General features: G+C 65.8%; 44 protein-coding genes and 1 tRNA gene (2 of these 45 only partly in view). 25 read left to right on the top strand and 20 right to left on the bottom strand.

Going from position 1 to position 57,671, the window contains the following annotated elements; genetic code table 11:
* Both Q9Q79_RS19225 and Q9Q79_RS19220 read right to left on the bottom strand, forming a co-directional pair.
* On the bottom strand, positions 1-32 hold the start of the coding sequence (locus Q9Q79_RS19225) for an ROK family protein (protein ID WP_059035748.1). Its footprint begins 907 nt before the window's first position; 32 of the gene's 939 nt are visible here — the first part of the coding sequence; the start codon lies at positions 30-32; its stop codon lies off the left edge, out of view.
* Positions 25-1,179 carry an SIS domain-containing protein gene (locus Q9Q79_RS19220; RefSeq protein ID WP_111197366.1) on the bottom strand — a complete coding sequence of 385 codons (1,155 nt, stop codon included), beginning with the start codon at positions 1,177-1,179 and terminating at the stop codon, positions 25-27. The genes Q9Q79_RS19225 and Q9Q79_RS19220 overlap by 8 nt, the downstream gene beginning before the upstream one ends.
* Positions 1,180-1,501: 322 nt before the next feature.
* On the opposite strand from Q9Q79_RS19220, the gene Q9Q79_RS19215 reads away from it, so the two are divergent.
* From Q9Q79_RS19215 to Q9Q79_RS19200, 4 genes are all read left to right on the top strand, one after another.
* Entirely contained in the window at positions 1,502-4,861 is a 3,360-nt protein-coding gene (locus tag Q9Q79_RS19215; RefSeq protein ID WP_201861663.1) for a TIM-barrel domain-containing protein, read from the top strand.
* A 133-nt stretch (positions 4,862-4,994) separates the two neighbouring features.
* A complete protein-coding gene (locus Q9Q79_RS19210) occupies positions 4,995-7,970 on the top strand; it encodes a TonB-dependent receptor (RefSeq protein ID WP_138970013.1) in 2,976 nt (991 codons plus the stop codon).
* Positions 7,971-8,035: 65 nt separating this feature from the next.
* Entirely contained in the window at positions 8,036-9,391 is a 1,356-nt protein-coding gene (locus Q9Q79_RS19205) for a Gfo/Idh/MocA family oxidoreductase (protein ID WP_005411496.1), read from the top strand.
* 312 nt (positions 9,392-9,703) lie between these two features.
* Positions 9,704-14,374, top strand: coding sequence for an RHS repeat-associated core domain-containing protein (locus tag Q9Q79_RS19200; RefSeq protein WP_111687800.1), 4,671 nt, complete (start codon positions 9,704-9,706; stop codon positions 14,372-14,374).
* Positions 14,375-15,889: 1,515 nt separating this feature from the next.
* On the opposite strand, the gene Q9Q79_RS19195 is transcribed toward Q9Q79_RS19200, so the two are convergent.
* Positions 15,890-15,966: transfer RNA gene (locus Q9Q79_RS19195), tRNA-Arg, on the bottom strand.
* A gap of 149 nt (positions 15,967-16,115) precedes the next feature.
* Here Q9Q79_RS19195 and ubiA point away from each other — a divergent pair.
* From ubiA to Q9Q79_RS19180, 3 genes are all read left to right on the top strand, one after another.
* The gene (gene ubiA, locus Q9Q79_RS19190; protein ID WP_005411493.1) at positions 16,116-17,009 is read left to right on the top strand and encodes a 4-hydroxybenzoate octaprenyltransferase; all 894 of its coding nucleotides are present in this window, start codon (positions 16,116-16,118) and stop codon (positions 17,007-17,009) included.
* 374 nt (positions 17,010-17,383) lie between these two features.
* Positions 17,384-18,808, top strand: coding sequence for a TIGR00366 family protein (locus Q9Q79_RS19185; protein ID WP_005411492.1), 1,425 nt, complete (start codon positions 17,384-17,386; stop codon positions 18,806-18,808).
* Between the two features lie 273 nt (positions 18,809-19,081).
* Positions 19,082-19,246 (top strand): hypothetical protein, encoded by a 165-nt coding sequence (locus Q9Q79_RS19180; RefSeq protein ID WP_005414774.1) that lies wholly within the window; start codon positions 19,082-19,084, stop codon positions 19,244-19,246.
* Between the two features lie 51 nt (positions 19,247-19,297).
* On the opposite strand, the gene Q9Q79_RS19175 is transcribed toward Q9Q79_RS19180, so the two are convergent.
* Positions 19,298-19,924: a YiiX/YebB-like N1pC/P60 family cysteine hydrolase gene (locus Q9Q79_RS19175; protein WP_111197376.1), complete on the bottom strand. Its 627-nt coding sequence runs from the start codon at positions 19,922-19,924 to the stop codon at positions 19,298-19,300.
* An 82-nt stretch (positions 19,925-20,006) separates the two neighbouring features.
* Here Q9Q79_RS19175 and Q9Q79_RS19170 point away from each other — a divergent pair, with 82 nt between their 5' ends.
* From Q9Q79_RS19170 to Q9Q79_RS19160, 3 genes are all read left to right on the top strand, one after another.
* Positions 20,007-20,519 (top strand): hypothetical protein, encoded by a 513-nt coding sequence (locus tag Q9Q79_RS19170; RefSeq protein WP_111197378.1) that lies wholly within the window; start codon positions 20,007-20,009, stop codon positions 20,517-20,519.
* A gap of 73 nt (positions 20,520-20,592) precedes the next feature.
* Positions 20,593-22,431, top strand: coding sequence for a M3 family metallopeptidase (locus Q9Q79_RS19165; protein ID WP_201861665.1), 1,839 nt, complete (start codon positions 20,593-20,595; stop codon positions 22,429-22,431).
* A 2-nt stretch (positions 22,432-22,433) separates the two neighbouring features.
* The gene (locus Q9Q79_RS19160) at positions 22,434-23,753 is read left to right on the top strand and encodes a TPM domain-containing protein (RefSeq protein WP_111197384.1); all 1,320 of its coding nucleotides are present in this window, start codon (positions 22,434-22,436) and stop codon (positions 23,751-23,753) included.
* Position 23,754: 1 nt separating this feature from the next.
* On the opposite strand, the gene Q9Q79_RS19155 is transcribed toward Q9Q79_RS19160, so the two are convergent.
* The 3 genes from Q9Q79_RS19155 to Q9Q79_RS19145 are packed head-to-tail and all read right to left on the bottom strand — an operon-like array spanning position 23,755 to position 26,400.
* Positions 23,755-24,426 (bottom strand): VOC family protein, encoded by a 672-nt coding sequence (locus Q9Q79_RS19155; RefSeq protein WP_012481510.1) that lies wholly within the window; start codon positions 24,424-24,426, stop codon positions 23,755-23,757.
* A 53-nt stretch (positions 24,427-24,479) separates the two neighbouring features.
* Complete coding sequence (locus tag Q9Q79_RS19150; RefSeq protein WP_111197386.1) at positions 24,480-25,559, bottom strand: alpha/beta fold hydrolase; 1,080 nt, start codon at positions 25,557-25,559, stop codon at positions 24,480-24,482.
* Positions 25,560-25,572: 13 nt separating this feature from the next.
* Positions 25,573-26,400 (bottom strand): AraC family transcriptional regulator, encoded by an 828-nt coding sequence (locus tag Q9Q79_RS19145; RefSeq protein WP_099490422.1) that lies wholly within the window; start codon positions 26,398-26,400, stop codon positions 25,573-25,575.
* Positions 26,401-26,586: 186 nt separating this feature from the next.
* On the opposite strand from Q9Q79_RS19145, the gene Q9Q79_RS19140 reads away from it, so the two are divergent.
* The 3 genes from Q9Q79_RS19140 (at position 26,587) to Q9Q79_RS19130 (ending at position 30,910) form a co-directional block, all read left to right on the top strand.
* Positions 26,587-26,988 (top strand): hypothetical protein, encoded by a 402-nt coding sequence (locus Q9Q79_RS19140; protein ID WP_099484234.1) that lies wholly within the window; start codon positions 26,587-26,589, stop codon positions 26,986-26,988.
* 218 nt (positions 26,989-27,206) lie between these two features.
* Positions 27,207-29,609 (top strand): TonB-dependent receptor, encoded by a 2,403-nt coding sequence (locus Q9Q79_RS19135; protein WP_099527051.1) that lies wholly within the window; start codon positions 27,207-27,209, stop codon positions 29,607-29,609.
* A complete protein-coding gene (locus Q9Q79_RS19130; protein ID WP_099527050.1) occupies positions 29,609-30,910 on the top strand; it encodes an aminotransferase class V-fold PLP-dependent enzyme in 1,302 nt (433 codons plus the stop codon). The genes Q9Q79_RS19135 and Q9Q79_RS19130 overlap by 1 nt, the downstream gene beginning before the upstream one ends.
* Before the next feature lie 604 nt (positions 30,911-31,514).
* Here Q9Q79_RS19130 and Q9Q79_RS19125 read toward each other — a convergent pair.
* From Q9Q79_RS19125 to Q9Q79_RS19110, 4 genes are read right to left on the bottom strand one after another with little or no spacing between them, the layout of a single operon-like run.
* On the bottom strand, positions 31,515-33,029 hold the full coding sequence (locus Q9Q79_RS19125; RefSeq protein WP_099527049.1) for a PLP-dependent aminotransferase family protein: 1,515 nt from the start codon (positions 33,027-33,029) through the stop codon (positions 31,515-31,517).
* Positions 33,030-33,038: 9 nt separating this feature from the next.
* A complete protein-coding gene (locus Q9Q79_RS19120) occupies positions 33,039-33,638 on the bottom strand; it encodes a DUF6436 domain-containing protein (RefSeq protein WP_049395335.1) in 600 nt (199 codons plus the stop codon).
* Positions 33,638-33,916 carry a hypothetical protein gene (locus tag Q9Q79_RS19115; RefSeq protein ID WP_235643388.1) on the bottom strand — a complete coding sequence of 93 codons (279 nt, stop codon included), beginning with the start codon at positions 33,914-33,916 and terminating at the stop codon, positions 33,638-33,640. The genes Q9Q79_RS19120 and Q9Q79_RS19115 overlap by 1 nt, the downstream gene beginning before the upstream one ends.
* Positions 33,917-33,971: 55 nt before the next feature.
* Positions 33,972-35,387 carry a PLP-dependent aminotransferase family protein gene (locus Q9Q79_RS19110; protein WP_201861667.1) on the bottom strand — a complete coding sequence of 472 codons (1,416 nt, stop codon included), beginning with the start codon at positions 35,385-35,387 and terminating at the stop codon, positions 33,972-33,974.
* Between the two features lie 183 nt (positions 35,388-35,570).
* Here Q9Q79_RS19110 and cyoA point away from each other — a divergent pair, with 183 nt between their 5' ends.
* The 5 genes from cyoA to Q9Q79_RS19085 are packed head-to-tail and all read left to right on the top strand — an operon-like array spanning position 35,571 to position 40,116.
* Positions 35,571-36,476 (top strand): ubiquinol oxidase subunit II, encoded by a 906-nt coding sequence (gene cyoA, locus Q9Q79_RS19105; protein WP_099527048.1) that lies wholly within the window; start codon positions 35,571-35,573, stop codon positions 36,474-36,476.
* A 5-nt stretch (positions 36,477-36,481) separates the two neighbouring features.
* Positions 36,482-38,458, top strand: coding sequence for a cytochrome o ubiquinol oxidase subunit I (gene cyoB, locus Q9Q79_RS19100; protein ID WP_099527047.1), 1,977 nt, complete (start codon positions 36,482-36,484; stop codon positions 38,456-38,458).
* Positions 38,455-39,090 (top strand): cytochrome o ubiquinol oxidase subunit III, encoded by a 636-nt coding sequence (gene cyoC / locus Q9Q79_RS19095; RefSeq protein ID WP_012481498.1) that lies wholly within the window; start codon positions 38,455-38,457, stop codon positions 39,088-39,090. The genes cyoB and cyoC overlap by 4 nt, the downstream gene beginning before the upstream one ends.
* Position 39,091: 1 nt before the next feature.
* Complete coding sequence (gene cyoD / locus Q9Q79_RS19090) at positions 39,092-39,424, top strand: cytochrome o ubiquinol oxidase subunit IV (protein ID WP_005411473.1); 333 nt, start codon at positions 39,092-39,094, stop codon at positions 39,422-39,424.
* Positions 39,425-39,435: 11 nt separating this feature from the next.
* The gene (locus Q9Q79_RS19085; RefSeq protein ID WP_012481496.1) at positions 39,436-40,116 is read left to right on the top strand and encodes an SCO family protein; all 681 of its coding nucleotides are present in this window, start codon (positions 39,436-39,438) and stop codon (positions 40,114-40,116) included.
* Positions 40,117-40,219: 103 nt separating this feature from the next.
* Here Q9Q79_RS19085 and Q9Q79_RS19080 read toward each other — a convergent pair whose 3' ends face one another.
* Together Q9Q79_RS19080 and Q9Q79_RS19075 are read right to left on the bottom strand one after the other, a co-directional pair.
* Complete coding sequence (locus Q9Q79_RS19080; protein ID WP_005414757.1) at positions 40,220-40,798, bottom strand: hypothetical protein; 579 nt, start codon at positions 40,796-40,798, stop codon at positions 40,220-40,222.
* Positions 40,798-42,564 (bottom strand): S8 family serine peptidase, encoded by a 1,767-nt coding sequence (locus tag Q9Q79_RS19075; protein ID WP_005411470.1) that lies wholly within the window; start codon positions 42,562-42,564, stop codon positions 40,798-40,800. The genes Q9Q79_RS19080 and Q9Q79_RS19075 overlap by 1 nt, the downstream gene beginning before the upstream one ends.
* A gap of 231 nt (positions 42,565-42,795) precedes the next feature.
* Between Q9Q79_RS19075 and Q9Q79_RS19070 the strand changes: the two genes are divergently transcribed.
* The 3 genes from Q9Q79_RS19070 to Q9Q79_RS19060 all read left to right on the top strand — a co-directional run bounded on the left by Q9Q79_RS19070 (position 42,796) and on the right by Q9Q79_RS19060 (position 45,076).
* Entirely contained in the window at positions 42,796-43,224 is a 429-nt protein-coding gene (locus Q9Q79_RS19070) for a hypothetical protein (protein WP_005414756.1), read from the top strand.
* A gap of 108 nt (positions 43,225-43,332) precedes the next feature.
* Positions 43,333-43,773: a DUF2231 domain-containing protein gene (locus tag Q9Q79_RS19065; protein WP_044571475.1), complete on the top strand. Its 441-nt coding sequence runs from the start codon at positions 43,333-43,335 to the stop codon at positions 43,771-43,773.
* Entirely contained in the window at positions 43,766-45,076 is a 1,311-nt protein-coding gene (locus Q9Q79_RS19060) for a sorbosone dehydrogenase family protein (protein ID WP_201861669.1), read from the top strand. Before Q9Q79_RS19065 ends, Q9Q79_RS19060 begins: the two co-directional genes overlap by 8 nt.
* A 147-nt stretch (positions 45,077-45,223) precedes the next feature.
* Here the strand turns inward: Q9Q79_RS19060 and Q9Q79_RS19055 are convergent, their stop codons facing one another.
* A complete protein-coding gene (locus Q9Q79_RS19055) occupies positions 45,224-45,874 on the bottom strand; it encodes an exopolysaccharide biosynthesis protein (RefSeq protein WP_033833724.1) in 651 nt (216 codons plus the stop codon).
* A gap of 149 nt (positions 45,875-46,023) precedes the next feature.
* On the opposite strand from Q9Q79_RS19055, the gene yidA reads away from it, so the two are divergent.
* Positions 46,024-46,857: a sugar-phosphatase gene (yidA, locus tag Q9Q79_RS19050; protein WP_065183401.1), complete on the top strand. Its 834-nt coding sequence runs from the start codon at positions 46,024-46,026 to the stop codon at positions 46,855-46,857.
* 15 nt (positions 46,858-46,872) lie between these two features.
* Here the strand turns inward: yidA and Q9Q79_RS19045 are convergent, their stop codons facing one another.
* Positions 46,873-47,406, bottom strand: coding sequence for a hypothetical protein (locus tag Q9Q79_RS19045; protein ID WP_133050235.1), 534 nt, complete (start codon positions 47,404-47,406; stop codon positions 46,873-46,875).
* A gap of 297 nt (positions 47,407-47,703) precedes the next feature.
* On the opposite strand from Q9Q79_RS19045, the gene Q9Q79_RS19040 reads away from it, so the two are divergent.
* Together Q9Q79_RS19040 and Q9Q79_RS19035 are read left to right on the top strand one after the other, a co-directional pair.
* A complete protein-coding gene (locus tag Q9Q79_RS19040; protein ID WP_201861671.1) occupies positions 47,704-50,022 on the top strand; it encodes a TonB-dependent receptor in 2,319 nt (772 codons plus the stop codon).
* A 165-nt stretch (positions 50,023-50,187) separates the two neighbouring features.
* Positions 50,188-50,574, top strand: coding sequence for a hypothetical protein (locus tag Q9Q79_RS19035; protein WP_099472686.1), 387 nt, complete (start codon positions 50,188-50,190; stop codon positions 50,572-50,574).
* 159 nt (positions 50,575-50,733) lie between these two features.
* Here Q9Q79_RS19035 and Q9Q79_RS19030 read toward each other — a convergent pair whose 3' ends face one another.
* Positions 50,734-52,233 carry a YifB family Mg chelatase-like AAA ATPase gene (locus Q9Q79_RS19030; RefSeq protein ID WP_012481486.1) on the bottom strand — a complete coding sequence of 500 codons (1,500 nt, stop codon included), beginning with the start codon at positions 52,231-52,233 and terminating at the stop codon, positions 50,734-50,736.
* 262 nt (positions 52,234-52,495) lie between these two features.
* Between Q9Q79_RS19030 and Q9Q79_RS19025 the strand changes: the two genes are divergently transcribed.
* On the top strand, positions 52,496-53,254 hold the full coding sequence (locus Q9Q79_RS19025) for a carbon-nitrogen hydrolase family protein (protein WP_099527045.1): 759 nt from the start codon (positions 52,496-52,498) through the stop codon (positions 53,252-53,254).
* 99 nt (positions 53,255-53,353) lie between these two features.
* Here the strand turns inward: Q9Q79_RS19025 and Q9Q79_RS19020 are convergent, their stop codons facing one another.
* From Q9Q79_RS19020 to Q9Q79_RS19005, 4 genes are all read right to left on the bottom strand, one after another.
* Positions 53,354-56,053 carry an XVIPCD domain-containing protein gene (locus Q9Q79_RS19020; protein WP_099484214.1) on the bottom strand — a complete coding sequence of 900 codons (2,700 nt, stop codon included), beginning with the start codon at positions 56,051-56,053 and terminating at the stop codon, positions 53,354-53,356.
* 41 nt (positions 56,054-56,094) lie between these two features.
* Complete coding sequence (locus Q9Q79_RS19015; RefSeq protein WP_024957931.1) at positions 56,095-56,757, bottom strand: DUF1629 domain-containing protein; 663 nt, start codon at positions 56,755-56,757, stop codon at positions 56,095-56,097.
* A gap of 100 nt (positions 56,758-56,857) precedes the next feature.
* Positions 56,858-57,454 (bottom strand): hypothetical protein, encoded by a 597-nt coding sequence (locus Q9Q79_RS19010; RefSeq protein ID WP_049396745.1) that lies wholly within the window; start codon positions 57,452-57,454, stop codon positions 56,858-56,860.
* A 45-nt stretch (positions 57,455-57,499) separates the two neighbouring features.
* Positions 57,500-57,671: the 3' end of a hypothetical protein gene (locus Q9Q79_RS19005; protein WP_043034263.1), read on the bottom strand. Its footprint extends 185 nt past the window's final position; 172 of the gene's 357 nt are visible here — the last part of the coding sequence; its start codon lies off the right edge, out of view; its stop codon occupies positions 57,500-57,502.

The raw sequence follows: 57,671 nt of genomic DNA, 5'->3' as shown, positions 1-57,671 counted from the left end.
CCGTAGCAGGCGTGGGCGATCAGCTCAGCCATGGTGGATGGTGACGCCCTTGACGACGCGGTTGACGGTGCCATCCGGGAACGGGTTGTCCGGGGTCAGGCCAAGCGCGGCCGAGCGCTGCAGCGCGAACAGCTGCGCGAAGCCCAGCCACACCGGCGCCAGCCACGGGTCGTCCAGTGCCGGCACGGTGAGGGTGTATTCGTCATCGGCGCCGATGTCCGAATGCGGGCCGATCGCCAGCACCTGGCCGGCCACGCCGTCGCGGCGCAGTTCTTCCAGCAGGTCCTGTTCGTAGCGGCGCGCCAGCGGCTGCACGCTGCGCAGCACCACCACCAGGGTGTTGCCATCCAGCGTCGACTTCGGCCCATGACGGAAGCCCAGCGGGGTGTTGGCCAGCGCCAGCACGCGGCCAGCGGTCAGTTCCAGCACCTTCAGCGCGCACTCGCGTGCCAGCGCTTCCAGCGGGCCGCTGCCGAGGTAGATGATGCGGTTGAACGGGCGCTGCGCCAGCGCCGCCACCGGTGCGTCCCACTGCGCCTGGCCTTCGCGGGCCAGCGCGGCGATCTGCTTCAGGCGCGCCACGCGCGCATCCCACGGCGAACGATCGAACACGGTCAGCGCGGCCAGCAGCATGCAGGTCAGGCTGCTGGTCATGGCGAAGGCGCGGTCGCAGCTGGCCGACGGCATCAGCAGGGTGCAGGTATCGGCACGGCCGGCCCCACGGCGGGCCAGTTCGCCATCGGCGTTGCAGGTGATGTCGAGGAAGCGCGCGTCATTCACGTCGCTGCGCACGCGGTCAACCGCCGCCACGCTTTCCGGGCTGGAACCGCTGCGGCCGAACGAGACCAGTAGGGTCGGGCGGTCGCGCTGCAGGTACAGCGCCGGGTGGGTCAGCAGGCTGGTGGTGTGCACCACGCGCACATCGGCTGGCCACTGCGCGTTGATCGCGTCGGCCACCATTTCGGCGATGAAGCCGGAGCTGCCGGCGCCGGTGAACAGCACGCGCTGGTTGGGATCGTTGAGGCTGTCGCCGAGGAAGGCCTGCAGGCGGTCGCGGGCACGCGACAGGTCCTGTGCAAGGGCTTCCCACAGCGCAGGCTGCTGGGCGATTTCGGTAGCGGTATCGGCTCCGCCAAGGCGCTGCCAGGCGGACACATCGGAAAGCAGGGTGACGTCCATTCGGAGGTTCCAGTTGGGCCAGCGCACCATCTGCGTTTTCTTTCGAAATGTCAAATAGCGAAAGTAAAAAGAAAGAAAATGTGACGCCGACTTCGCTCTGCCCAGAGCACGTCGGAAAACGTAAGAATTCGCCAAATGCCGTATCGCACAATGCTTAACAGGCGTGTGCAAGCGATTACACAAAGTATTGCGGCGCAACAACTTTCGTTTCAATGGAATATATCTTCCTTTTTCCTTTCAATTTGTTGACATCTTTCGAATCGCTGCCCTAGAGTCGGCCCAATCGCTTTCGAAACGCCCGGTGAACGGGTTGGGAGTCCGCGTGGAAAACTGCGTTCGTCGCTCGCCGCTGATGCTGGCCCTGTTGCCGGCATTGATGCTGGCGTCCATGCCGGCCCAGGCCGAGCCGGTCGGCAACCTGCGTTCGGTCGCCGCCAGCGCCAGCGGCGACGGCGTGCAGGGCTGGGACCTGCAGACCGACAAGGGCGCGCGCATCCGCATCGAACTGCCGGCCACCGACATCATCCGCGTGCAGGCCGGCCGCAACGGCACGCTGACCGGCGCCGGCGACAAGGCCGCACCGATCGTGCTGCCGCAGCCCAAGGCGAACGTGAAGGCGCAGCTGGAAGAAGACGCACAGGAAATCCGCGTGCGCACCGATGCACTGGTCCTGCATGTACAGCGGCAGCCGCTGCGCATGCGCCTGGAACGCCTGGACAACGGCCAGCCCACCGCGCTGTGGCAGGAACTGCAGCCGCTGGACCTGGATGCCACGCAGAGCGTGCAGGTGTTGTCCTCGCAGGCCGATGAGGGCTACTTCGGTGGCGGCCAGCAGAACGGCCGTTACCAGTTCAAGGGCCGCGAGCTGGACGTGTCCTACTCCGGCGGCTGGGAAGAGGGCGACCGCCCCAGCCCTGCACCGATGCTGCTGAGCAGCCGTGGCTGGGGCATGCTGCGCAACACCTGGAGCGATGGCAGCTACGATCTGCGCGAGGCCGACCAGGCCACGCTGCTGCACCGCGAAGACCGCTTCGATGCCTATTACTTCGTCGGCGCCGACCTGCCTAAACTGATCGAGCGCTACACCCAGCTGACCGGCCGCCCGAACATGGTCGCGCGCTGGGCGCTGTCCTACGGCGATGCCGATTGCTACAACGACGGTGACAATGCCAAGAAGCCCGGCACCGTGCCCGAAGGCTGGAGTGACGGCCCGACCGGCACCACGCCGGATGTGATCGACTCGGTGGCCAAGCAGTACCGCGCCCACGACATGCCCGGTGGCTGGATCCTGCCCAACGATGGCTACGGCTGCGGTTACAAGAAGCTGCCGGAAACCGTGCAGGGCTTGGCCAAGTACGGCTTCCGCACCGGTCTGTGGACCGAGAACGGCGTCGACAAGATCGCCTGGGAAGTGGGCAAGGCCGGCAGCCGCGTGCAGAAGCTGGACGTGGCCTGGACCGGCAAGGGCTACCAGTTCGCGATGGACGCCAACCGCCAGGCGTTCAACGGCATCCTCGACAATTCCGATTCGCGCCCGTTCCTGTGGACGGTGATGGGCTGGGCCGGCATCCAGCGCTACGCCGTAGCGTGGACCGGCGACCAGAGCAGCAGCTGGGATTACATCCGCTGGCACGTGCCGACCCTGGTCGGTTCGGGCCTGTCCGGCATGGCCTACGCCAGTGGCGATGTGGATGCGATCTTCGGCGGCAGCGCCGAAACCTTCACCCGCGACCTGCAGTGGAAAGCCTTCACCCCGGTGCTGATGGGCATGAGCGGCTGGTCGTCGAACGCACGCAAGCACCCGTGGTGGTACGACGAGCCCTATCGCAGCATCAACCGCGATTACCTGAAGTTGAAGATGCGCCTGACCCCGTACATGTACGGGCTGGTGCACGAGGCCGCGCAGACCGGTGCACCGCCGGTGCGCGGCCTGATGTGGGACAACCCGCGCGACCCGTATGCGCAGGATGAAACCTACAAGTACCAGTTCCTGCTTGGCCGGGACCTGCTGGTGGCGCCGGTGTACCGCAGCCAGGCCGCCAGCCGTGGCTGGCGCCGCGACATCCACCTGCCGGCCGGCGGCTGGATCGACTACTGGGATGGCCGCCGCGTGCAGGCCGGCGCCGACGGCCGCCAGCTCGACCGCCAGGTGGACCTGGCCACGCTGCCGGTGTTCGTGCGTGCCGGTGCGATCCTGCCGATGTACCCCTCGATGCTGTTCGACGGCGAGAAGCCGCTGGATGAAGTGACGTTCGACCTGTACCCGCAGGGCGAGTCGCAGTACACGCTGTACGAAGACGATGGCAACACGCGCCGCTACCAGCAGGGTGAGTCGAGCACGCAGGTAATCCGCGTGCAGGCGCCGGCGCAGGGCAGTGGCCCGGTGCAGGTGCAGATCGATCCGGTGCAGGGCCAGTACAACGGCCAGCTGGCGCAGCGCCGTTATGGCCTGCGCGTGCTCAGCCGCCAGGCACCGCGTGCGGTGCAGGCCGGTGGCCGCGCGTTGCCGGTGTTGGCCGATGCGGCGGCGTTCAACGGTGCGGCTGAAGGCTGGTACTTCGATGCCAAGGAGCGCCGTGGCACGCTGCACGTGCGTACCGCTACCCGGGACATCCGCCAGCCGCTGCAGCTGCAGCTGGACTTCGCGGTGGCCGCTGCGGCCGCCGACGATGCCTATCCGGCTGCGCCGGTGCTGGGCCGCGAACTGCCGGCCGACAGCCTGCTGGTGGTCAACCGCCCGGCCGAAGAGCCTGGCCATGCGCTGGAAAATGCCTTCGACGACGATCCGGCCACCTGGTTCCGCAGTGTGCGCAACCAGGCCGTGCGCACCGGTGCGCATGAGTGGGTGATCGGCTTCGGCGAGCGCAGGATGATCGACGGCATCGACATCGCGCCGCGCAACGACAAGAACTGGAAGCACGGCCAGGTGCGCGACTACGAGGTGTACCTGGGCGACAGCAATGGCGAGTGGGGCGAGCCGATCGCACGTGGCCGCCTGCAGTTGAAGGAGGGCGTGCAGCGCATCGCGTTCCCGGCCCATGCCGGGCGCCTGCTGCGCTTCCGCGTGCTGAGCGTGCAGAACCCCGAAGGCGACGGCGCCAGCAGCACCGACCCGATGGTCACCGCCGCACAGGGCAGCGCCCGCGCATTCGATGCACTGCAGCCACGCGACGTCGGCCCGATCGCCTTGTCCACCTTCCACATCCTCGAACACCAGGAACCGGAGCGACCGGCCCGGCAGCGCTATCTCTCCGAGCTGCCGGTGCCGGCCGCGCTGGCCAGCCAGGTGCGCACCGACCAGTCCTTCCGTGGCGACGCCGGCATGCGCATGAACGGCCTGCAGTTCCGCCGTGGCCTGGGCGTCGGCGCCAACAGCCGCATCGACCTGCGCCTGCAGGGCGGCTGGCACCTGCTGCGTGCCGACCTCGGCATCGACGACGCCTGCCGCACCGCCGGTGGCCTGCAGTTCCAGGTCTGGGGTGACGACCACCTGTTGTATGACAGCGGCCTGGTGAAGGCACCCGGCGTGGTCAAGCCGGAGCTGGACATCCGAGGCCTTTCCACCCTGAGCCTGCGCACGCTGGGTGCGCAGGGCAGTCAACCCGCCCAGGTCTGCGCCAACTGGGCCAATGCCGTACTGATCGGCCAGGAGGGCGACTCCGCCAGCATCGTCGCCCCATGACCCCCTCGTAACACCGCTCCTCCCCCCGCCCATTCCGACTACGGCCCTCGTGGCCGTGGCCCGGGAGCGTTTTGCCCGCCGAACGCCCACGCGCTCACTTATTGCGCTGCACCCCTGCCAGGAGAGAACCCCGATGTTGCCCGCCCGCCACCACCGCCCCCCCTGTCGTTCGATCGCTCCGCTGTCGCTGGCCATCGCCGGCGTGCTGCTGTCGGTCGCCGTTCCTGCCTTCGCCCAGGAGAGCAAGGACAAGGCCACCGACCTGGCCCGCATCGAGGTCACCGGTTCCAACATCCGCCGCACCGACGTGGAAACCGCCTCGCCGGTGCAGGTGATCAGCAAGCAGGACATCCAGAACATGGGTGCGCGCACGCTGCTGCAGGTGCTCGACAATCTGCCGGCCGCCCGCCCGGCGCAGCAGGACGCGCGTTCGCTGTTCACCGGTTCCGATGGTGCCTCGCAGGCCAATCTGCGTGGCCTCGGTGCCCAGGGCACGCTGGTGCTGCTGAACGGTCGCCGCCTGTCGTACTACGGTGCACCGGCCGGCTTCCAGACCCAGTTCGTCAACATCGACGCGATCCCGGCCGCGGCCATCGAGCGCATGGAAGTGCTGACCGACGGCGCCTCGGCGGTGTACGGCACCGACGCGGTGGCCGGCGTGATCAACGTGATCACCAAGCGCAACTTCCAGGGGGCCGAGGTCAGCTTCACCAACGACACCTCTTCGCGCATCGACTCCTACGGCGAACGCCAGGCCAGCATCACCGCCGGCTTCGGTGACCTGGCCGAGAACCGCTTCAACATCTACGGCGCGGTGAACATGTACCGCCGCGACGCGATCCCGCTGAGCGATTTCTACGACAAGCGGCCCGACCAGTACTACGTCAACAATCCGAACTACCTCAACAACCTGCGCCTGGGCGTGGGCAGCAAGCCGGGTGAATTCAATCCGGGCACTTATTTCGCCTTCGATCCAGTCACCGGCCGCCGTGTGCAGGAAGCTGCGCCGGGTTGCAGGAACGTGCTGACCAGTGAAGCGGCCGGTCCGCGTTGCGTCTGGGAAACCTGGATGAACAACGAGATCGACGCCGGTGCCAAGTCCGAGCGCAACACCGCCTACCTCAACGGCACCTTCCTGGTCGGTGACAGCACCGAGATCTTCGCCGAGGCGACCTACACCGACATCGACCTGCGCGCCAACGGCGGCACGCCGCGCACCTACGGCACCACCACCGGCAACCCGACCAGCTGGTTCTCGCGCAATACCGGCAACACCGTCAACCAGTTCCTGTACCCGTTCCTGGGCCCGAACAACGAGTACAACCACGCCAGCCCGCAGATGAAGGCGATGATGGGCGGTGTGGTCGGCCTGAATTACCTGCTGCAGGATGCCGGCCCGAACTATTTCGGCCAGCGCAATACCGACAAGAGCTACCGCGTGCTGGCCGGTGCGCGTGGCAACCGGGGCGACTGGAACTGGGAAACCGCGTTCGCCAGCGCCGGCACCCACTCCACCACCTACCAGACGATCAACGTCAACACCAAGGGCTTCGAGAAGGCCTTCGGCCCGTACACGATCGATCCGGGCACCGGCCGCGTGATCATCTCCGACCATCCGGCGTACAAGTTCGGCGAGATCAGCGAAGCCAACGCCGCGCTGATCCGTGAAGCGTTCCCGACCTTCGACATCCAGTCGTGGACCCGCCTGCACACCCTCGACGGCAAGATCGAAGGCCCGCTGTTCCAGCTGCCGGCCGGTGAGATGCGTGCGGCATTCGGCTTCAACGCCAGCCGCGAAACCTTCTACACTCCGGGCAACGCCGACGCCGCCAACGGTCTGATCACCCAGCAGGGCGGTTCCTGGTTCGACGGCAAGCGCAACACCTACGCGCTGTTCGCCGAAACCGTGGCGCCGATCACCGACAAGCTGGAACTGGATGCGGCGGTGCGCGTGGACAAGTACCCGAACTTCAGTGCCAACGTGGCACCGAAGATCGGCTTCAAGTACCAGGCGTTCGACCAGCTGATGCTGCGCGGTACCTACTCCACCGGCTTCCGTGCACCGAGCCTGGCCGAGTCCGGCAATGGCGGCGTGTTCGCCCAGCTGGGCGGCTTCCGCGACGAGCTGCGCTGCAACGAGACCAACGCCATCGCCAACCTGTTGCTGAAGTCGCAGCGGCCGGGTGATGTCGACCTGGGCAAGAACATGCTGAACGTCGACTGCAGCCGCACCGTTGCGCGCATGACCCAGCCGAACAAGGACCTGAAGCCGGAGAAGGCGAAGATCGCCACCCTCGGCTTCGTCTACGAGCCGGCGAGCTGGCTGTCGGTGTCGGCCGACTACTGGTTCATCTACCGCAACAACGAAATCGTCGCGCCGGACTATCGCCGCATGGAAGACATCATCTCGATGTCGCGCTCGCCGATCACCGACAGCGACCGCGCCAACCTGGCGCAGCTGGCGGCCATGTGTGCCGACCCGGCCAGTGGCGTGAGCTGCCCGTCGGTGCTGCCGGGCTATTCGGCCGGCAACGTGGCCAGCGTGGTGGGCCAGTACAAGAACCGTGGCAAGACCCTGATCGACGGCTTCGACATCGATGCGCGCAGCCGCTTCTCGCTGGGCGACTGGGGCAACCTGAATATCGGCCTGGCCGCCACCATCGCCAACCGCAACCGCTTCTACATGGACGCGGAGAACGGCTGGTACTACGGCGACGTGGTCGGCTACTACAACAACCCGCGCCTGCGTGCCACGCTCAATGCCGACTGGACCTACAAGCAGGTCACCACCAGCATGTTCGTCAACTACGTGGGCGGCACCAAGTGGGCCACCGACCAGGTTGATGAGGTGAGCAACAACAAGGAAACCTGCACCGGCGGCTACCTGGCCCTGCAGAAGAGCAAGTGCGATGGTGCGCCGTCGTGGTGGACTGCCAACATGAGCGTCACCTGGCGCCCGGATGACGCGTGGAACCTGAGCATCACCGTCAAGAACCTGTTCAACCGCCTGCCGTTCTACGATCCGAACAGCTTCCTGGGTGACTCCAGTGACTACGCCACCATCTTCGGTCGTGGTTACAGTGTGACCATCGGCTACCGTTTCAAGTAATTCCGTTTGCGTGACCCGGCGGGCCGGCTACGGCCGGCTCGCTGCCAAGAGGAGAGATGTTTGCCATGAAGCGTAGGGAATTCATCGCGGCCAGTGCCGCTGTCGCCGCCAGCAGCCTGCTGCCGCAGACCCCGGCGTGGGCACGCGGGCGCAAGGTGCGCCTGGCCATGATCGGTACCGGCATGCGTGGCCTTGTGCTGCTGAAGGAGCTGGTGCGCCGCGACGATGTCGAGGTGGTCGCGCTGTGCGACATCGAACCGATCATGCTCGGTCGCGCCATGGACATGGTGGCCAAGGCCGGCAAGCCGGCACCGAAGACCTACGGACAGGATCGCGACACCAATGCCTGGAAGCGCCTGCTGGAGCAGAAGGGCATCGATGGCGTGATCATCGCCACGCCGTGGGAGTACCACGCACCGATGGCGATCGCCGCCATGCAGGCCGGCGTGGCCGTGGGCTGCGAAGTGGTGGCCGGCATCACCCTGCAGGACCACTGGGACGTGCTGAAGACCCAGCTGAGCACCGGTACCCCTTACATGCTGCTGGAGAACGTCTGCTACCGCCGCGACGTGATGGCCGCGCTGCAGATGGTGCGCCAGGGCCTGTTCGGCGAGCTGGTGCATCTGCAGGCCGGCTACCAGCATGACCTGCGCGGGGTGAAGTTCAATTCCGGCGACCCGAACCAGCCCTACGACAGCGGCGTGGAATTCGGCCCCAAGGGCTGGAGCGAAGCACGCTGGCGCACCGAGCATTCGGTGGAACGCAACGGCGAGCTGTACCCCAGCCACGGCATCGGCCCGTGCGCGATGTACACCGGCATCAACCGTGGCAACCGCTTCACCCACATCAACGCCTTCGCGACCAAGGCGCGTGGCCTGCATGAGTACACCGTTGCCAAGAGTGGTGGCACCACCCACCCCAGCACCAAGGTGAAGTTCAAGCTGGGCGACATCGTCACCACCACGCTGGCCTGCGAGAACGGCGAGACCATCCTGCTGCAGCACGACACTTCGCTGCCGCGCCCGTACTCGATGGGCTTCCGCGTGCAGGGCACCAAGGGCCTGTGGATGGACGTGAACCATTCGATCCACATCGAAGGCCGCAGCCCGCCGCACCAGTGGGAAGAGTTCAAGAAGTACCAGGACGAGTACGAGCACCCGCTGTGGAAGCAGAACGCCGACACCGCCGCCAGCGCCGGCCACGGTGGCATGGACTGGTTCGTCATCCATGCCTTTGTTGAAGCGCTGAAGGCCAAGGCGCCGATGCCGATCGACATCTACGACGCAGTGACCTGGAGCGCGATCACTCCGTTGAGCGAGCAGTCGATTGCCAACAGTTTCCAGACGCTGGAGTTCCCGGACTTTACTGCCGGCGCGTGGAAGCAGCGCAAGCCGATCTTTGCGTTTGATGGGAAGTACTGAGATTTACCCCTTCCATGCGGTGACGGAAACGCCGGGCGATGCCCGGCGTTTCTGTTTCTGGGGCATTCGCCTTGTTGAGCCGAGCCCACGCTTGGCTGCATTTCCGACACGCCCCCCCTGCATCAGAAAGTTCTGAAATTCGACTCATTCCACAGTTTTTGACTTGAATGTGTAAACCACATCGGAGATAACGTCCCCATGCGGCCACGCCGCATTCCGGACCAGGGACGATCCGAAGCATGACGTGAAGAGGCTGCTGCCCCACGTTCTCGTTCCCGCCGGCGCTGTGTCCGTCCAGGAAGGAGAACAGGGATGTTGAAGGCAAACTCTGGCACTTCGCTCATCAGTCTGGCGCTGTTCGTGCTGGCGTGCTCGACGTCCAGCGTGCAGGCGCAGGAGATCGAGAAGAAATGGGAAAGCTACTTCTCGATGGGAGAGCCCCGTTCCACAGAGGCGGCTGTCCAGAAAGACATACGGGCCTTCTTCGCCGAGTATGAGGTCGATAAGCCTTTCGTTTGGGAGGTCAAGCGCCAGAGGGCCCTTCCTAACAAGACGATCTATGACTATCGCGTCAAGCCCGAGAAGATCGTCACCACGGATTGGGTGTATGAGCAGAACCATCAGAAGTACGCCACGGAGGATGCCGTCCGCAGCATGTTCCTGTCGAAGAATGCGAGCGATCCGCGGTGCGCTGCCACCGTCATGACTGAAGAGGCCTGGGAGGAGGTTGGCGGGCTTGGAGTGGGAGATGACGGTAGCGTCATCAACGAAAGCAAGCGCTACAAATTCGCTAAGAACACTTATTTCGAGGGCATTAATTCCTGCAGGCAGACGGTCTTCTGGCAAAATGCATCTCGGAGTAGAACCGCAAAATGCATGAATCGCCCCATGATGATGTGGGACGATAACCTGGGCATGTGCGCCCTGATCCAGCAGGACGACCCAAACATGGCAATGCTGCTGGCCTACTGGACTTCTCCGCTGCCGCCGCAGGAGTGCAAAGTCGGTAATCCATGCGACCCTACCACCGGCGACAAGTCTCAGCCGGAAGCGGACCTTGATTTCGGGTGGGTCCGCTTCGATCGCCAGTATCATTCCTTGACCAGCACCAGCGGCGGAGCCATTGGCCAAGGTTGGACGCACTCGCACAATATTCACCTGACGCTCGGCATTGATGACACGGGCTATCCGCCGAGTTCGGAAGTCCAGGTGGGTTTGATTGACGCTGAGGGTGGCCAGCTCGCCTTCAAGAAGGTGGGAGCGGTGTATGAGGCAATGGATGGCAGTGGGGACCGCGTGGCTCAACAGGGGAGCCTATGGTTGTTGTCGCGGGCTCAGGAGCGCATTCAGTTCGATGCCGGCGGCCTTATGCAGCGCCGCGATTTCGAAGACGGAACCTCGCTAACCTATGCACGCGACAGCCATGGCCGCCTGCTCAGCATCACCCATTCAACCGGCCGGCGCGTGGACGTCCAGTATCTCGCGCCGGGTGACGATTCGCTGATCTCGGCCCTGGTGATCGCCGGCCAGCCCGTGGTGAGCTACGCCTATTCCCCGGCCGGGGAATTGATCAGTGCGACCTACGCAGACGGTGCCAGCCGCACGTATCACTATGAGGACGCCCGCTTCCCGGGCTACCTGACCGGCATTACCGCCGAGGGCAACCAGCGTTACAGCTGGTACGGCTACGACGCCAAGGGGCGGGTCACCTGCAGCCGCCATTCCGGCGATTGCAGTCAGGCCGACGTGGGCATTGATGGCGTGCGCCTGGAGTACACCCTGGCAGGCACCACGATCGTCACCGACGCACTGGGCAAGCAGAGCACCTACGCATTGACCGCCAGCGGCGCCAGCGGCCTTCCGCGCAAGGTCAACGGCGTCACCGAGAGCAACGGCAGCATCAGTCGCACCTATCTGCCCGAGGGCACCGATTTCCGGCGCCGGCTGCAGTCGGTGACCGATCGCCGAGGCGTTGTCACCCAGTATGCCTATTCCGAGGCCAGCGATGCTGCCACAGGCGCCATCAGCGTGACCACCACCACCGAAGCGGCCGGTACTCCGGACCAGCGCGTCAGCGAAATGCGCGTGGCCATGGACAGCAATCGGCTGGTGCAGCAGACCGTCGGTAACCGTGAGATCCGCATCGTGCGCAATGCACGCCTCCAGCCGACCACCATCGCCGTGCGCGACATGGTGACCGGTGACACCCGCGTCACCACGCAGACCTACTGTGAGGCAGAGGGCCCGGAGTGCCCGCTGATGGGACTGCTGCGTAGCGTGGATGGCCCGCGTAGTGATGTGGCGGATGTCTCCACCTATGCCTACTACACCGCGGATGACGCGGGATGCGCGGCCAATGGTGCCTGCAGCTATCGCAAGGGCGACCTGCGCAGCGTGACCAATGCGCTGGGCCAGACGGTCGAGACCTTGGCCTACGACGCGTTCGGGCGGCCGTTGTCGGTCAAGGACGCCAACGGCGTGGTAACTGATTACACCTACCATCCCCGCGGCTGGCCGACCTCGATCACCGTGCGCGGTGCCACCACAGCCGAGGACCGGGCTACCCAGATCAGCTACTGGCCGACCGGCCAAGTGCAGCAGGTCACCGAGCCCGACGGCAGCAGCGTCACCTACGTCTACGACGCCGCGCAGCGGCTGACGGATATCGCCGACAGCGCTGGCAACACCATCCACTACACGCTGGACAATGCCGGCAACCGCCTCAAGGAAGACACGCTGGATACTGGCGGCACGCTGCGTCGCACCCTGGCGCGGACGTTCAACACGCTTGGCCAGCTGACCGCGCTGAAGGATGCGGGCAACCACGCCACCGGCTTTGCCTACGATGCCAACGGCAACCCGCAGACGATCACCGACGCACTGCAGCGCGTGACCAGCCAGCAGTACGACCCGCTCAACCGCCTGGCGCAGACCCTGCAGGATGTCGGCGGCGTGGCGGCGGAGATCCGCAGCCAGTACAACGCGCTGGACCAGGTCACCCGGGTCACCGACCCGAAGGGCCTGCATACCACCTACGCCTACAACGGTTTCGGTGATCTGACCGGCCAGGTCAGCCCGGACAGTGGCGCCAGCAGCTTCACCGTGGACGCCGCCGGCAACCGCAAGACCGCCACCGATGCGCGCGGCGTCACCGCCACCTATCACTACGATGCGCTCAACCGCCTGATCGGCATCGCCTATCCGGACCCCAATCTAGACGTGGGCTACAGCTATGACGTGGCGCCGGCCGCCTGTGCCGCCGACGAGCGCTTCGCCAAGGGCCACCTGGGGCAGGTGCTGCACGCCAATGGCAGCACCCAGTACTGCCATGACCGTTTCGGCCAGGTCACCCGCAAGGTGCAGACCGTCAATGGTGTGGCCACCACCCTGCGCTATGCCTACAGCAAGTCGGGTCGCTTGACCGCGTTGACCTACCCCGACGGCAGCGTGGCCGACTACGTGCGCGATACCCAGGGCCGCATCAGCCAGATCGGCCTCACCCGCCCCGGCCAGGCGCGCCAGATCGTGGTGAACAACGTGACCTATGCGGCCTTCGGCCCGGCCACCGGCTGGGCCTATGGCAATGGGCGGCAGCTGCAGCGTCCGCTGGACTTGGACTATCGCCCGCAGGCGGTGCACGACCCGGCTGCGGGCGGTCTGTCGCTGGGCTACGGCTACGACCCGGTCGGTTCGATCACCGAGCTGAAGAACGGCGCAGGTCCGACGGTGCTGGCCAAGTACGCCTACGACACGCTGGGCCGCCTGACCCAGACCCAAGACGGCGCGACCGGCACGCCGATTGAAACCTATGCCTACGACGCCACCGGCAATCGCACCGCGCTGACCACCTCGGCAGGCACCGCCAGCTACACCTACCCCGCAACCAGCCATCGCCTGACTGCGGTGGATGGCGAAGCGCGCACCCATGACGCAGCGGGCAATACCACCAGCATCGGCAGCAAGACCTTCACCTACAGCGATGCCAACCGCATGAACGCGGTGAAGCAGGGCGATGCCGTGCTGGAAAGCTACGGTTACAACCATCGCGGCGAGCGCGTGCTGCGTACTCCAGCCGGTGGCGCAGCTCAGATCACGCTGTACGATGAGGCCGGGCAGTGGCTGGGCAACTACTCGGCCACGGGGCAGGCGCAACAGCAGGCCATCTGGCTGGATAACTACCCGGTGGCGCTGATCAACGTGCCGGGCACCGGCGTGCCGGAACTTGCCTACGTCCAACCAGATCATCTGGGCACACCGCGCGTGGTGATCGATCCGGTACGGAATGTCGCGATCTGGGAGTGGAGCAACAAGAGCGAGGTGTTCGGCAACCAGATTCCGAGTGCCGACCCGGATGGGGATGGTGTGGCGCTCGAGCTGGCGCTGCGATTCCCGGGCCAGCAGGCCACGGATGCGAGTGGGTTGTTCTACAACTACCAGCGGGAATACGACCCGGCGGTGGGGCGGTACTCGCAGAGTGATCCGATCGGTTTGAGAGGCGGAGCTTCAATCTACGCGTACACAGGAAATGATCCGTTAGACTTTGTCGATCCATTAGGACTTCTCCGCTATCACTCGTGGGTCAGCAAGAAGTACCCCGCGACGACGGAATTCTTGAATGGAACGAAAGATCGAATGACCAGTCGCAAATATGATGGATTCCAGCGATACGGAAACATCGGACAGGGGCATCTTGATCAGCTTCTATCGAAATGCGATGGGCCAGTCATTACGCCAAAATACATGAGGCATGACGATGGTAGTTACGCGCCTGGCTCGGGTGAGATATTTATTCATGAGACCTATTTTGACCGCTTCGAATCGGGTGACCGAAGCCCAGAACTCCTGCAGAAGCTGGAAAGAACACTGGAGCACGAGTTGGTTCACTTCTCGGAGTATTTCTGGAACAAAAATCAGTACAAGGGCGAGGAGGGTTGGAGCTATGAAGAGTATGTCTATGGGATCAGAAGGCCTGCTTCACACTAACCTCTTTCGCGTTGGCTTGTGCTTGATAATTGCATTTACCCTATTTGGATGCGCAAAGTCATCCAGTGAAAGAGGTGCTCCGTGTAGTCATGATCCGGTGGCAATCATCCAGGCGGCATCCTCGGATTCAGCGCTTTCTGCATACGGAGGAGATGGATGGGGATCTTCACGGATAAACGTTCTATGGGATGGCGATGAATCGTCATCTTCATTGCCGTTGTGCGAAGCCAACGGCGGGAGATTTCAGTTCGTAAAGTCGTCGTCATATGATCGCACTTCGCCATTCATTGCCATTGAGAAGTTGTACTTTGATGACGATGCTGCTTTCATGGAAATCGGATTCCCTCCGACAGGAAAGAACGCAGATGTGTTCTTGAGAAAAGAGGAAGGAGTATGGCGGGTCAAGAAGACACATCTATGGGAGAACTAGCCCCATCCACATCGGGTCTCTACGTTTGCTCCGTCTGCCCTAGCATCCCGTGCGTCGGACCCGAGCTGATTCTTCTCGAACGCTACCTCCATGATCGCCATTGTTCGGTAGCACACGCCGCATGTGCGGCGTGTGTTCCATAACATCCGCATCGGGCCTGCTTTAATCAGCAGGCCACAGCGCAGCCACCCGGTCCGCCCACTAGCTCGGTATCCGACTAGGTCACGGGGGGCGTGTGGCGTGCGGCAGCTCTCACTGGACGAGAACACTGGTGGGGCCAAGGGACTCAACAGGAAGCAATCAGTACCCATACTCAACTGAACGCCGTGCTCTCCCGGTATCCTCGCCCCCTGGTCAGACCGCGACGGCAGTCAGTGCAGTAGCATCCAAGTATCCTGTGCACGACTGAGCCGCGCTGCCTCGGGTTTCGGTGTAAGTATCGTCTTCGGCCTGCAGCCACAGCCCGCTGCGATCGAAGGCATCGGCCCGCGTACTTTCAGCGTTTGGCACCAGATAAGGACGTTTGGCGTCATACTCGATGCCCGTGATACTCGATGCCCGTGGAGAAGCACCGCAGCGCACTCCCGCCCAGGATCGCACCGTAGTCGGCCAGGGCCAGCGTTCCGTTGTCAGTGCCGGGTAGGTCACGTGTTAGGCCGGTTACCTCGATGCTGCCCATGCGCTGCATCGCCGAGCCGGGTCGGTCGCGCGCCCCCATGGGGCAACCACGCCCCATCCAAGCACCGCTTCCTCACTGGCGTGGTATTTCTCCAACAGTCCATAGATGCACACCAACGGGCTGCTCAGGCTCAGGGAATTGCGTGGGCCGGTGTCGAGCCATAGGCCAAGGAGGATGCCATCAAGCTCGCCATTCAGTACCGGCGCACGGTCATCTTGTTCGAACAGCGGCACCACAGCCGATGGCGGGTGGCGGGCAGTGGCTTGGCGGGGTGACGCTGAGCGCGCGTGCGCCATGGTCGAGGGTGGTGACGAAGCGCAGCAAGTGGCGTAATGGTGCATGGGTTGATGAAGCACGCGGCAACGTCCAGCGCGGGCTGGCGGCGTGCAGGCAACACAGGGGAAGATGGCGCGCCCGGAGGGATTCGAACCCCCGACCAATGGCTTCGGAAGCCACTACTCTATCCGGCTGAGCTACGGGCGCGTTGTAGAACCGCCGCGCCGTCGGCCAGTGCCGGGGCGGGCGTCGCAGCGCCATGAGGCGGTGCGGGACCGGCATTCTATCCAGTTTCGTCGAACAAATCTCCCCCCACCGGCAAAGCCCTGCCGGAGGGGCAGGAGTATCCTATCGCCATGGCTGATACCCCCCTCACTTCGCCGCAGTCGCCGGCGACGCCGCGTTGGCGGCATTACTGGAGTCTGATGCGTGCTGATCGCCCGATCGGCACGTTGCTGCTGCTGTGGCCCACCTGGTGGGCGTTGTGGCTGGCTGCCGGCGGCCTGCCGCCGCTGTGGACGCTGTTCGTGTTCACCGCCGGCGTGTGGCTGACCCGCTCGGCCGGTTGCGTCATCAACGACTACGCCGACCGCTGGCTCGACCCGCACGTGGAGCGGACCAAGGCGCGTCCGCTGGCCACCGGCGCGATCAGCGGACGCGCCGCGCTGGCGTTGTTCGCCGTGCTGATGCTGGTGGCCTTCGGCCTGGTGCTGACCCTGAACGGGCTGACCATCGGCCTGAGTTTCATCGGCGTGTTCCTGGCCGCCAGCTACCCGTACCTGAAGCGCTACACCCATCTGCCACAGGTCTACCTGGGCATGTCGTTCGGCTGGGGCATCCCGATGGCCTTCGCCGCCGTGCAGGGCGAGGTGCCGATGCTGGGTTGGCTGCTGTACGCCGGCAACATCCTGTGGTCCACCGCCTACGACACCTGGTACGCCATGGTCGACCGCGAGGACGACCTGAAGATGGGCTCGCACTCCACCGCGATCCTGTTCGGCGACCTCGACCTGGTCATCCAGGGCGTGCTGTACGCGCTGTTCCTGGCCACCATGGCGCTGGTCGGCGTGCGTGGCGGGCTGGGTGGGTACTACCTGGCCGGCGTGGCCGTGGCTACCGCGCTGGTGGTGTACGAGTTCTGGATCTGCCGCAACCGCGAGCGCGGCCCCTGCTTCAAGGCGTTCCTGCACAACAACTGGGTGGGTGCCGCGCTGTTTGCCGGCATCGCCGTGGATCTGGCACTGCGTTGAGCCCAAGGTGAGGTAGTGCCGGCCGCTGGCCGGCTGCACCCGTGCGCGATCCTGCGGTTGCCGGCCAGCGGCCGGCACTACCGCCTTCCACCACCTGCGATGATGCTTGGATCTGGTAGAGCCGGCCGCTGGCCGGCTGCACTCGTGCGCGATTCCGAGGTTGCCGGCCAGCGGCCGGCACTACCGCCTTCCACCACCTGCGATGATGCTTGGATCTGGTAGAGCCGGCCGCTGGCCGGCTGCACCCGTGTGCGATCGCGAGGTTGCCGGCCAGCGGCCGGCACTACCCTCCTCGGCGACCTACGACCAATAGGTGGCTGACAGGCCGCATCCCACCGCCCAGAATCGATCCATCGAACCTGGGAGGGTAGGCGATGGCCTCGACGGCAGCAGTACAGGACGGCTGGATGGCGCGCGCAGCGCTGCGCTCGGCCGCCTGGGCGGAAAAGTGGTTCCCCGATGCGTATGTGTTCGCGGTGCTGGGCGTGGTCATCGTCGCGCTGGCCGCGATGGGCTTCGGCTCGACCCCGCAGGCCACCGCCAGTGCCTTCGGCGACGGCTTCTGGAGCCTGATTCCCTTCACCATGCAGATGGCCTTCGTGGTCATCGGTGGCTACGCCGTGGCGACCGCGCCGGTGGTCGCACGCTTCATCGATTTCCTCGCCCGTGTGCCGCGCACCGGCCGTGGTGCGGTGGTGTACGTGGGGCTGGTCAGCATGCTGGCCTCGCTGCTCAGCTGGGGCTTCTCGCTGGTGTTCGGTGGCCTGCTGGTGCGCGCGCTGGCCCGCCGTACCGAACTGCGCATGGACTACCGCGCGGCCGGTGCGTCGGCGTATCTCGGCCTGGGGGCGGTGTGGGCGATGGGGTTGAGTTCCTCGGCCGCACAGCTGCAGGCCAATCCGGCCAGCATGCCGCCGGGCCTGGTCGAGATCACCGGCGTCCTGCCGTTCACCGAAACCATCTTCCTGTGGCAGTCGATCGCACTGACCGCGGTGCTGATCCTGGTCTCGCTGCTGATCGCCTGGTTGACCGCACCGGCCGCCGGCAGTGCCCGTACCGCTGAAGACTTCCCCGGCGCCGCGCAGGCCGAGCCGGAGCCGTTGCAGCGCCGCACGCGCCCGGGCGAATGGCTGGAGTACAGCCCGCTGCTGACCGTGCTGCTCTCGCTGCTGGCGTTCGGCTGGCTGTTCAACGAGTTCGCCAACAAGCCGGTGGTCACCGCCATCGCCAACCTCAACACCTACAACTTCCTGTTCATTTCGCTGGGCCTGCTGCTGCACTGGCGGCCGCGCAGCTTCCTCAACGCGGTGGCCAAGGCGGTGCCCAGCACCACCGGCGTGCTGATCCAGTTCCCGCTGTACGGTGGCATCGCGATGATCCTCACCCACGCTGCCGGTGGCGACGGGCAGACACTGGCGCACCGGCTGTCGAGCCTGTTCGTGCACGTGGCCAGCACCGATACCTTCGCGCTGGTGATGGGCGTCTACTCGGCGGTGCTGGGCTTCTTCGTGCCCTCCGGTGGTGGGAAGTGGATCATCGAGGCGCCGTACGTGATGCAGGCCGCCAACGAACTGAAGGCACACCTGGGCTGGGCGGTGCAGGTCTACAACGCGGCCGAAGCGCTGCCGAACCTGATCAATCCGTTCTGGATGCTGCCGCTGCTGGGCGTACTGGGCCTGAAGGCACGCGACATCGTGGGCTTCACCTTCATCCAGCTGCTGGTGCACATCCCGCTGGTGCTGGGCCTGCTGTGGCTGCTGGGCATGACCCTGGCCTATGTGCCGCCGGTGATGCCCTGAATGCTGGGCTGGCTTGCCTGCGTGAGTTGGGAAGCCAGCCTCCTTCCGCGCGTGTTTCCGGCTGAGAACGCCATGAATGCGCGCCATGCTGACCACTGCATGAGCACATGCCGAACCCGCATGAATTCTTCAGCCGCTTGTGCCACAAGGGCTTCTGCGCGTTCATTCACAGGCGTACACGCAGATGTAGCCGCGCACCCACGCGTGATTAACCATTCGCTGCAGACGATGGCCACGTCCACCGCATTCCGCGAGTGGCTTTGGAGATCGGACATGGCACAGCAGAACCAGAACCCGAACCAGAAGCAGCAGGGCCAGCAGAACCAGCAGGATCAGCAGCAGGGTCGTGGCCGCGACCAGCAGCAGCAACAGCAGCAGGAACAGCAGCAGCGCAACCAGCGCAACCAGCAGCAGGGTGGGCAGGACGAGGAAGAGTGACCTCGCCACCAGCTCCGGTGATGCAAAGCCCCGCCCCGTGCGGGGCTTTGCTTATTCCAGCACGCCGACACGCTGCAGCACCGGCGCTGCCGACATGTCGTTCGGATTGGTGCCGGGCTGATCCTGCGGTACGTCCATGCCCATGCCGCGGTACAGATCCACCCAGTGCTGGGCGATCTCCCCGGTCTGCGGGTTGCGGAAGTTCATCGGCTGCAATGCGAACACGTGCTGCGCACGGAAGGCGCGTTCGATGAAGTCCGAGCAGTAGTAGCTGTCCTCGCTCAACACATACGACGTGTTGTACGGCTTGCCCAGCATCGTGCGCGCGGTGGCGACCGCATCCTTGATGGCCGCCTGCTGCGGCGCATGCAGGCGATAGACCACGATCTGCCGCTGCTTGGCGCGCGCCTCCTGGCGGAACTCGACCAGCGATTGCCGGCGCGATCCTTTCTCGTCCGCATGCAATACCTCCCAGCCCTTCGGCGTGGAAGCGACCAGGGCGACGTGATCGAAGCTGGGCGCGCCCTGCTTGCCGGTGGCATCGTCGATGGCCGCACTGAGGCCGCTGCGGCCGGCGGTGACAAACAGCAGATCGCCTTCGTGGACATCGACGGCCATCGCCACCGCTGGCCACAGGGCGGGCAGCAGCAGGCCGATCAGGAGCAGGAGGCGATGCATGAGGACTCTCGGACAGGCGGAATGCCGGAATTGTAGGGCGCGCGGTAGCATGGAGCGACCGGACCGGATTCAGGATGAGCCCATGTGTCGATACCGTTCTGCCGCACTGCTGATGCTCGCCTGTGGCGTGGTGCTGGTTGCCTGCACGCCTGCGCCGCAGCCGCCGCAGACAGCGGGCGAAGCCGGGCCTGCCGCAGCGGCGCCGGCGATCACTGCCGCCGAGCCCACACCTGTGGCTGCACGCAGTGAATGCCCCCACCCGGAATTCGATACATTCCTGAAGCATTTCGGCAATGAGATCGCGCTGCAGGAAAAGGCCACTGCCGACCCGCTGCTGGACAGCTACATCGATGCGGAGGCCGAGCCGGAACCGCGCAAGGTGGAGAGCCGGTTGGCGCTGGCCGATGTGGAGTGGCCGGTGATGCCTGATCCTGCTGCGCTGGCCGGCCAGGGCCGCGAAATACAGATCAGCCCCCTGGCCGATGGGCAGCGGCAGGTGCAGATCCGTATGCCGGACAGCAGCGACCAGCAGACCTACACCTTTGCGCAGACGCCGTGTTGGACACTGGTCAAGCGTGAGGACGAGTCGATCTGAAACCTGATCCGGCACAGGCGCGGCGGGCCAGTGACTGCTAGGCTCGATCCCTGGTCCAGGCAGGGAGACGCCGATGCAGGCTTTCAGGAAGCACGCCACCACCACCGCCATCGCAGCTGTGCTGGCGATAGCCTCCCTCAGCGGCGCCCAGGCACAGTCGGTGCATGCCGATGACCGCGCCTACTTCGCCAATGCCACCGCCGAACAGACCGCGCGTGACGCACTGGGCAAGCGCGTCGAGGCTCTGCAGCAGGCGTCCACCGTTGCACCCGCGGAAAGCTTCCGGCAGGCCGAGGCACTGGAGGCGCAGTGCCTACGCCATCACAGCTACCTGCACCTGCAGGCCGCCCGCAATGCGCGTGATCAGCGTCCGGCCCAGGCGCTGGACCAGGTGATGGGGCTGTGCAGCCGCATTGCCCGCAGCGGCCGCGCCGCTCTGCGCGAGGCGCCCGCGGATGCGCCATGGGCAGCACCCTATGGCTTCCTGCGCGCACGCGCGTTGAAGGAGGCCGCCGCCCCGGCCAACGCCGCGCTGGATGAGGCCGTGGAGGCACTGGCCGATCCGGCGCTGGACAGCTTCGCGCGCCTGCGTGAGCAGATCCTGCGCAGCGCCGAGTACCCGCAGATCGAGCACGGCGGCCGGCACTGGGACACGGGGCGCGACAGGCAGGCACTGGCCCGGCAGCCCGACCGCGCCCTGCGCGAGGCGGGCTGGAAGGGCTACTGGCAAGGCCTGCAATCGCGCCGTGAGCCGATGGCGTCGGTGCTGCTGGGGCTCGTGCAGGTGAATGACGCTGCCGCACGCCTGCAGGGCGACGGCTCGGCGCCGGCACATGGCTATCAGCGCATGGGCCTGGATACTGCCGCAGTGGATGCAACGCTGGTGGCGATCGAACAGCATGCGGGAGACCGCCGCGCCTACCAGGAGATGCTGCTGCACCACGCTGCGCGATCGGGCATCGATGCGCCGCAGATCTGGGATACCACGGTGCCCGATGCCGGCTACACGCCACCGATGCTGACGCTGGCGCAGCTGCGCGACAACGCCGCCGATGCCATGCAGCACCTGGGCCCGGCGTACGTGGCTGAACTGCGCGCGCTGCTCGATCCGGCCAGCCACCGCATGGATCTGGCCACCGAACGCGGTGACCGCAGCCAGGACGCGTTCTCCGTGAGCGCTCCCGGTGTGCCGGCAATGCTGTTCGTTGGTGTCCGCAGCGGGGACCTGGAAAGCGATGTCGAGATCGCCCATGAAGCTGGCCATGCCGTGCATGGCGAGTGGATGCAGCGGGGTCATGCGTCGCCGCTGCAGCGCAATGGCAGCCAGTGGCTGACCGAGGCGTTCGCGATCTACAACGAGCTGCGCTTCCGCGACCAGCTGTACCAGCAGGCACAGGACCCGCGTGCCAAAGCCTATTACCTGAAGTCGCTGCTGGACGACATGGTGCTGCAGCTGTTCACCTCTTCAGAGGAAGCGCAGCTGGAGCAGTCGATCTACCAGGGTGTTGCCGCCGGCACGCTGGGCACCGCCGATGACCTGGACGCGCTGACCGGGCGGGTGCTCGCACGCTTCGGCCAGCAACCGGAGCGCTACCCGCAGCTGCGCAACGCCTGGATCGGCAAGCGCCTGATGTATGAAGACCCGAACTATCTGGTGAACTACCTGTATGCGGGTCTGCTGGCCGTGCAGCTGTATGTGCAGGACCAGCGCGATCCCGAAGGGTTCCGTGCGCGCTATCTTGCCGTGCTTGGCGAGGGCTTCGATCGCGCGCCGAACGAGCAGGTGGCGCAACTGCTGGGGCACGCGCCTGACTGGGCGGCCCTGGTGGATGCCGATCTGCAGGTGTTCAACCAGACGGCGGCACAGCTGCAGGCGCTGCATGCGCGGATCGAGGCAGGGCAGGGAACGTGAAGATGCTGCGCAGGATGACGTGCACCTGGGCCACGGCATGGCTGTTGATGCTGTTGTGCCTGTTGCCGAGGGTGGTGATGGCCGGTGCTGCCGTCCCTGCGCTGGACGATCCGGTGGTGGACGCCGCCAACGCACTTTCGGCGGATACCCGCGACAAACTGCGCACGCAGGCATTCCAGTTGCAGGCGCGCACCGGCGCGCAGCTGCAGGTGATGGTAGTCAACCATGTTGGCGACGAAGGCATCGAAGCTTACGCACAGCGGGTGTTCGACCAGTGGCAGCTGGGCCGCGAAGGTGTTGACGATGGCGTGCTGCTGCTTGTGGCCGTGCAGGACCGCCGTGTACGCATCCAGACCGGTTACGGCGTGGAGGGCGCGATACCCGATGCCTACGCCGCCCGCATCATCGACAAGGCGATCGTGCCGCGCTTCCGCGATGGCGACCTTGACCAGGGCGTGCTGGACGGAACGAAGATCATAGTGGCGCTGATCGATGGCGAGGACCTACCGGCATCGGAAGAACCATCGATGCGCAACGTGCTGCCGGCCGATTGGCGCAGCGCAGACTCGGTGGTTGCACTGACGCTGCTGGCCGGCTTCCTTGCGGGTCTGTGGCGCTCGCCGCCCTCGGCGCAGGCGCACCCGGAGCGATTGCCGGCCTGGGCCCGCCCGCTGCTGGTGACGGCCGTGGTGGCCGCGGGCCTGCTGGCGGCGGCCATGTGGGCGCCACGCCAGGCACTGGCAGCGCTCTGCATCGTGTTGGCGTTGTGCGTACCGGTGGCGAGCCTGCTTGGCTGGTGCTGGCGCCGTAGCCGCGGTGTGCGCGTGGTGCTGCTCGGCATGCTCGGGGTCAGTTCGGGGTTCTTCGTGGTGATGGTGGTGCGTGGCCAGTTGCCACCCAGTCTGGCCTTGCACACGTCGCTGGACCTGGCGGTAGGCATCATGGCCATGCTGGTGTTTTTCCTCGTACAGGCGTGCCGCGCGCGCTGGCACAAGGACCGCAGCAGCTTCGGGGTGAGGTGCGCAGTACTGTTGCTGCTGACTGCGGGCTACGTGCTCTTCGCACTGCTGGCCATCGATCGCGCCGGCCCGGTTGCGCGCCTCGCCACGACGATCGGGTGGAGTGCCGGCACGCTCGTGCTGTACTTCACCTGGATCTTCACCATGCTGCCAGGTGAGAAGGCACGCGGTAGCCGCAGATCATCCGGCGGCCACCGCAGCGCGTCCAGTTCGTCATCCAGCAGTTCGTCGTCGAGCAGCTCCAGCAGCTGGTCCGGAGGCGGCGGCCGCAGCGGCGGAGGCGGCGCGTCGGGCAGCTGGTAGATCAGGTCGCCTGCACACGCCAGCCGAGTGCAGCGTCCTCCACAACGCCCGGGCCGGCCACGTCGCCGACCTGCAGCAACAGCCCCTGCGCATTGGGCAGGTCCTTCTGCTCGGGGAACCAGCGCCGGTCCGCAGCAACCACGATCAGCAGGCCTTCGTCGTCGCCCATCGGCGCGAACTGCGCCGAAGGCGGGCTGATCGGTTGCAGGCCGAATCGCATACTGGACTGTTCGCGCACGGCATCGACATCGTGGCTGGGCAGGCCGACCTCGCTCAGGCAGGTCAGTTCGCTGCCGTGGAAGGCGCCCTGATGCGTACTGTCGGGCAAGCGGCGGCGGCCGATCAGTTCCAGGATCAAGCCATCGGGGCCAGTGAAGTACACCGACTGCGATTGCCAGCTGCTTTCCAGCGCGAAGTAATCCAGCCCTGCTGGATTGCGCTGCAGTGGCGTGCGTTCGCGCAGCCAGGTCATTGCCTCGCCGAAGCGGTTGTCCGGTACGTTGAAGGCCAGGTGCACGCCTCCGAGCGGACGTCCTTCAGCGGGCTGCAGTTCGATCGTGCTCCAGCCGATGTGCACATGGGGGCCGATCACGCGTTGCTGCAGGACATCGTGAAAATACGCAGCGACGGCGCCGACATCGGAGACCGGCAGGGTGAGGTGCAGCAGGCGCATGATCGTTCTCCGTGGACGCGATCACTGTAGCGCCGGGCCGCATCCGGCGGCTACTAGCGCAGTGCGTCGGCGAAGAATCGCGTGGCTGCATCCACCGCCTGCCGGTGGGTTTTCGCCCTGGGAACCGACGTGTTGCACAGTCCGGGCAGCCTCTGCCCGCCGACAGCGGTACAGGCCGCCAGGAAGTCGTAGTGACCCACGTCCGGCAGGCGTTGCAGCGTTGCGCGCGGAATCTGCGCCTGTGCGGCCTCACCATTGGTCTCCGGTGGCGCGACGGTGTCTGCGGCCCCCAACATGATCGATACCGGCTGCCGCAACGCGGACAGCTGCGCGGGCGCGAACGCCTGCACGATGGCGGGTGCCAGCAGGAACACGGCACGCACGCCGGGAATCGCGCGCTGTGCGTCAGCCTCGGCGATCCAAGGGGCAAGCGCGGGCGAAGCCGCAGCGGCCCGGCGCGCCTGCATCGTGTGCGTGGCCGCCTCCTGTTGCGGTTGGCAGACGCCGTCATCCGGGTGCGCGGTGCAGAAGGCCAGCAGTCGCTGCAGGCTGGGCCGTGCACCGGCTGCCAGCAGCGCGGTGTAGCCACCGGCCGAGAAGCCGACCACGCCCAGCCGCTCTGGATCGACATGCGGGCCCAGGATCGGATCGGCCTGCACGGCGGCCAACGCAGCGCGCAGATCATCCGCGCGCAGCCAGCTCAGCACGCTGCCGGCCAGCGTCATCTCGTCGGCACCGTTGTTGCCGGGATGATCGACCGCGATCACCAGATAACCGTCCCGCGCCAGCGCCGTGCCCAACCAGCCCATCATGCGTGCGCTGCCGCCGTTACCGTGCGACAGCAGCAGCGTCGGCAGGCGAGCCCCCGCGACGGGAGCATCCACCGCTGCGCGTCCGACCTCGAACAGCGGTGCGTCGGGCGGGCCGATGGTCAGGGCGGTTTCCCGGCTGCCGGCCAGCGCTGGGTACCAGACCGTGTAGCGCAGCGCGTCGTGGTGCTGCTCATCGCGTACAGCCGCGCTGGCCACCGTGGTGGCGCCGTGGCGCTCGCCGGCCGCCTGCGTCTCGCTGCCCTCGGCGATGGCAGTGGAGACCATGAGGATCATTCCCAGCACAGCGGCCATCATGCGCATCTTCAGTTCCTTGTCAGTTGGGACGTTCGTCGACTGGCAACCAGATCTCCACGCCGCCGTTGCCGGTGTGCTCGTCGAAGCGGGTGTCGTAGCGCTCCAGATCGGGTGCATTGGCCAGGCTGAGGCCAGAGCCGGGCAGGTAATGATCCAGCAGCCAGAACCAGGTCGAGCGGATGGCCGAGATGTGCCCGCCGTGCCAGGCCACAAGATAGCGGCGCGCCGGCACGTCCACCCGTTGCCAGTGCGCCGGCACGGTCGGCAGCGCGCTGGCGGGCAGTGCGGCAATGTAATCGAAGCCGCCATCGTCGTCGCTGTTGCAGCACACACCGAAGCTGATCGGAGCGGGCGTCGGCCATTCGCGGTTGAGCTGCGCCCATTGGCCGGGAATTGCACCGCCACTGTCGCGGGTATGCCGCATGCCGATGCCCGCCACCTGGAAAGCGGGCGTGTCGAGCAGTCGCGGCGCCTCACCGCAGGGCGCCGGCGCATCGTCCACGCGGATCGCCTGTACCAGCGCCAGGCCACCGGTGCCCTGTTCGCGTACCCGTTCCGGCGTCTGCCCGAACTGTTCGTTGAAGGCGCGGGTGAACGCGGCATGGGTGGTATAGCCGGCTCCCAGCGCGACCTGCAGGATATCCCCCGCCCCGTCGGCCAACCGCTGCGCCGCAGCGGTCAGGCGCCGTCCCCGCAGGTAGCGCACCACCGAGGTGCCAGTGCGGGCCTGGAACAGGCGTGACAGATGAAACGGCGACAGGCCGGCCGCAGCGGCGATATCGGCCAGCGCCAATGGCTGGTCCGCATGGGTTTCGATGTACCACAACGCCTTGCCTGCCGCGCTCATCCTGCCGTTCCCCGCATCCAATGCCGGCACAGTAGCGGATCGGCAGGCGCGGCGTTTAGCAGTTCTTGCGCTGCCGGGGCTTTGCGTCTGCCTGCGTACCGGCAACAATGCGTGCTTCATGGACGTGATGAGGGGCAGGGAGATGCGATCGACGACGTGGGATGCCAGGCCAGCGGAGCCCGGCCGATGATCGAGATGATCGAAATGCTGCTTGCCCTATGGGTACTTCCCAGTCTGTTGACCCTGGCGCTGATGCTGCTGATGTTGTTCGGCGCGCCACGGTGGCGCGGCAATCCCTGGGTGTACCGTGTCGGCTTCGCGTTGCTGGGCGGGTTTCTGACACCGACGTTGTTGGGGGCCGGTCACGGTGGGTTGCCGTGCGCGACTATCGGCGGGCTGGTGATGATACTGACGCAGCTGCAATGGATCGGCGATCTGCAGGTCGACTTCATGGGGATCGGGATTCGCAACAGGGGCATCTGGATCATGTCCACCCCCGCCTTGATGGTGTTCGCCGCCATGATGTTCGTTCCGCTGCGAACGGCACGGCCGGCCCGTTTCGGCTTTGGCGACGACGCCAACGGCTAGCCGCAGTGTGCGGGGATGGGGCGTGGGTCTGCATTGCCCATCCATGCATGGCGTGGATCTACGGATGAGCCCTGGCGGGGGCCAACCTTGGTTGGCGCATCAAGCTGTCGTACTGACGTCATGCCTCCTTCACAGATCGCGCCGAGACTGCGCGCCTTGTCCAGCCCTGTTGTGTCCGCACAGGTGCTGGCCCTGTCGCGTCCTCCCGGAGCCCTGCCGTGCATCGTTCGAAGCTTTCGCGTTCCATCCTCCTCGCCCTTTCCATGGCCAGCGCAGGAGGCGCGATCGCAGCGGAAGCCGATGCGGTCGATGCCGCAGGCGGCAACCGCGCCGCACCCACCCAGCTCGACGCGATGCTGGTCACCGGTACCCGCGCCTCCAACCGCACCCAGTTCGAAACACTGGCGCCGGTGGACGTGTTCACCAAGGAAGACATCACGTCCGTCGAATCCACCGACCTGAAGGACGTGCTGGCCCAGCTGGTGCCCTCGTTCGTGGTGCAGCGCCTGCCGATGGCAGATGGCCAGGTGTTCGTGCGTCCGGCGACGCTGCGTGGCCTGTCGCCGGACCAGACCCTGGTGCTGGTCAACGGTCGCCGCTTCCACCGCAGCGCGCTGCTCGGCAACCGTGGTGCGCAGGCCGCTGATCTGGCTCAGATTCCGACCAGCGCGATCAAGCGCATCGAAGTGCTGCGCGACGGCGCATCGGCGCAGTACGGCTCGGACGCCATCGCCGGTGTCATCAACATCATCCTCGAGGATGGTCCGGGCACCGAGATCACCGCCGGCTATTCGCAGTACGCGCAGGGCGACGGTGCCTCCCGCGATTTCAGTGCGCGCACCGGCTGGTCGCTGGGCGACTACGGCAGCCTGGTGCTGTTCGCTGAATCCTCCAATTCCGATGCCACCTCGCGCACCCGCCAGCGCCCCGATGCCATCGCCTTCCAGGCCGCGCATCCCGAGCTGGACGTTCCCAACCCGGTGCAGCGCTGGGGCCAGCCGGAGCTGGAAAGCCGCCGCGTCGGCTTCAACGTGAAGGCCAATGCCAGCGAGACGCTGGAGCTCTATGCCTTCGGCCTGTACAGCCACAGCGATGGCGTCAGTGATTTCAACTGGCGCAACCCGGACACCACCACCGGCGCGTACCGCACCACCTCCATCTTCCCCGGCTGGAACCTGCGCTCGCTGTATCCGGTCGGCTTCAGCCCGCAGTACGGCAACGTCCAGAACGACCTGCAGCTGGTCGGTGGCCTGCGCGGCGAGATCACGCCGAAGCTGCGCTGGGATGTCAGCGCCTCGTATGGCCGCAACGCCATCGACTACAGCTTGAAGAACTCGATCAATGCCTCGCTCGGCCCGGCCAGCCCGACCGACTTCGATCTCGGCCGCCTGACCCAGACCGAGAAGAACGCCAACGCCGACTTCAACTACGAATGGGACGTGGCCGCGCTGTCCAAGCCGATCAACGTAGCCTTTGGTGGCGAGTTCCGCCAGGAGACCTACCAGGTGCGTGCCGGTGATCCGGCTTCGTACGCCGTGGGCCCGGGCGCTGCCGCTGGGCTGGAAGCCAACTCCAACGGTGCACCGGGCTTCTCGGCCAGCCAGGCCGGGCAGTGGAGCCAGCGCAGCAAGGCTGCCTACGTGGACATGGAGGTGCCGCTGGGTGAGCGCTGGAGCATCGGTGCGGCCAGCCGTTACGAGGACTTCTCCAGCTCTGGCAGCACACTGGATGGCAAGCTGTCGGCGCGCTTTGCGATCACCCCGGACGTGGCCCTGCGCGGCACCGTGTCCAGCGGCTTCCGCGCACCGACGCCGGCGCAGCTCAACACCACCAGCACCACCCAGGGCCTGGACACGCGCACGCTGCAGATCTTCACCAGTGGCCGCCTGTCGCCTAACGATCCGCTGGCGCAGCTGCTTGGAGCCAAGCCGTTGAAGCCGGAGGAATCGCGCACCGCCTCGCTGGGCCTGACCTGGCGCACGGACCTGGGTCTGTCCGGCTCGGTGGATGTCTACCAGATCAAGCTCACCGACCGCTTCAGCCAGTCGGCCAGCTTCGCCATTCCGGCCGGTACGCCCAATCCACTGGGCTACACCTCGGTGAACTACTTCACCAACGACTTCGATACCACCACCACTGGCGTGGACGTGGTCGGCAACTACCTGCGTGATCTCGGCGCCGGCCGCATGACGTTGACCCTGGCCTACAACTACAACCGTACACGCGTGGACAACGGCAGCACCTCGGTGGCCACCAATGAGACCCAGCGCGTGCTGTTCGAAGACCGGCTGCCCGAGCACAAGGGAAGTCTGACCAGCAGCTGGGACATCGGTGCTTGGTCGCTGATGGCGCGCATGCGCTACTACGGCGCCTGGACCGATTCCAGCGGCAACGCGGTGGGCGACATCTACCAGCGCTTCGGTGAGATGAGCTTCCTCGACCTGGCCGTGGGCTATCGCATCAACGAGCACCACAGCCTGCGCGTGGGCGCCGACAATGTGTTCGATCGCTACCCGGATGAGGCCACGTTCCAGGCCAGCCGTGGCCTGGTCTACTCGCGCAACGCGCCGTACGACACCGACGGTGCCAACCTGTACGCGCAGTACCGGCTGACCTTCTGATGGACGCTCGTCGTCGTTCCCTGCTGCGCGCCGGCACACTGCTGCCGGCCGCAGCTGCACTGTCTTCACTGCCTGCCAGCGCCGCTGCGCGTTACGCTTCGCCGATGGAGATTCCCTCGACGACCGTGGCGCCGGACGTGCTGGCCCTCGATGAAGGCTACTGGGCCGCCGTGGCCAGCCACTTCGACATCACCGATGAAGTGAACCACCTGGAGAACGGCTACTGGGGCGCGATGGGTCGCGAGACGCTGGCCAGCTACCAGCGCCACACCACTGAAGTGAACCGTGGCAACGCCTGGTATGGGCGCCGCGCGTTTCCGGCGCAATACATGGCGGTGCAGCGAGAGGTAGCCGAACTGCTGGGTGTGGGTGCTGATGAGATCGCACTGACGCGGGGGGCCACCGAGGCGATGCTGGCGCTGATCGGTGGCTACAACCGCCTGCAGCCCGGCGACCAGGTGTTGTATGCCGACATCGACTACGACAGCATGATCGGCGCGATGCGCTGGCTGCAGCAGCGTCGCGGCGTGCAGGTCGAGCGTATCGCGCTACCGGCCGTGCCCGACCACGCGCAGATCCTGCAGGCCTACGAGGCCGCGTTCGCGCGGTTGCCGCGCCTGAAACTGGTGCTGCTGACCCAGGTCAGCCATCGCCATGGGCTGGTGCTGCCGGTGGCCGAGATCGCCGAGCGTGCGCGGGCACGCGGTATCGATGTGATCGTTGATGCTGCCCATGGTTTCGGTCAGATCGACTACGCCGTGCCGGATCTGAAGGCTGACTTCGTGGGCATCAATCTGCACAAATGGATCGGCGCGCCGGTCGGCGTCGGCGCGATGTACGTGCGAAGGGGGCGCGTGGCGGACCTGGACCCGTACATGGGCGAGACCGATGATGGCCGTGTCGGCAGCCGCGTGCACACCGGTACGGTCAACTTCGCCGCCTACCTGGCACTGCCGGAGGCGATTGCCCTGCATCAGCGCATCGGCGTGGCCAACAAGCAGGCGCGGCTGCGCTACCTGCGCGAGCGCTGGACGCTGCCAGCGCGGCAGATGGCGCACATCGAAGTGCTGTCTTCGCCGAACCCGGCGCTGGCCAGTGCGCTGGCCAGCTTCCGCCTGCGCGGGCGCACCAGCGTGGCTGACAACATGGCTCTGCAGAAGCGACTGCTGGATGAGCATCGGATTTTCACCACGTATCGCGATGGCCTGGAATCGGGTGCCTGTGTACGCGTGACGCCGTCGGTGTTCACCCGGCCGGAGCAGATGGATGCGCTGGTGAAGGCCCTCTCCGCCTTGGCCTGACCCTGCTTTGGTGGGTGCCAACCTTGGTTGGCACATTCCAACCGTGCCGGGGAATCTTCCGCCGGCCAGCGGCCGGCGCTGCCGGTCGGGTGGGTGCCAACTGTTGGTTGGCACATTCCAACCGTACCGGGGAATCTTCCGCCGGCCAGCGGCCGGCGCTACCGATCTGGTGGGTGCCAACCTTGGTTGGCACATTCCAACCGTGCCGGGGAATCTTTCGCCGGCCAGCGGCCGGCACTACCGGTCGGGTGGGTGCCAACTGTTGGTTGGCACATTCCAACCGTGCCGGGGAATCTTCCGCCGGCCAGCGGCCGGCGCTACCGGTCGGGTGGGTGCCAACCTTGGTTGGCACATTCCAACCGTACCGGGGAATCTTCCGCCGGCCAGCGGCCGGCGCTACCGATCTGGTGGGTGCCAACCTTGGTCGGCACATTCCAACCGTGCTGAGGAGTCTTCCGCCGGCCAGCGGCCGGCGCTACCGGTCGGGTGGGTGCCAACCTTGGTTGGCACATTCCAACCGTGCCGGGGAATCTTCCGCCGGCCAGCGGCCGGCACTACCGGTCGGGTGGGTGCCGACCGTTGGTCGGCACATCCCATTCCAGGGCTACCGCTCGATCGCCGGCAACGCATTGGACAACAACAACCGATCAATCCGTCGCAGCGCACTCTCCAGCTGTCGGCGGTCCGCCGCCAGCCCCAGCGACAAACGCACGCCGCTCTGGTGCGAAACCCCTGGCGGACAGAACGCCGAAGACGGCGCAATCGCCAGCCCCTGCAGCTGTGCGGTACGCACCAGCGTGGCGTCGGTCCACGGCGCCGGCACCCGGCACCAGGCATGCAGGCCTTCCGCGCGCTGCAGCAGCGATGGCGCCAGCAGGTAGCGCGCCATGCGCATGCGCTCGCGTGCCTCGGTGCGCACCTGGGCCAGCAGTGACTGCGCCGAACCATCCAGCAGCAGCTGGCTGGCCAACGCCGAGACCAGCGGATGACCCATCAGCCGCGTCGCCCGCAATGCAGCCGTCATCGCCTCAGCGTGCGCAGCGCTTGGGCACTGCACGAACGCAGTGCGCAGGCCGGGGCTGATCACCTTCGACAGCGTCGCCACGTAGAACACATGACGCGGTGCCAGTGCCGCCAGCGGTGTAGGTGCATCCTCGGCGAGGTGCCAGTAAGGATCGTCTTCGATCGCCAGCAGGTCCTCGCGCTCCAGCACGCGTGCCAGCGCTTCGCGCCGCTGCAGCGGCAGGGTCAGCGCGGTCGGGTTCTGGCAGGTCGGATTGAGATAGACCAACCGCGCGCCGCTTTCGCGTGCCAGCCGGGCCAGCGCATCGGGGCACATGCCGTGTTCGTCGCTGTCCACCGGCAGCAGCCGCCGGCCCAGTGCGGCGGCGGCCTGCAGCAGGCCCGGATAGACCAGCGCATCGCAGAGGATCGCATCATCGTCGCGGCCCTGGCTGACCAGGATCGCGGCCAGCGCCACCTGGGCGCCTTCGGTCAGCAGCAGGCAGGCGTCGTCCACCTTTCCCAGCATCGGTTGCAGCCAGCGCGCCGCTGCGTGGCGGTCGGTCGGGTTGCCGCCGCCCAGGTGATAGGTCATCAGGTTGGGCGCGTTGCTGCGTGCAAGCACGGCGGCGGCACCGCGGCGCAGCGTCTCGGCCAATGCATCGGCGTCGGGCACCGGCGGCACGTTCATGCTCAGGTCCACCACCTGGTCGAAGCCGGCCTTGGGCGGTGCGATGAAACTGCCTTGTGGCCCGCGTGCTTCGATCAGGCCGCGCTTGCGTGCTTCATCGAAGGCGCGGGTGACCGTGGTCAGGTCGATGCCGAGCTGCTGCGCCAACGCGCGCTGCGAGGGCAGGCGCTGTCCGGGTGCGAGGCCGCCACGGCGCACCGTGCGTTCCAGCGAATTGACGATGCGCAGGTAGATCGGCCCGTTGTGCGTGAGCACGTCCCGCACCCATCCGCGCGCTGCGACATCCGGTCGCGGCATGTACGGAGCATGTGGGGGCGTATCGTTGCTTCCAACGGCGGGAGCCTGTCCATAACCATCGGTCGGTTCGGACAGGTGACCGCCGTTGCTGTTTGCGGCGGCCGCACCGGCCAGCGTCAGTGATGTCATTGCGCGTCCTCAGCGCTTGGCCTGCCAGGGGCAGTAGCAGCCCACGGCAAGCAGTCCTTTCGGGCGCACGGTTTCGCCGCGCACCAGTCTGTCCAGCAGCGGTTCGACAAAGCTGTTGGCCGAGTTGCAGACCATGCCGATGCTGTACGGCCCCGCATAGGCGAGGTGGCCCTGGCGATCCCAGATGGCTACGGCGGGGCTGGCCGGGATGTGTTCGATGCCATCAATGGTCGGCAGGTTGATCACCTTGTTGCGCAGCGGCTCGGGCAGCTCGCCCTGCGTACCCGGGCGGCGGATCGCATAGAAGTCGATGCCGGCGCGGCGGTACATGCTGATCAGGTAGCTCAGGTGCGCACCGGTCTCGCGGTTGCACACGCTGCAGGCCGGGTCCCAGAAATGCACCACGCGGATGCGGCCGGTATCACCGGCCAGATCGGCCGGCAGGCGCAGTTGCGAGTCGTCGAAGACGATGGCCTGTTCGGTGAAGGTGGACTGCGCGCTGTAGCCGAAGTACTGCCACAGCGCAGCCGCCACGCCGGCCATGAACAGGCAGGCGAGGGCGATCATCGTCGGCAGCAGCCAGCGGCGACGCGGCGCGGCTGCGCCCATCAGGACGCTTCCCCGCCGAACTTGTGCACGTACTGCTTGCGCATCTCGCGGCAGGAGTCGGCCTGCGCGCGACGCTGGATCTCGCTACGCGACGGATCCTCGCTGCGCTGCACGCACTGCTCGATGGCGTGGCGCTCGGCGGCCTGCACGTCCAGGGTCTGCGGCTGCAGGCAGACCCAGGCCAGCGCGGCCAGCATCAACACCACAAAGCCACCGCACCCGGCCATCACCAGGTGGAACTTCAGTTTCTCGGCGCGCATCGATGCACGTCCCTTCATCCATACATTGCATACAAAATATCATCTTGTATGGATGAAGCGCCATGCACCCGGTTCAGACGATGGCGTTGTGCCGGGCCTCGGGGGCGTCGGACAGGATCTCGTTCAGCTTGGCCAGCGCCCCGGCCAGCGCGCCCTGGTCGACTGCGCCGCCCAGCGACAGGCGGATCGCGTTGCCCGGCGGCGGCTCTTCCACGCTGAAGGCATCCGAGCTGGCGATGCCCAGGCCCTGTTCCTGTGCGGCCTGGATCAACCGGTACTGGTCCAGCCGTGGCGGCAGCGGCAGCCACACATGCAGGCCGGCCGGATGCGCCTGGGCGCGGGGCGGCAGGAACTGCGCGGCAATCGCCTGGCGCTCGCGCAGTTCCTGCTGGAAGCGCTGCACCATGTCCCGGGCCTGGCCGCTGCGGATCCACTGCGACGCCACCGCCACCATCGACTGGGTCGGCATCAGCGCGATTGCGCGCAGCGCATCCAGCACCGGTTCCATCGGCTCGCCGGCCGGCACCACCAGGTAGGCGGTGCGCAGGCCCGGCGCCAGGCACTTGGACAGGGTGGAGATGTAGTAGACCGGGCAGCCGGCGTCGCGGTGGGCGGCCAGCGGTGGCGCGGCGTCACCGGCCAGCAACCAGTAGGGATCGTCTTCGATCACGGTCAGATCGTGGCGCTCCGCCACCGCCAGCAGGGCCTGCCGGCGCTGCGCCGACATCGTTGCCGTGGTCGGGTTCTGGATGGTCGGCACCAGGTACAGCAGGCGCGGGCGACGTAGCTGGCAGGCCTCCTCCAGCGCGCCCGGCAGCATGCCCTCGGCGTCCATCGCCACCGGCACCACGCCCCGCTGCAGCACGCGCGCGGCGGCCAGCAGGCCCGGGTAGGTCAGCTGCTCAGCGGCGATCAGCTCGCCCGGCTGGGTGCGGGCCAGGATCAGCGCGCACAGCGCGGTCTGCGCGCCCGGGCAAATCACCACCTGGTCGGCACCGACCGTGCCCAGCATTGGCGCCAGCCACTGCACGGCGGCGGCGCGGTCCTCACGGGTGCCGGCGCCGACGTGATAGCTCATCAGTTCGCCCTGGCCCAGCTGCTGGCCCACGTGCTGGAAGCCGGCCTCCATGCCCTGTGCGAACGGCGCGCTGCCCAGCAGCGGCGGGATGTTCATGCTCAGGTCCACCGAGGTGCTGCGGTTGCCGGCCGACAGCGCGATGAAGGTGCCGCCGGCGCCCTGCGCGTCGAGCAGGCCGGCCTGGCGCAGCTCGGCGAAGGCGCGGGTGACCGTGGTCAGGTCCACGCCCACCTGCTGGGCCAGGTCGCGCTGCGGCGGCAGCCGGTCGCCCGGGCGCAGCACGCCGTCATCCACCGCCTCGCGCACCTGCTGGGCAATCTGCAGGTACAGCGGGCCGGCGCCCTCGCGGAAGGGGCGAACCCAGGTGCGATTGGGGTGTTTCAGGCGGCGGCCGGCGGCAGGTGGCGTCATCGGTCAGTTTTTTCCATACGTACAGATGCACAAGTCCATACAATGATGTATTTTGTATGGGCTTGATTGGAGTGGTTCGCCTGCTTGTAGGCGACCTCGTACCCACAGTGTAGCCGCTCCACGCCCGGGCGCTGCGCGCAGGCGAGCCGGTCAAGCGCGCTTCTTCAACAGGGTTGACCTCCAATGAATATCTGCTGGAACCGCATCCGCCTGGCGATGGTCGCCCTGGCCTGCGTCGGCCTGTCGGGCTGTGACTGGGTGCTGCTGGATTCGAAGGGCATGGTCGGGCTCGCCCAGCGCGACCTGATCCTGATCTGCATCGGCCTGATGCTGATCGTGGTGATACCGGCCATCGTGCTGACCTTCGTATTCGCCTGGCGCTACCGCGCTGGTAACACCAAAGCGAAATACATGCCTGACTGGTCGCACTCCACCAAGGTGGAGATCGTGGTCTGGGGCGTGCCGCTGATCATCATCGCGGTGCTGGCGGTGATCGTGTGGAAGTCGACCCACGAGCTGGACCCGTACAAGCCGCTGGACGTGGCCGGTGAGCCGCTGCACGTGGACGTGATCGCCACCGACTGGAAATGGGTGTTCGTGTATCCGGATCTGGGCATCGCCACGGTCAACCAGCTCAACTTCCCGGCCAACCGCCCGCTGGCGTTCAACATCACCTCCAACTCGACGATGAATACCTTCTTCATCCCGCAGCTGGGTGGGCAGATCTACGCGATGGCCGGCATGCGCACGCAGCTGCACCTGATCGCCAACGAGCCCGGCCAGTTCCGTGGCATGTCCGGCAACTACAGCGGGCATGGCTTCTCGAACATGAAGTTCATCGCCACCGCCAGCAGCAACGAAGACTTCGATCGCTGGGTGGCCGAGGTGCGCAGCGCGCCGGACGCGCTCAGCTTCACGCGGTTCAAGGCGCTGGCCGCACCGTCGAAGAACGCACCGGTGCAGCACTTCTCCAGTGTTGAACCGCTGCTGTTCAAGAAGGTCATCGACCAGTTCATCGGCGTCGGTGAGAACACCGCTGCTGCTACCCCGGCGGGCGCTGCCGGCGGTGCCCAGGTTTCCCAGGAGTAACGAACATGTTGGGTAAATTGACGTGGGAGGCCGTGCCACTGCACGAGCCGATCGTCGTGGTCACATTGGTGGCCATGGTGCTGGGCGGCCTCGCGCTGCTCGGCGCGGTGACGTACTTCAAGCTGTGGGGTCCGCTCTGGCGTGACTGGTTCACCACCGTGGACCACAAGAAGATCGGCATCATGTACGTGGTGGTGGCGCTGGTCATGCTGGTGCGTGGCTTTGCCGATGCGCTGATGATGCGCGCGCAGCTGGCGGCGGCCGGGCCGGGCAGTGACGGCTTCCTGCCACCGGAGCACTACGACCAGATCTTCACCGCGCACGGCGTGATCATGATCTTCTTCGTGGCCACCCCGTTCGTGGTCGGCCTGATGAACATCATCGTGCCGCTGCAGATCGGCGCGCGCGACATGGCATTCCCGTTCCTCAACGCCTTCAGCTTCTGGATCTTCGTGGTCGGCGCAGCGTTGATGATGATCTCGCTGGGCGTTGGCGAATTCGCCATGACCGGTTGGGTCGCCTATCCGCCGCTGTCGGGCATCGAGTTCAGTCCAGGCGTCGGCGTGGACTACTACATCTGGGCATTGCAGGCGTCCGGTGTCGGCACCTTGCTGACCGGCGTCAACCTGTTCATCACCATCCTGCGCATGCGTGCGCCGGGCATGACCCTGATGAAGATGCCGGTGTTCACCTGGACCGTGCTGGTCACCAGCGTGATCATCATCGCCGCCTTCCCGATCCTGACCGTGGCGCTGGGTGCACTCACCCTGGACCGTTACCTGGACTTCAACTTCTACACCAACACGTTGGGTGGCAACCCGATGATGTACGTGAACCTGGTGTGGGCCTGGGGCCATCCGGAGGTGTACATCCTGGTGCTGCCGGCGTTCGGCATCTTCTCCGAAGTGACCGCCACGTTCGCGCGCAAGAAGCTGTTCGGCTACAAGTCGATGGTCGGTGCCACGCTGGCGATCGGCATCCTGTCGTTCATTGTCTGGCTGCACCACTTCTTCACCATGGGCTCCGGTGCCAGCGTCAATGCCTTCTTCGGCATCATGACGATGATCATCGCCATCCCCACCGGTGTGAAGATCTTCACCTGGCTGTTCACCATGTACGGCGGCCGCGTCGAGTTCAGCGTGCCGATGCTGTGGACCATCGCCTTCCTGGTCACCTTCACCATCGGTGGCATGACCGGCGTGCTGCTGGCCATTCCGGGCGCGGACTTCCTGCTGCACAACAGCCTGTTCCTGGTCGCGCACTTCCACAACACCATCATCGGCGGCGCGCTGTTCGGCTACCTGGCCGGCTTCGCCTACTGGTTCCCGAAGGTGTTCGGCTTCACCCTCAACGAGCGCCTGGGCAAGTGGTCGTTCGCCTGCTGGGTGATCGGCTTCTACCTGGCCTTCATGCCGCTGTACATGCTGGGTTTCATGGGCATGACCCGCCGCATGAACCAGTACGACAACCCGGCGTGGACGCCGTACCTGATCGCCGCCTTCATCGGCGCGCTGTTCGTGTTCGCGGGCATCATCCTGATGCTGGTGCAGATCTACGTGAGCGTGCGCGACCGCAAGCGCAACCTGGACCTGACCGGCGACCCGTGGAATGCACGCACGCTGGAATGGGCCACGCCGTCGCCGCCGCCGTTCTACAACTTCGCCGTGGTGCCCAAGGCCGATGAGCTGGACGCCTTCCACGAAGCGAAGAAGCGCGGCCTGCCGCCGCCGCCGAAGAAGTACGCACCGATCCACATGCCGAAGAACACCGGCGTGCCGCTGATCCTCAACATCTGGATCCTGGTGCTGTGCTTCGCCCTGGTCTGGCACATCTGGTGGATGGCCGCGGCCAGCTTCATCGCGATGATCGTCACCCTGATCGTCCGGTCCTACGACGAGGACGTGGACTACTACGTCAGTTCCGAAGAGGTGGCGCGCACCGAAGCGGCCAACCTTGCCAAGCTGAAGGAGGTACGCGCATGAACCTGTTGACCCGCCCCGAGCTGGCCAGCGACACGCAGGCGCGCGAGGACCACCACGAGCACGACCATGGCCACGAACAGGGCGGCATGAAGGTGTTCGGCATGTGGGTCTACCTCATGTCCGACCTGGTGCTGTTCGGTTCGCTGTTCGCCTCGTACGCGGTGCTCAGCACCGCCTACGCCGGCGGCCCCACCGGCAAGGAGCTGTTCTCGCTGCCGTTCGTGATGGCCGAGACCTTCCTGCTGCTGGTCTCCAGCATCACCTACGGCCAGGCCGTACTGGCGATGCATCGCCACGACACCTCGGCGGTGCTGCGCTGGCTGGGCGTGACCTTCGTGCTCGGTGCCTCGTTCATCGGCATGGAGATCTACGAGTTCTCGCACCTGATCCACGAAGGCGCAGGCCCCAGCACCAGTGCCTACCTGTCGGCGTTCTTCGCGCTGGTCGCCACCCACGGCCTGCACGTGGCCAGCGGCCTGATCTGGATGGCGGTGGTCATGCACCAGGTCTACCGCCGTGGCCTGACCCCGACCAACATCACCCGTGTGTCGTGCCTGAGCCTGTTCTGGCACTTCCTGGACCTGGTGTGGATCTGCGTCTTCACCTTCGTCTATCTGATTGGAGCCTTCTGACATGGCCCACGTCGAAACTTCGCGCGCCGGCAATGCGCACGGCTCCACCAAGTCCTACCTGATCGGCTTCGTGCTGTGCGCGCTGCTGACCGTGGTGCCGTTCGCACTGGTGATGAACCCGGTGCTGTCGCGGCCGCTCACGCTGTTCCTGCTGGTCGGATTCGCGGTGGCGCAGATCCTGGTGCAGCTGGTCTATTTCCTGCACATGGACCGCAAGTCCGAAGGTGGCTGGAACCTGGCCAGCTTCGTGTTCACCCTGGTGATCCTGTTCATCATCGTCGCGTTGTCGGTGTGGATCATCTGGAGCATGCACTACCACATGATGATCAACTGAGCCTGCGAACCGTGAAAGGCATCGCGTTCCCCCAACGTGGCCTGCGGCTGGTCGCAGGCCTGCTGCTCGGCCTGCTGGCCGGCTGCAGTGCGCAGTCGCGCATGGACTTCTACTCCAAGGACATCGCCTGCGAAGAGCTCGGCCAGCAGTGGTCGATGCCCGACAGCCACGGCACCGTGCGTGGCCCGAAGGACCTGCAGGGGCAGGTGACCTATCTGTTCTTCGGTTTCACCAGTTGCCCGGACGTGTGCCCGACCACCATGGTCGAGCTGAGCCAGGTCAAGCACCTGATGGGCAAGGATGCCGACCAGCTGCAGGTGGTGTTCGTCAGCGTTGACCCGGCCCGCGACACCCCGGAGGTCGCGCGCACCTATGTGGAAGCGTTCGATCCCCGGGCAATCGCGCTGGTCGGCAACGAAGCGCAGCTGGCCGCGATGGCCAGCGACTTCAAGGCGTTCTACGAAAAGGAACCCGGCCAGGTACCGGATACCTACACGATGAGCCACATTGCGGGCGGCTACGTGTTCGACCGCCAGGGTCGACTGCGCCTGTTCGCGCCGTACGGCATGCCGGTGGAAAAGCTGTTCTCGGACGTGCAGCGACTGCTGCTGGAGCCCGCTCATCCCGCCGCCGGCAACGACGCGCTGGCCAGCTGCAGCCGCAAGCACAGCGACACACTCGCCGCCCGCTGACGCCACCTTTACCGCGGTGGGTGCCGACCGTTGGTCGGCACACCCCCACACCAATCCCCGGCCGGCCAGGAGAGCCAGCCGGCCGGGGGCACCACTCAACGCCTTACTTGGTTTCTTCCCACTGCACCACGTCCGGCTCGGTGGCGCGGATACCGGCGGTGGACAGCAGCCTGGTGGTCGCATCCAGTGCCGCGTTCACCGACGGATACTCCACGATGGCCTGGCCCGAAGCCTTCGACACCTTCACCACGGTGCCACCGGTGGCCGTAGCCGCGCGCTGGGCCGATGCCGCATCGGTGAAGAACACCTTGACCCGCGAGGTCGCCACCACCGGCGCTCCGTCGCGGGAGACCGCCGCCGCGAACTTGCCGGCACCGGCATCAGCAGGCGCGGCCGCTGCGCCATCCAGCGAACGCTTGGTACGCGAACTGGTGGTCGCCGCCGCCTGCGGGGTGATCGTGAACTGACCGCCGCTGGCCTGCTTCACGGTGGTCGAGGGAGACAGCTGGAAGCGCGTGCCGCCCACATCGAACGAGCGGCCGGTAGCGGACGCCTTCAGTTCCTGCGCATCCACGGTCGACAGGGTCCTGGCTGGAGGGGTCTGCCCCGAGCTCTGTGCCCAGGCAGGGGAGGTCATCGCCGCGAAGGCGAGCGTGCTCAACAGAATGGTGGTCTTCATCATCAGTGCCCCAGAACGCGGATCTTGAAGAATTCGAGGTTGCCGCGCGAAGCTGCGGTCGCGGCCTGCCCCATGTCGGTCACTTCCAGCGTCCAGGTGCCGCTGGCATTTTCATCCAGGAAGGCATTGCTGGACAGCAGGTCCCAGCTGGTGAAGTTGCTCTGCGCGCCACCCGTGCCCGAACCGATCGCGGTGAACGCCGGTTGCACCACGCTGCGGGTGCCGCTGGGCGACACCAGCACGAACTGCAGCTGGCGCGTGTTGCGGTGGTTGACCCGGAAGCCCAGCTGCACGCTTTCGATGTTGCGCGCGCCGTTGGCCAACTGGAAGGTCAGGCGTGCGGCGGCAGCCGAGGTGTTGCCGATGGCCACGGTACGCGTGGTGTTGCGCCAGCCGCTGTCGACCAGCGCACCGAGCGACTGGAAGTTCTCGGCGACCTGCACTGCACGTGCAGCGTTGACTACGCCGAAGCCATACCAGTTGCTGTAGGCACGGCCGGCAGCATTCACCGTCCAGCCCGGCACCAGCGTGCGCCCGTCGGCCAGTGTCACCGCCGGCTGGTTCGGGTGGTTGCGGGTGGCGGTGGTGGCCAGGATGTACTTCACATCGCGATAGGACAGGTTCGGATTGGCTTCCAGCACCAGTGCGGCCACGCCCGACACCATCGGTGCCGACGCGGACGTGCCGTTCATCTTGGCGGTGTAGTTGCAGGTGCTGTCGATGGCCGACAGGTTGCTGTCCAGCGTGTTCTGGCGGTTGGTGTTCTTGTTGCTGCCCTGCGCGCACCCGGTCACGTCGGTGGTGACGATGGCCGGGTCGTAGGCGCGTGCCACCAGGCCCGGGGCGTACTGCGCCTGCAGGCCGTACTCGCCGCCAAAGGCCGACACCCACAGCGCCGAGCCGGTGGAGGAATACGACGAGCGCACGCCATCGGCGCGCACCGCGCCTACGGTGATGACGTTGAACAGGTTGTTGCGCGGGTCGCGGCCAGCCGGCACGCAGCCGGTGTTGCGGTTCTTGGTGTCCGTGGTGCAGACATCCTGGGTCTGGCTGATCGAGGCATTGTTGAAGTTGTTGCCGGCCGACTTCACGTAGATGCCGCCGCGGCCACCGCGCGTACCCGACAGGGCCTGCTCATACGAACGAATCGTGTTTTCGCTGTACGCCAACGGCAGGTTCGGATTGCCCGGGCCGGCGCCCCAGCTGTTGTTGAACACCTGCACGTCGGCCGACTCCGCGCCGTCCCACCAGGCGTACTCGATGTTGCTCTGCTGGTTGCCCAGGGCTGAGCGCGAAATCGGGTTGAAGCCCTTCAGCGTCGCCGCCGGGGCCACACCGCGCACGCCAAGGTTGTTGGCGCCCACCGCACCGGCGATGCCACCGACCATGGTGCCGTGGTTGTCGACATCCGGGTTGGTCGGGGTGGGGTTGTTCGAGCCATTGGTGAAGTTCTTGCCGGCCACCGCGGCCACGTTGGCCGCCAGGTCCGGATGCGCGATCTGCAGGCCATCGTCGACGATGGCGATGGTGACGCCCTGGCCACGGATGCCATTGCGGAACAGGCCGTCCACGTTCAGATCGTTGCCGGCCACCGGCAGTGTGTCGGCCGGGACCGTCTGACCGGTGTTGAGCAGGTGCCACTGGATACCCGCCAGCGGATCAGCCTGTTGGGCCTGGGCGGTGGCGGCCAGGCTGCCCAGCACCAGGGCAGTGGCGAGGGCCAGGCGCGCAGAGCGCGGTGGCGCGGAGCGTTGCGTGTGTCGCTTCATACACGAATCCTTCTGTTGTGAATCGGCATGGCAGGACGGCGGGGCGGAACTGCCCCATCGCAACGAGCCAAACGCGACACAACGAACAACCCCCTACCTCTTCACACAAACAATCTGCGAATGTGCCAATTGCGTCACAAACGCTTAGTACGTCAGGTTATGACAGGGCATTCGAATGCCTTCACGCCATCTTCGCGCGTCTGCTTCGAGGGCCGGAAACGAGGTAATCACATGCAGATGAAGACACGCATGAAGAATGGACGCCAGCGTGCACGTGCGCGCGCAGACCAGACCCCGCTCTCGGTTGCCGCCATCCGCAAGGTGGTGCTGTCCGTGCATACGCGCAGCCACGACTATGGCGACGATGCCGATATCGCCGAGTTGCTGCCCGAGCTGGCCGCATTCGGCATCACCACGGTGAAACCGCTGCGGCTGTTGATGAAGAGGCACCGACGCGCGCTGCTGCAGGAGGAACGGATCGTCATGCGCCGCGCAGAGACGCTGCATCTGCGCACCGAGTGGCGGCTCGGTGGCATAGACGTGCATGCCAACACCAGCCGCTACGCCATCGGCGGCCTGGTCCGCACCAGCATGGAACACGAATTCGGCTTCGAGACGATGCTGCCCTTCCACGAGGTGCGCGAGGACGAATCCGCGTAGCGGGGTGCCTGCGCGGTGGGTGTGGCAGCCCCGCCGGGTATCATCGCGCGCCCTCACATCGCGCTGTGTTACTACAGCCCGTGCACCCTTCCGCATCGGAGCACGATGATGGTCAACCCTCTGGCCCAGGCCCATCGCGGCCTCGGCACCACGCTGTTCAGCCTGTTGAACCCGATACCCTTCGGCTTCTTCGTCGGTGCACTGATCTTCGACGCGATCTACCTCAACAGCGCCGAGGTGATGTGGGGCAAGGCCGCCGCCTGGCTGATCACCTTCGGCCTGATGATCGCCATCCTTCCGCGCCTGATCAACCTGTTCGCGGTCTGGCGCCGCAACGGCACGGCCACCCGTATCGACCGCATCGACTTCTTCCTCAACCTGGTCGCGGTGGTGCTGGCCATCTGGAACGCCTTCGTGCACAGCCGCGATGCGTATGCCGTTGCAGTGCCGGGCACGATCCTGTCGGCGCTGACCGTGGCCCTGATCGCGCTGGGCCTGATCCTGCTGTCACTGCAGCCGCCGGTGCTGCAGGGAGGTCGTCATGGCTAAGCACATCCTCCCCACCGTCGCCGCCTTGGCATTGGCCGCCGCCCTGTCGGCCTGCGCCGGCAAGGCCGAGTACCATCCGGCCGACCAGTCGGGCCCGCAGCCGCCGCTGCCCAAGCCGGCCAACTTCCTGATGCCGCCGATGCAGGTGCCCAAGGGCGTCGGCTGGGCTGATGGACAGACCCCCACGGTGGCCGAAGGCCTGAAGATCGAGCGCATCGCCGCCAACCTGCAGCATCCGCGGCGGCTGCTGACCCTGCCCAACGGCGATGTACTGGTGGTGGAAGGCAACGGCCCCGGCGAAGAACCGGTCACCACGCCCAAGCAGTGGATCGCCGGCAAGGTGAAGGCGCGCTCGGGCAAGGCCGGCAAGGGCGGCAACCGGGTCACCCTGCTGCGCCGCACGCCGGGAACGAACACCTGGACCCAGCATGTCTACATCGAAGGCCTGCATTCGCCGTTCGGCATCCAGCTGATCGGCGACACGCTGTACGTGGCCAACACCGGCAACATCGTGCAGTACCACTACGTGCCTGGTGAAACCCGCATGTCCGACAAGGGCCGCGAGTTCACCGACCTGCCCAGCACCATCAACCACCACTGGACCAAGGAACTGCTGGCCAGCCGCGATGGCCGCAAGCTGTACGTTGGCGTGGGCTCCAACAGCAACATCACCGAAAATGGTCTGGCCGTCGAGTACCGCCGCGCAGTGGTGCTGGAAGTGGACGTAGCCACCCGTGGCAGCCGTATCTTTGCGTCGGGCATCCGCAACCCGACCGGCCTGGACTGGGAGCCGAGCACTGGCACGTTGTGGGCGGTGGCGAACGAACGCGACGAGATCGGTGCCGACCTGGTGCCGGATTACCTCACCTCGGTGAAGGAGGATGGCTTCTACGGCTGGCCCTACAGCTACTACGGCCAGCACGCGGACGAGCGCGTGCAGCCGCAGCGGCCGGACCTGGTGGCCAAGGCGATCACACCGGACTACGCCATCGGCTCGCACGTGGCACCGCTGGGCCTGTTGTTCTACACCGGCCAGGCATTGCCGGCGCAGTACCACGGCGGCGCCTTCATCGGCGAGCACGGCAGCTGGGATCGTTCACCACTGAGCGGCTACGAAGTGGTCTACGTACCGTTCAAGGACGGCAAGCCGACCGGGCGGCCGCAGACCGTGGTCAGCGGCTTCGCCTCGAAGGACGAGAAGACGCTGATGGGTGCGCCGGTGGGCATGGCGATGGACGCCGAAGGCGCGCTGCTGGTGGCTGATGACGTGGGCGACGTGGTGTGGCGGGTGTCGGCCAAGTAGCTGTGTAGCGTCGAGCCATGGCCGAAGAACATCCGGTAGAGTCGACTGTCAGTCGACTCGAGCGCGCAGCGCGAGCTTCCCCGGTAAGCAGCGAAGGGCAGTCGACACTACCCTGTCGACTCCGCCCTGCCGGTTCTGCCACCGGGTTCAGCGTGCCCGGAACCCGCTGAACACCGACTCGGCGGCAAACCCCACGCCACCCAGCAACACGCCGAAATACACCACCGTGGCCACCAAGAAGCCATAACCGGCCACTACCGCCGCACCATCGCGCTGGATGAAGCCAATCGCAAAGGACATCAGCGCCAATGCCGGCAGCGTGTTGCTGAAGGGAATCGGTCCGGCCGGCGCCATCAGCAGCAAGGTGGCGAACACCAGCATCAGGTTGTTCAGGCGCATCATCTTCTTCGAGCGCACCATCACCGCCAGCCGCATCGGCCGCGACAACCGCTCCATGCGGTGCACCCACTTCAGCGCACGGCCGAGGTTGGCCTTCAGCTTGTCGGTGGCGATCTCGCGGCGCGCCAGTTTCTGCGGTACCCACAGCGGGCGGTTGCGCACCCGGCTCAGGCCGATCAGCAGGATCGAGGCGCCAAACACGGTACTCAGCCCCGGAATCGACACCGGAATAATGAAGATGGCCGAGAGCAGGATCACGATCAGCAACAGGCCTTCATCGCCCAGCGCACTGAGCAGGGTGCCGACCCTCACCTGGTCGCCGGGCAGCTCGTCGATCATCTGCTCGATCTGCTGGGCCAGGGGGGCGCTGTCGTCGGTTTCGGGGGCACGGTAGGTCATGCGTCGCAAGCTTCTCCAGGGAAGGGCGGTCAGCGGGCCGTCCTGCGGTGGGGGACGCACAGGATCCTGCAGTATCCCGGCCAACGTGGGCAAAGAGGTGAACCGGGCATGAGGGGTTAAACTGGCGTGCCCCGCACGAGTTGAACGCAATGGACATGGGCCGCAGGCAATCGACCATCGAACTGGTCGCCATCGACATGGATGGCACCCTGCTGGACCCGTCGCACCAGCTCACCCCCCGCGCCAGGAAGGCCATCGCGCAGGCGCGCGCACTGGGCGTGCACATCGTGCTGACCAGCGGCCGCCCGGTCCCCGGCCTGGCGCCGTACCTGCACGAGCTCGGCATCAACGGCAACGACGACTACTGCATCGCCTGCAATGGCGGCCTGGTGCAGCGCATCGGCACCCGCGAAACCGTGGTCGAGTATCCGCTCAGCTTCGACGATTTCCTGTTCTGCGAGCAGGTCGCCCGCGACCTGGGCGTGCACTTCCAGGCGCTGGACAGCCAGCGCATGTACACGCCCAACCAGGACATCAGCTACTACACCGTGGCCGACTCGCATCTCTCGCGGATGCCGCTGTCGTATCGCCGCGTGGAGGACATGGACCCGTCGATGTCCTTCATCAAGCTGATGATGATCGACGAGCCCGAGGTACTGGATGCCGCCATCGCGCGCCTGCCCAGCAAACTGACCGAGCGCTTCGCGGTATTGAAGAGCGCGCCGTACTTCCTGGAAGTGTTCGACCACCGCGCAGGCAAGGGCCCGAGCCTGCAGAAGCTGGCCGAGCATCTGGGCATCGACCGCGCCAACGTGATGGCCATCGGCGACCAGGAAAACGATCTGACCATGCTGCAGTACGCCGGTACCAGCGTGGCGATGGACAATGCCATTGATGCGGTGAAGGCGGTGGCGCGGTTTGAGACCAGCAGCAATGCTGATGACGGCGTGGCGCACGCCATTGAGGCCTACGTATTGCGTTGAGGCGCCAAGCGGCGCTCAGCGCCTCAGGCCCAGCACGCAGTGCGGAGCATCGCGCTGGCTGCGGACGATGATCTCCTGCGCTCCTACGGTGAGCGAATGGTGCTGCTCGTGGTTCCGCGCGATCAATGGCGCACCATGGCTGGGTGGATAGATGAATGGCTGCAGGGTGTAACGCTTAGCCAACCGCTCCAGTGGGAAGCATGGCGTATCCACGAACGTGACGAACAGAAGGCGGATTTCATCGTCCTCGCCGCGTATAACGCGATACTCCACGTTATCGATGGCAAAGCCATCGGCGGTCAGCATCGGCTGTGACCGGTAGATGCGCGGTCCTGCATCCTTCTCAAATGAAAACGGCGCGATGATGCCCAGCTCATGCAACTGGGCCGGGCTGATCGGCGACGGCGTGGTGACGAGCGCGTCGATCAGGGCATCCAGACGCTGTGGGGAACGCACTTCAACTCTGTCGTGCGATAGCGCAGTTTCCATGCACGAAAGCAACATCATGCCAACGCTGGCTATTGCTTTCCAGGTGGTCCAGCGGGTCATCAAGGCTCCTGCCAATCTGGAATCGGGTATCTGAAGATACCGGACAGGACGATACCTGCGTATAGCCGCGCTGTACCACGGTGCAATGGCGGATGCGGCAGTGCGATGCAAGAATTTCGCACGTCGAAATCACCCCACCGAATCCCACGGCAGATGATCGTCTTCGTCTGCTGACCGGCGCGCAGCGCGCCGTCACCCCCTCAACGCGATCGCACCGCCAGCCAGGGCGCCGACACCGGTGCTGCAACGCGCTGGGCGTGCGCCTGCGCCGCTCTCTCCCTGCACCTGGATCTGCCCATGAACACCCCACCCACGACGCGCCTCGCCCTGGCCATCATCGCGGCGATCACCGCACCTGCGTACGCAGCAGACACGCACGATGCCGCGCACGACTCGCCCACCACGCTCAACGCCCTGCAGGTCATTGCCACACCGCGCGGTGCGGCCGTGGCACCGACCCAGGTGGTCGGCCCCAACCGTTACATCATCAAGGCAGACGACCTCGACGCGATGGTCACCGGCAACAACGGCCTGGCGATGCTGAAGCAGGTGCCGGGCGCCAGCTACACCGCCACCGACGGGCTGGGCCTGGATATCTCGGCCACCAGCCTGTTCGTGCGCGGCTTCCGCATGAACGAAATGGGCATCACCTTCGAAGGCGTGCCGCTGAACGACAACGGCTTCCTCTCGCTCACCGGCACCAGCGTGGTGAACGTGGGCGTGCCCGATGGCATCGGCGCGATCACGGTCAGCCCCGGTGGCGCACCGGTCAGCGTGTTCTCCAGCAGCGTCAACGGCGGCAGCCTGGAATACCGCCTGCGCGAGCTGCAGGACACGCCCAGCCTGCGCGTGAAGCAGGGCGTGGGCAGCAACAACACGCTGGTCACCACCGCATCCGGGCAGAGCGGCCAGCTCGGCGAGCATGGCCCGAAAGTACTGGTCGACCTGCAGCGTGTGTCCGCCGACAAGTACCAGGGCGAGGGCACGCAGAACTTCCTGCGCGGCGACCTGAAGCTCCAGCAGGACGTCGCCTGGGGCGATTTCACCGTGTTCCTGTCAGACAGCAAGGCCAAGGTCTGGGGCTACAACAACATCTCCTTCGACATGATCCGCAAGCTGGGTTGGAAGGCCGACATCTTCTACCCGGACTACGCTTGGGCGTATTACGTGGCCTCGCCGGAGAATGCGGACAAGTCCTGCGGCGCCTACACCTGCGGTGAGCTGTCCGAACTGATTCCGTACGACACCGGTCAGATCACCCGTGACCGGGTGTCTTCGATCAGCCATCGCTTCCAGATCAGTCCGGCGCTGAGCGGCAACGTGCAGTTGTACAACGCCAACAGCCACACCCAGGCCACGCTGACCGACCCGACCGTACCGTCACCCAACGGCGCGCCGTTCTCCGAACAGGTGCAGACACCGCGCCTCAACCGGCTGGGCGGCATGCTCAACCTGCAGTTCGAGGCGGGCGCGCACACCTTCACCGCCGGCTTCTGGCAGGAGAAGAGCAAGGCCGCCGCCAAGACCGAGTGGTACCAGCAGCCGCTGCTGGGCGAGGGCCCGCCGCTGAAGGCCACCGGTCCGTTCGATGTGTATGGCCCCGCGTTCAAGACCGACAACGCATCGAGCTGGGTGACCCGCTCGCGTCAGTTCTATCTGCAGGACGACATCGTGTTGAACGACACGCTGAAGCTGGGTGTCGGCTTCAAGGCCGTGGATTTCCGCACCAGTGGTGGCGGCCTCGGTGATGCCAAGGACCGGCCGGTGAACGGCACGCTGCGCGCGAAAAGCAACTTCCTGCCGCATGTCTCGCTGTTCTGGAGCCCGACCGAATCCACCGATGCCTTCATCGACCTGGCCAACACCATGAACGGCTACCGCGTCGCCCAGCGCGGCAACATCGGCTACACCGCCTCGGCGTGGACCATCACCGGCCAGGAAGAGTTCGATCGCGTGGCGGGCACGCTGCGTCCGGAGAAGAACTGGAACCTCACCGTGGGCGCGTCGCATCGCTTCGACCGGCTGACGATCACCGGCGACGTGTTCTACAACGACATCCGCAATCGCCTGCTGTCGGCGGCCATCGGCACCCAGTTCGCACAGATCAATACCGTGCGGTTGATGCCGAAGATGCACGTGATCGGTGCCGACCTCGGCATCACCGCCGATCTGACCGACCACCTGCAGTTCTACCAGGGCGTGGCCGTGGCCCGTTCCTACTACGACAGTGACTTCGTGGTGGGCGACACGGTGTACCCGATCAAGGGCAACGCCCAGCCGGGTTACCCGCAGATCTCGCTGGTCAGCGACCTGTCGGCGCATTTCGGCGATTGGCGTTTTGGTGCCACCAGCACCTCCTACCTGCGCCAGCCCTTCACCTACGAGAACGACATCCGCGTGCCGACGTTCTGGCAGGTCAATACCTATGCCGCCTACCGCTTCGGTACGGACAGCGCGGTGCCCGGCCTGGAGCTGCGGCTGGACGTGAGCAACCTGTTCAACCGCCACAACATCGGCACCGCCACCATTGCAGGCTCGTCATTCTCGGGGGATTACCAGACCCTGCAGCGCAGCGCGCCACGGCAGCTGATGTTCAGTACCTCGATGACGTTCTGAGGCAACGAAGGCCGGGGTCAGAGCCCTTTGCTGCGCAAAGGGATCCGACCCCGCAGCCATCCCGTGATCGGGGTCAGATCCCTTTGCGCAGCAAAGGGCTCTGACCCCAGACCCAGCTTTGCGCGGCCGGCAGCGATTTTCCGGCAACGACGCAAGGTTCCCACAATGTTGCTGGGTCATCCTGTTGGCATGGCACAGCACAACCCGCGAACCCTGCTGTTCGGCATCCGGGGCCCAGGACGGCTCCGGCAGGTGCCGTCCGTGACGCCTGTGATCGACCTGCAGGCCGAGTACCAGTTCTGGCACGTCTACGAGCGCGTGGTCCGTCCGTTGCCCGGTGGGGGGCTGCGGCTGGCCTGGCTGGTGTGCCAGAAGGTTTACCGGGACCGGTGGCAGCACCCGGACGACAGCGACGAGGCGGCGTTGTCGCGGGTGCTGTTTGGCGGGAACATGACGGCTGACCGGGCGTCGGAGCTGGCGGAGCTCCATGCGCTGGTCAGCCGTCGGGTGGCGCTGCTGGCGAAGCGGGGGCGGGTGGATTCCGCGGCGTGATGGCGGGGGCGGCATTAGCGCCGCCAGGCGGCCATGACCCGCTTCTGGTAGAGTCGACTGTTAGTCGACTGCTCTTCGCGTCGGCCCACCAAGATACCGCGCTTCGCGCGCGAGTCGACTAACAGTCGACTCTACCAACGACCACTCGGGACGGTGCTTCTAGGGCTTTCCCCGGTCCAACTGCCGGTAACCAATAGCCTCAGCCAGATGCGCTGTCTGGATCACTTCGCAACCCGCCAGATCAGCAATCGTGCGCGCCACCCGCAGAATCCGGTGCATCGCACGTGCCGAAAGCTGCAGACGCTCGATGGCCTGCTCCAACAGATCCTGATCGGCCTCGCTCAGCTTCGTGCACGCCCGCAGCGCCGCTGGCGGCAGATGCGCATTGAGCGCGCCACGCGCCTGCTGCCGGGCGTGGGCGGCTTCCACCCGTGCGCGTACCGCAGCACTGGGCTCACCCAGCGGCGTGCTCTCCCGCAGCTCCACCGCGTCCATCCGCGTCACGCCGATATGCAGATCGATGCGGTCCAGCAACGGACCGGACACCCGTGCGCGATAGCGGTTGATCCGTTCATCGCTGCACAGGCAGCGGTTGCTGCGATCACCGGCCCAGCCGCACGGGCAGGGATTCATCGCGGCCACCAGTTGGAACCGCGCGGGGTACTGCACGCTGCGTGCCGCGCGGGCGATGCGGATGTGGCCGGACTCCAGTGGCTCGCGCAGGGTTTCCAGTGCGCTGCGGTTCCACTCTGGAAGCTCGTCAAGGAAGAGGACTCCATGGTGGGCCAGTGATATCTCACCGGGGCAGGGCGGGTTGCCCCCACCCACCAGCGCCGCCGCACTGGCACTGTGATGCGGTGCCCGAAAGGGCCGCTGCCGCCATCGTCTTGGGTCCAGCCCTTCGCCACTCACCGATGCAATCGCGGCCAGCTGCAGCGCCTCAGTCTCTTCGGTATCCGGCAACAAGCTGGGTAGGCGCGAGGCCAGCAGCGTCTTGCCGCAGCCAGGACTGCCGATCAACAACAGATGGTGCCCACCGGCGGCAGCCACTTCCAACGCGCGCCGGGCGTGCGCCTGCCCGCGCACGTCGGCCAGATCGGGTAGTGGCAACGGTGTCGTGTCCACGCGTTCCACGGGCGGCAACAGGCGCGGATTGCCCAACCCGGCGCAGCACTCCAGCAGCGTACGCGCTACACGCACATCGGCGTGCTCGGCCAAAGCTGCCTCTGCGGCATTCCCTGGCGGTACCACCAGGATGCGACCGGCTTCAGCGGCGGCAATCGCGGCCGGCAGTGCACCGGCCACCGGCCGCAGCTCGCCGGTCAGCCCCAGCTCGCCCAGAAACTCGTATTGAAGCAGCGACTGTGGATCGACCTGGCCGCTGGCCGCAAGAATGCCCAAGGCAATCGCCAGGTCGTAGCGCCCGCCTTCCTTTGGCAGGTCGGCGGGCGCCAGATTCAGGGTGATGCGCCGCTGTGGAAAGTCGAAGCGAGCGCAGAGCAGGGCGGCCCGCACACGCTCGCGGGATTCGCGCACGCTGGTTTCGGCCAGGCCAACGATCTGGGTGACAGGAAGGCCGCCAGAGAGATGCACTTCTACCCGCACCAGCGGGGCATCGACCCCGGCGCGGGCACGGCTGTGGACCAGCGCCAGGCTCATGTGTGGATTCCTGCGGATGGATGTTCGATGGTGCGGCAGGCATTCGGCACGGCGCCATCGGGCATTGCGGGTGAAACGGCTAAGGGGATTCCGGTCAAGGGCGATCCTTCGCTCTGAATAGTCATCGCTGCGCATCAGGAGTCGCCTCGCTGAAGCGTCAAAATCGCGCCTCGATCCCCGATGGATGCACTCAACCGGCGGTTGCATAATCAGCGTACGAGGCGGTTCTTGCTTCGGCCTGCGTCTGAGTAGAGAGGATGGAATGAAGATTGTTGCAGCACAGATGCGATCAGCCCCTGGCGACATCGATGGCAATATCGAACGGCACGTGCACTTCATTGAACGGGCCGTCTCGTGTGGCGGTGCGGCGGTCTTCTTTCCGGAGATGTCGCTGACCGGCTATGAGCCGCGGTTGGCCGAACAGCTGGCAATGACCCCAGATGACGCGCGTCTGGAGGTATTCCAGTCTCTGAGCGATCGGCACCAGATTCTGGTCGCAGTCGGTGGGCCATATCGTGGCAACGATAGGCCGGAGATCGGCATGTTCGTCTTCCGCAGCGGTCAGGCACCGGCTGTCTACACCAAGCAGATGCTGCATGCCGACGAACTGCCTTATTTCAAGGCAGGAACCACGTCCCTGTCAGTAACCCTTGGAGAGGAAATTCTTGTCCCCGCCATCTGCTTCGAGTCGCTACAGATGGAAAGTGCATTGCGGGCCAAGGACGCGGGAGCGACGGTCTACGTTGCCAGCGTTGCAAAGAACATGATCGGTATGGAGCGGGCTCACCGCCACTACGCAACAGTCGCGCGGGAGCTTGGGATGAACGTGTTGGTATGCAACGGCGTGGGCCATGCCGATGGATTCGAGATGACGGGAGGGTCCGCCGCCTGGGACAACAGGGGGGCGCTGAAGTGCCGCGCCGGAACTGGAGACGAGGCATTGGTGGTGTATGACCTCGCAGATCAGAGCGGTAGTGCCGTGACACTCCCAGCAATGGGCACGCTCGGGAGTGCGGGCTAACCTCCGGAAGGCTTGAGATGTTCGGAGGGAGCATTCGCCTGATTCCGTCCAGGCAGGAACCCTGGCGTTCTCATGAAGAACCCAAGCGTCACGTTGCCATCAACCCAACCGCGGCCCCTGCCGGCTCTCTTCCTGCTGCCGTTCCTGCGCTTGTGCCAGCTGCTGCGACTGCTCCCGATCCTGAGCGCCGAGGCTCCGGTTGGCCGCTGCATACTGCTGCTCCGGTGCGACCGCCAGGGCGTCCTGTGTTGGCATCTGCACCCGGTTGGCGGCGGGGTCCGATGACGCGCCCGGTCCTGAGCGCGTCACGAACAGCGTGGCGCCCGCAGCACGGGTTTCGGTGGCTTCACTCAGTGCCATGTCTACCTGGTCGCCGGGCTTGAACCCGGCTTCTGCTGCAAGCCGGTAGGCGCTGGCCAGCAGGCGGTCGCTGCTCTGGTCCCACGGCTTGTTGTTCTTCTCATCCAGCATGGCTACCGACGAGCGCAGCTGTTCCAGCAGCCCGCTGCCATCTGGGCGAAGGGCCGTGCCGTGGTGCCGGTCTACGTCAGCGTCGTGCTGCGTGGCAGGCCTGGAGGTGTGTGGCGGCGATGCACTCGGTGCGGGCTCAGGTGAAGTTGGCGCGCGCGGCAGGGCATCCGCGGACTGCTGCTCCGCAGTCGAGCGCTGCACGTGTGCCTGGGCAATCTCCTGTGGCGTGGTGACGCAGACGATCTGCATGCGCTCGTCATCTTTCCCGGCCAGTGTGGCCAGCGAGCCATCCTTTTGCACCTGCAGCATGAACGTACCGAAGTCGGGCACGGCGCGTGCGTGATCCTGGGCAACGGCGGCTACGGCGTCATCAATCTCTTCAGCATTGCGCACAATGCCGGCACTACGGTAGGCGTCCACCACCTGGCTGCGCAGGCCGTATTCGGTTGGCGTGGGGTTGGCCCGGGCGATGTCGGCCATGGACGTCAGCTCCTGTACGCCGGCCTGCTGGCTCTGGCGCGTACGATTGAGCTCCTCGACGATGCTGCCCTCGGCCGGGTTGGTGCCGTACAGCCAATCCGGCGTTTGCCACTGCCCTTTGGCATCCTGCGTGTACTTCTCGCCGTTGGAAGCGCGCAGGGGCTGCGTCTGGGTCAGCGCGTTGGTGATCACCTCCGGTACCGGCTCAATGGTGGCGAACTCGTGCCAGTTGTACTGGTTGAACGCCACCTGGTAACGGGCGGCAAGCGCCTCCGGCGTGTTCAAGGCGTTCTGGGCAATGATGCGCTGCGATTCCCGTTCCAGTTGGCCCGACTTTTCCGGGCTGACAGGCACGCTGTAGTCAAAAGGGACGCGTCCATCAATCATCGCGTGGATGGAGAGGTTCCATTCGCCGTTGTGCGGATTGCGCACGTAGTGGCGGTTGGTTTCAAACGGCTCGCGCGGCGGCGCGCTCTCGCCGCCTGCATCAAGCTTGAAGGGGTTCTGCGGCCTGGGCAGGTTGGCCATGCCCAGTGAATACGAGTCGTTGGCGGCCTTGTAGTTCAGCTCGTCCGCCAGCCGGCCACCGGCGACCATGGTGGTCTCGCGGTAGCTTCCGTCGGGCTGCGGCGTGCGCACGCTGCGGCTCCAGGTGCCCTTGGCATCTTCCGGATCGCGGCTCCATTCGTTGCCGCTGCGGTCCACCTGGGTGTAAACCGCTTTCTTGTCCTGGTACTGCGCCCAGTACTCACCGCCGAAGCCACCGGCCACGCCGCCCAGCAGCCCGGTAGCCAGCGCACCTGGCCCGGTCCACGATCCGGTGAACAATCCGTACCCCGCGCCCAACAGGAAGCCGCCACCGAAGCCGCCTGCAGTGCGCCCCACGAAGTGGGTGGCCGCAGATTTTGCGCCGGCGTTGTTGCCCGCGCTGTGCAACTCGGCCACGCGGTGGCCGGTGATGGCGAAGTCCACGGCCAGTGCGGCAACACCCGCGGCCCCGAGTACGCGCGCGCCGGTAATCTGTCCGCGCGCGGCGGCAGCTTCGGCGGCACCTTCCGCAGCGCCAGCGCGCCCAGCAGAGCCTGCCAGTTCCGGAGCCGTGGTTGCCGGGCCAGGGCGCATGATGGTCAGTGGCATCTCCGGGTTGAACGCCGTACGCACGCGGGCCGCGGTGTGCTCGCTCAGCGGCAGGCGGCCGCCCTGGTTGGCCTCCTGGATTGCGGTGCCCAACGATGCGCGGCCCCCCCAGCGCTCGCTCAGGGTGGAGTTGCCGGATTGGTCGATGGCATCCAGCGCCGCCGTCACGTTGGCTTCGGAGTGGGTGACGCCGCGCCAGCGCAACTCGGTCGGGTTGAGGGTCTTCAGTTCCGCAATCTGCGCGGCGTGGGTGCGCTGGTAGCCGTCCAGATCGGCGAAGAAGGTGCGGATCCTGGCGTTGGCTTCGGCCGGGGTCATGTTCTCCGGCGTGTTGGTGACCAGGTCGCCGTTGAGGATGCCGGCGCGAAGCGTGAACTCCAGGTTCTGGATGCGGGCAGCCATACGCTCGGCGGCGGCAGCGCGCACATCCGGCGCAGAATCCTTCGCCAGCAGCGCTCGGCCGTCGTAGGTTTCTGCGAGGTCGTCGAGAACGAACTTCAGTTGATCCGAGTACGCACTCAACGGGCCGCCCGAGTGCGGCGATATACCCAACCGGGTTGCCAGCGCGGGGTTTGCGGGCAGGTTGAGGATGTTGTCGGAACCGTGGAGCGTGAAATGACCACTCCTGGCAAGCGACTTCAGCAGCTGGCTTTGTTCGAACGCATTCTGTTCGATCAGATGGTGTCCCTGGAAAACCGGTGTGTCGGCCATGCGCACCACCTCATTCAAGAATCCGTTTGAAGGCGCTCGTCCTAGAGATCGGCTACATCGCGCAGCCGTACGCCGGAGAAGTTGGCGGCATTCAATGCATCAAACATCGCGCGGTCGCAGATGGGCGGTGCGCCCATGCGATCCTGGCGGAAGATATGGGCATCGCCCACAACGTCCTGTTTGAACACCAGGCTGGCGCCGCCGACGAGGCTGTAAAGCTTCTCGTCCTCGCCGGTCTGATAATTGTGGTCGAGCTTGATTCTCACGCGGGACGAGGCTTCATCCAGAGCGTCGAGCCTGCGCAGCACATTGCCCAGGTAGTACTGAGGCCCGGGGCTGCCGTCGGCAAGGCTGAAGTCGCAGGCCACAAAGGCAAACGCCTGGGGGTCCATCTGCTCAAACAGCTGCTTCAACGGCTCCGACACAATCCAGATGCCAGCGAGCTCTTCCAGATCGCGTGGCATTGCGCCCTTCTCGGGCACATGAACCAGGTGGGGGCGCTCCGGATACTGGCCTGGCGTTCCATCAGGACGCGAGATGACATTCATCCCCGGATCGATCAGCTTGTCTTCGTTGGCGATCTCTATACCGGGTACCCCGCCATTGCTCAGCAAGCCTGCGTCGATCAGGAAGAATTCGCCCTTGTGGGATGCGGCTTCGGCTGAAACTTCGGTGGCGGTCGATTCGGTCACGGGGGCTTCCATCATGGATGCGGGGGCAGAACGGGAAAAACCGTTGAGCCGATGCTAGCGGGGCTTCTGCGCAGCCACAAGTTGCGCCGAAACGGTGCCGAGGGCACGTGATTCACGCGGCTCTTTTGGAATTTCGGAGCAATGCCGAGGATGATGCTGCCATTCCTTCCACTGCCTGCAATGGTCTGCTGGATAGGCGGAATGACGAGGGAGATTCCAGCCGAGGGTGGCCTGGGTCCCTGAACACGCAGCGCTGGTCATCAGGCACCGACCTGTCAAGGCGCCCAAGCCGTGCCTCAACCCACGAAGGCCCCGCACTTTCCACCAGCAACCGCCCCTGGCTCTGGTGCAGATCCAGCCAACGCTCGAAGCTGGTGCGCAGACGCTCGATGTCCGGCGCCCGCCACCGTGCATCGGCAGGCATGCGGATCAGCACGCGCGAGGGCGCGTTCTCCACGTCCATCACCAGCACGCCCTTGCACCGGATCTCGAAGGACGTCGCCCCGGCATGGCGCGCGTGCAGTTCAAAGCCCTCGTGGGCCTTCGCGGTCACGAAGCCAAGTGCATCACTGTGCAGCAGGCGGTAATCGGCCGGCCGCAGCTTCTGGTAGGCCCACACCTGATCGCCCGCAGGCTCGGGCCACCCCATCCACACCGCCGCCATGATCGAGGCGCACACCGCCGCAGCGGCAAGGCCGTGGTTCTTCATTTGTCACCCCAGACACAGGCAGAAACGTACGCGCCACAAGCGCGCTCAGTCCTTGGGCCGTACCCGTTCGTGGATGAAGGCAGTAAGCGCCAGATCGGCCATCACCAGCCCCTCCATCACCCGGTCGCCCACGTACTGCTCAGGCTCACCGTTCTGGCGCGTGCGCTCGGCCGCCAGCAGGATCTCCTGCACGATGCGCTGGCCGGTGAGCGCGCAG

Origin of the sequence: Stenotrophomonas sp. a6 (assembly GCF_030913325.1) — a bacterium.
Lineage (GTDB): Bacteria > Pseudomonadota > Gammaproteobacteria > Xanthomonadales > Xanthomonadaceae > Stenotrophomonas > Stenotrophomonas maltophilia.
The sequence above is the reverse complement of the archived record's forward strand: the minus strand, read 5'-3'. Positions and strand labels throughout refer to the sequence as shown.

Excerpts from the sequence above, each read along its gene's own strand:
- Q9Q79_RS19220 (WP_111197366.1), bottom strand. The coding sequence starts at position 1,179 with ATGGACGTCACCCTGCTTTCCGATGTGTCCGCCTGGCAGCGCCTTGGC.
- Q9Q79_RS19210 (WP_138970013.1), top strand. The coding sequence starts at position 4,995 with ATGTTGCCCGCCCGCCACCACCGCCCCCCCTGTCGTTCGATCGCTCCG.
- Q9Q79_RS19205 (WP_005411496.1), top strand. The coding sequence starts at position 8,036 with ATGAAGCGTAGGGAATTCATCGCGGCCAGTGCCGCTGTCGCCGCCAGC.
- Q9Q79_RS19200 (WP_111687800.1), top strand. The coding sequence starts at position 9,704 with ATGTTGAAGGCAAACTCTGGCACTTCGCTCATCAGTCTGGCGCTGTTC.
- ubiA (WP_005411493.1), top strand. The coding sequence starts at position 16,116 with ATGGCTGATACCCCCCTCACTTCGCCGCAGTCGCCGGCGACGCCGCGT.
- Q9Q79_RS19185 (WP_005411492.1), top strand. The coding sequence starts at position 17,384 with ATGGCCTCGACGGCAGCAGTACAGGACGGCTGGATGGCGCGCGCAGCG.
- Q9Q79_RS19180 (WP_005414774.1), top strand. The coding sequence starts at position 19,082 with ATGGCACAGCAGAACCAGAACCCGAACCAGAAGCAGCAGGGCCAGCAG.
- Q9Q79_RS19175 (WP_111197376.1), bottom strand. The coding sequence starts at position 19,924 with ATGCATCGCCTCCTGCTCCTGATCGGCCTGCTGCTGCCCGCCCTGTGG.
- Q9Q79_RS19170 (WP_111197378.1), top strand. The coding sequence starts at position 20,007 with ATGTGTCGATACCGTTCTGCCGCACTGCTGATGCTCGCCTGTGGCGTG.
- Q9Q79_RS19165 (WP_201861665.1), top strand. The coding sequence starts at position 20,593 with ATGCAGGCTTTCAGGAAGCACGCCACCACCACCGCCATCGCAGCTGTG.
- Q9Q79_RS19160 (WP_111197384.1), top strand. The coding sequence starts at position 22,434 with ATGCTGCGCAGGATGACGTGCACCTGGGCCACGGCATGGCTGTTGATG.
- Q9Q79_RS19155 (WP_012481510.1), bottom strand. The coding sequence starts at position 24,426 with ATGCGCCTGCTGCACCTCACCCTGCCGGTCTCCGATGTCGGCGCCGTC.
- Q9Q79_RS19150 (WP_111197386.1), bottom strand. The coding sequence starts at position 25,559 with ATGCGCATGATGGCCGCTGTGCTGGGAATGATCCTCATGGTCTCCACT.
- Q9Q79_RS19145 (WP_099490422.1), bottom strand. The coding sequence starts at position 26,400 with ATGAGCGCGGCAGGCAAGGCGTTGTGGTACATCGAAACCCATGCGGAC.
- Q9Q79_RS19140 (WP_099484234.1), top strand. The coding sequence starts at position 26,587 with ATGATCGAGATGATCGAAATGCTGCTTGCCCTATGGGTACTTCCCAGT.
- Q9Q79_RS19130 (WP_099527050.1), top strand. The coding sequence starts at position 29,609 with ATGGACGCTCGTCGTCGTTCCCTGCTGCGCGCCGGCACACTGCTGCCG.
- Q9Q79_RS19125 (WP_099527049.1), bottom strand. The coding sequence starts at position 33,029 with ATGACATCACTGACGCTGGCCGGTGCGGCCGCCGCAAACAGCAACGGC.
- Q9Q79_RS19120 (WP_049395335.1), bottom strand. The coding sequence starts at position 33,638 with ATGGGCGCAGCCGCGCCGCGTCGCCGCTGGCTGCTGCCGACGATGATC.
- Q9Q79_RS19115 (WP_235643388.1), bottom strand. The coding sequence starts at position 33,916 with ATGAAGGGACGTGCATCGATGCGCGCCGAGAAACTGAAGTTCCACCTG.
- Q9Q79_RS19110 (WP_201861667.1), bottom strand. The coding sequence starts at position 35,387 with ATGACGCCACCTGCCGCCGGCCGCCGCCTGAAACACCCCAATCGCACC.
- cyoA (WP_099527048.1), top strand. The coding sequence starts at position 35,571 with ATGAATATCTGCTGGAACCGCATCCGCCTGGCGATGGTCGCCCTGGCC.
- cyoB (WP_099527047.1), top strand. The coding sequence starts at position 36,482 with ATGTTGGGTAAATTGACGTGGGAGGCCGTGCCACTGCACGAGCCGATC.
- cyoC (WP_012481498.1), top strand. The coding sequence starts at position 38,455 with ATGAACCTGTTGACCCGCCCCGAGCTGGCCAGCGACACGCAGGCGCGC.
- cyoD (WP_005411473.1), top strand. The coding sequence starts at position 39,092 with ATGGCCCACGTCGAAACTTCGCGCGCCGGCAATGCGCACGGCTCCACC.
- Q9Q79_RS19080 (WP_005414757.1), bottom strand. The coding sequence starts at position 40,798 with ATGATGAAGACCACCATTCTGTTGAGCACGCTCGCCTTCGCGGCGATG.
- Q9Q79_RS19075 (WP_005411470.1), bottom strand. The coding sequence starts at position 42,564 with ATGAAGCGACACACGCAACGCTCCGCGCCACCGCGCTCTGCGCGCCTG.
- Q9Q79_RS19070 (WP_005414756.1), top strand. The coding sequence starts at position 42,796 with ATGCAGATGAAGACACGCATGAAGAATGGACGCCAGCGTGCACGTGCG.
- Q9Q79_RS19065 (WP_044571475.1), top strand. The coding sequence starts at position 43,333 with ATGGTCAACCCTCTGGCCCAGGCCCATCGCGGCCTCGGCACCACGCTG.
- Q9Q79_RS19060 (WP_201861669.1), top strand. The coding sequence starts at position 43,766 with ATGGCTAAGCACATCCTCCCCACCGTCGCCGCCTTGGCATTGGCCGCC.
- Q9Q79_RS19055 (WP_033833724.1), bottom strand. The coding sequence starts at position 45,874 with ATGACCTACCGTGCCCCCGAAACCGACGACAGCGCCCCCCTGGCCCAG.
- yidA (WP_065183401.1), top strand. The coding sequence starts at position 46,024 with ATGGACATGGGCCGCAGGCAATCGACCATCGAACTGGTCGCCATCGAC.
- Q9Q79_RS19045 (WP_133050235.1), bottom strand. The coding sequence starts at position 47,406 with ATGACCCGCTGGACCACCTGGAAAGCAATAGCCAGCGTTGGCATGATG.
- Q9Q79_RS19040 (WP_201861671.1), top strand. The coding sequence starts at position 47,704 with ATGAACACCCCACCCACGACGCGCCTCGCCCTGGCCATCATCGCGGCG.
- Q9Q79_RS19035 (WP_099472686.1), top strand. The coding sequence starts at position 50,188 with ATGTTGCTGGGTCATCCTGTTGGCATGGCACAGCACAACCCGCGAACC.
- Q9Q79_RS19030 (WP_012481486.1), bottom strand. The coding sequence starts at position 52,233 with ATGAGCCTGGCGCTGGTCCACAGCCGTGCCCGCGCCGGGGTCGATGCC.
- Q9Q79_RS19025 (WP_099527045.1), top strand. The coding sequence starts at position 52,496 with ATGAAGATTGTTGCAGCACAGATGCGATCAGCCCCTGGCGACATCGAT.
- Q9Q79_RS19020 (WP_099484214.1), bottom strand. The coding sequence starts at position 56,053 with ATGGCCGACACACCGGTTTTCCAGGGACACCATCTGATCGAACAGAAT.
- Q9Q79_RS19015 (WP_024957931.1), bottom strand. The coding sequence starts at position 56,757 with ATGGAAGCCCCCGTGACCGAATCGACCGCCACCGAAGTTTCAGCCGAA.
- Q9Q79_RS19010 (WP_049396745.1), bottom strand. The coding sequence starts at position 57,454 with ATGAAGAACCACGGCCTTGCCGCTGCGGCGGTGTGCGCCTCGATCATG.